The 56,328-nt window shown below is 70.6% G+C and carries 55 protein-coding genes and 4 pseudogenes (1 of these 59 running past the window's edge); 25 read left to right on the top strand and 34 right to left on the bottom strand.

What is annotated here, in order from left to right:
- The 6 genes from AB0O07_RS00740 to AB0O07_RS00715 all read left to right on the top strand — a co-directional run.
- Positions 1-199: the 3' portion of a hydrogenase maturation protease gene (locus AB0O07_RS00740; protein WP_365624676.1), read on the top strand. Its footprint begins 365 nt before the window's first position; only the last 199 of its 564 coding nucleotides appear in the window; its start codon lies beyond the left edge, outside the window; its stop codon occupies positions 197-199.
- Positions 200-201: 2 nt separating this feature from the next.
- Positions 202-2,847 carry a carbamoyltransferase HypF gene (gene hypF / locus AB0O07_RS00735; protein WP_365624673.1) on the top strand — a complete coding sequence of 882 codons (2,646 nt, stop codon included), beginning with the start codon at positions 202-204 and terminating at the stop codon, positions 2,845-2,847.
- A 48-nt stretch (positions 2,848-2,895) separates the two neighbouring features.
- Positions 2,896-3,192, top strand: coding sequence for a HypC/HybG/HupF family hydrogenase formation chaperone (locus AB0O07_RS00730; protein ID WP_365624670.1), 297 nt, complete (start codon positions 2,896-2,898; stop codon positions 3,190-3,192).
- Positions 3,189-4,292, top strand: a complete 1,104-nt coding sequence (gene hypD, locus AB0O07_RS00725) for a hydrogenase formation protein HypD (protein ID WP_365624667.1) — start codon at positions 3,189-3,191, stop codon at positions 4,290-4,292. Before AB0O07_RS00730 ends, hypD begins: the two co-directional genes overlap by 4 nt.
- Positions 4,293-4,393: 101 nt before the next feature.
- Positions 4,394-5,386 carry a hydrogenase expression/formation protein HypE gene (hypE, locus tag AB0O07_RS00720; protein WP_365627844.1) on the top strand — a complete coding sequence of 331 codons (993 nt, stop codon included), beginning with the start codon at positions 4,394-4,396 and terminating at the stop codon, positions 5,384-5,386.
- Positions 5,387-6,106, top strand: a complete 720-nt coding sequence (locus tag AB0O07_RS00715) for a DUF6390 family protein (RefSeq protein ID WP_365624664.1) — start codon at positions 5,387-5,389, stop codon at positions 6,104-6,106. It begins immediately after the preceding gene.
- An 83-nt stretch (positions 6,107-6,189) separates the two neighbouring features.
- Here the strand turns inward: AB0O07_RS00715 and AB0O07_RS00710 are convergent, their stop codons facing one another.
- A complete protein-coding gene (locus tag AB0O07_RS00710) occupies positions 6,190-6,606 on the bottom strand; it encodes a MarR family transcriptional regulator (RefSeq protein WP_365624661.1) in 417 nt (138 codons plus the stop codon).
- A 22-nt stretch (positions 6,607-6,628) separates the two neighbouring features.
- On the opposite strand from AB0O07_RS00710, the gene AB0O07_RS00705 reads away from it, so the two are divergent.
- Entirely contained in the window at positions 6,629-6,835 is a 207-nt protein-coding gene (locus AB0O07_RS00705; RefSeq protein ID WP_365624658.1) for a hypothetical protein, read from the top strand.
- A 31-nt stretch (positions 6,836-6,866) separates the two neighbouring features.
- Here AB0O07_RS00705 and AB0O07_RS00700 read toward each other — a convergent pair whose 3' ends face one another.
- On the bottom strand, positions 6,867-7,175 hold the full coding sequence (locus AB0O07_RS00700) for a GNAT family N-acetyltransferase (protein WP_365624655.1): 309 nt from the start codon (positions 7,173-7,175) through the stop codon (positions 6,867-6,869).
- A 163-nt stretch (positions 7,176-7,338) separates the two neighbouring features.
- On the opposite strand from AB0O07_RS00700, the gene AB0O07_RS00695 reads away from it, so the two are divergent.
- On the top strand, positions 7,339-7,806 hold the full coding sequence (locus AB0O07_RS00695) for a MarR family winged helix-turn-helix transcriptional regulator (RefSeq protein ID WP_365624652.1): 468 nt from the start codon (positions 7,339-7,341) through the stop codon (positions 7,804-7,806).
- 52 nt (positions 7,807-7,858) lie between these two features.
- Here AB0O07_RS00695 and AB0O07_RS00690 read toward each other — a convergent pair whose 3' ends face one another.
- Positions 7,859-8,698, bottom strand: coding sequence for an alpha/beta hydrolase (locus tag AB0O07_RS00690; protein WP_365624649.1), 840 nt, complete (start codon positions 8,696-8,698; stop codon positions 7,859-7,861).
- A gap of 314 nt (positions 8,699-9,012) precedes the next feature.
- Entirely contained in the window at positions 9,013-9,672 is a 660-nt protein-coding gene (locus tag AB0O07_RS00685) for a hydrolase (protein WP_365624646.1), read from the bottom strand.
- Positions 9,673-9,924: 252 nt separating this feature from the next.
- On the opposite strand from AB0O07_RS00685, the gene AB0O07_RS00680 reads away from it, so the two are divergent.
- Positions 9,925-10,914: a pirin family protein gene (locus AB0O07_RS00680; protein ID WP_365624643.1), complete on the top strand. Its 990-nt coding sequence runs from the start codon at positions 9,925-9,927 to the stop codon at positions 10,912-10,914.
- Between the two features lie 139 nt (positions 10,915-11,053).
- On the opposite strand, the gene AB0O07_RS00675 is transcribed toward AB0O07_RS00680, so the two are convergent.
- The 8 genes from AB0O07_RS00675 to AB0O07_RS00640 all read right to left on the bottom strand — a co-directional run bounded on the left by AB0O07_RS00675 (position 11,054) and on the right by AB0O07_RS00640 (position 19,504).
- A complete protein-coding gene (locus tag AB0O07_RS00675) occupies positions 11,054-11,350 on the bottom strand; it encodes a YciI family protein (protein WP_365627841.1) in 297 nt (98 codons plus the stop codon).
- 28 nt (positions 11,351-11,378) lie between these two features.
- Complete coding sequence (locus AB0O07_RS00670) at positions 11,379-12,695, bottom strand: UDP-glucose/GDP-mannose dehydrogenase family protein (RefSeq protein WP_365627837.1); 1,317 nt, start codon at positions 12,693-12,695, stop codon at positions 11,379-11,381.
- A gap of 121 nt (positions 12,696-12,816) precedes the next feature.
- Complete coding sequence (gene rarD, locus AB0O07_RS00665) at positions 12,817-13,749, bottom strand: EamA family transporter RarD (protein WP_365624640.1); 933 nt, start codon at positions 13,747-13,749, stop codon at positions 12,817-12,819.
- The gene (locus AB0O07_RS00660) at positions 13,746-14,972 is read right to left on the bottom strand and encodes a pyridoxal phosphate-dependent aminotransferase (protein WP_365624637.1); all 1,227 of its coding nucleotides are present in this window, start codon (positions 14,970-14,972) and stop codon (positions 13,746-13,748) included. Before AB0O07_RS00660 ends, rarD begins: the two co-directional genes overlap by 4 nt.
- The gene (locus tag AB0O07_RS00655; RefSeq protein WP_365624634.1) at positions 14,969-15,940 is read right to left on the bottom strand and encodes a UDP-glucuronic acid decarboxylase family protein; all 972 of its coding nucleotides are present in this window, start codon (positions 15,938-15,940) and stop codon (positions 14,969-14,971) included. Before AB0O07_RS00655 ends, AB0O07_RS00660 begins: the two co-directional genes overlap by 4 nt.
- 72 nt (positions 15,941-16,012) lie before the next feature.
- On the bottom strand, positions 16,013-16,747 hold the full coding sequence (locus AB0O07_RS00650; RefSeq protein WP_365624631.1) for an SDR family oxidoreductase: 735 nt from the start codon (positions 16,745-16,747) through the stop codon (positions 16,013-16,015).
- Between the two features lie 94 nt (positions 16,748-16,841).
- Positions 16,842-18,248: an FAD-dependent oxidoreductase gene (locus AB0O07_RS00645; RefSeq protein WP_365624628.1), complete on the bottom strand. Its 1,407-nt coding sequence runs from the start codon at positions 18,246-18,248 to the stop codon at positions 16,842-16,844.
- Entirely contained in the window at positions 18,248-19,504 is a 1,257-nt protein-coding gene (locus tag AB0O07_RS00640) for an aminotransferase class I/II-fold pyridoxal phosphate-dependent enzyme (RefSeq protein ID WP_365624625.1), read from the bottom strand. Before AB0O07_RS00640 ends, AB0O07_RS00645 begins: the two co-directional genes overlap by 1 nt.
- A 577-nt stretch (positions 19,505-20,081) precedes the next feature.
- On the opposite strand from AB0O07_RS00640, the pseudogene AB0O07_RS00635 reads away from it, so the two are divergent.
- From AB0O07_RS00635 to AB0O07_RS00595, 9 genes and pseudogenes are all read left to right on the top strand, one after another.
- Positions 20,082-20,778: pseudogene (locus AB0O07_RS00635) on the top strand (IS5 family transposase).
- Between the two features lie 282 nt (positions 20,779-21,060).
- On the top strand, positions 21,061-21,411 hold the full coding sequence (locus AB0O07_RS00630) for a hypothetical protein (protein ID WP_365624622.1): 351 nt from the start codon (positions 21,061-21,063) through the stop codon (positions 21,409-21,411).
- Positions 21,412-21,447: 36 nt separating this feature from the next.
- The gene (locus tag AB0O07_RS00625; protein WP_365624619.1) at positions 21,448-22,722 is read left to right on the top strand and encodes a hypothetical protein; all 1,275 of its coding nucleotides are present in this window, start codon (positions 21,448-21,450) and stop codon (positions 22,720-22,722) included.
- A 591-nt stretch (positions 22,723-23,313) separates the two neighbouring features.
- Complete coding sequence (locus tag AB0O07_RS00620) at positions 23,314-23,799, top strand: hypothetical protein (protein WP_365624617.1); 486 nt, start codon at positions 23,314-23,316, stop codon at positions 23,797-23,799.
- 63 nt (positions 23,800-23,862) lie between these two features.
- Entirely contained in the window at positions 23,863-24,075 is a 213-nt protein-coding gene (locus AB0O07_RS00615) for a hypothetical protein (protein ID WP_365624614.1), read from the top strand.
- Positions 24,075-24,317, top strand: coding sequence for a hypothetical protein (locus AB0O07_RS00610; RefSeq protein WP_365627834.1), 243 nt, complete (start codon positions 24,075-24,077; stop codon positions 24,315-24,317). The genes AB0O07_RS00615 and AB0O07_RS00610 overlap by 1 nt, the downstream gene beginning before the upstream one ends.
- Positions 24,318-24,389: 72 nt before the next feature.
- Entirely contained in the window at positions 24,390-25,010 is a 621-nt protein-coding gene (locus tag AB0O07_RS00605) for a hypothetical protein (RefSeq protein ID WP_365624611.1), read from the top strand.
- The gene (locus AB0O07_RS00600; protein ID WP_365627831.1) at positions 24,923-25,225 is read left to right on the top strand and encodes a transposase family protein; all 303 of its coding nucleotides are present in this window, start codon (positions 24,923-24,925) and stop codon (positions 25,223-25,225) included. The genes AB0O07_RS00605 and AB0O07_RS00600 overlap by 88 nt, the downstream gene beginning before the upstream one ends.
- A gap of 394 nt (positions 25,226-25,619) precedes the next feature.
- The gene (locus tag AB0O07_RS00595) at positions 25,620-26,255 is read left to right on the top strand and encodes a hypothetical protein (protein WP_365624608.1); all 636 of its coding nucleotides are present in this window, start codon (positions 25,620-25,622) and stop codon (positions 26,253-26,255) included.
- On the opposite strand, the pseudogene AB0O07_RS00590 reads toward AB0O07_RS00595, so the two are convergent.
- The 3 genes and pseudogenes from AB0O07_RS00590 to AB0O07_RS00580 all read right to left on the bottom strand — a co-directional run.
- Positions 26,252-27,161: pseudogene (locus AB0O07_RS00590) on the bottom strand (IS5 family transposase). The gene AB0O07_RS00595 and the pseudogene AB0O07_RS00590 sit on opposite strands and share 4 nt — an antisense overlap.
- Positions 27,162-27,209: 48 nt before the next feature.
- Positions 27,210-27,656 carry a hypothetical protein gene (locus AB0O07_RS00585; protein WP_365624605.1) on the bottom strand — a complete coding sequence of 149 codons (447 nt, stop codon included), beginning with the start codon at positions 27,654-27,656 and terminating at the stop codon, positions 27,210-27,212.
- A gap of 370 nt (positions 27,657-28,026) precedes the next feature.
- Positions 28,027-29,289, bottom strand: a pseudogene (locus AB0O07_RS00580) (transposase); the annotation flags it as partial.
- Between the two features lie 37 nt (positions 29,290-29,326).
- Here AB0O07_RS00580 and AB0O07_RS00575 point away from each other — a divergent pair.
- Positions 29,327-29,848 carry a GNAT family protein gene (locus AB0O07_RS00575; protein WP_365624602.1) on the top strand — a complete coding sequence of 174 codons (522 nt, stop codon included), beginning with the start codon at positions 29,327-29,329 and terminating at the stop codon, positions 29,846-29,848.
- 375 nt (positions 29,849-30,223) lie between these two features.
- Here the strand turns inward: AB0O07_RS00575 and AB0O07_RS00570 are convergent, their stop codons facing one another.
- From AB0O07_RS00570 to AB0O07_RS00545, 6 genes and pseudogenes are all read right to left on the bottom strand, one after another.
- Positions 30,224-31,099: a hypothetical protein gene (locus AB0O07_RS00570; protein WP_365624599.1), complete on the bottom strand. Its 876-nt coding sequence runs from the start codon at positions 31,097-31,099 to the stop codon at positions 30,224-30,226.
- Between the two features lie 421 nt (positions 31,100-31,520).
- A complete protein-coding gene (locus AB0O07_RS00565; protein WP_365624596.1) occupies positions 31,521-32,168 on the bottom strand; it encodes a hypothetical protein in 648 nt (215 codons plus the stop codon).
- Positions 32,159-33,190, bottom strand: coding sequence for a hypothetical protein (locus tag AB0O07_RS00560; RefSeq protein ID WP_365624593.1), 1,032 nt, complete (start codon positions 33,188-33,190; stop codon positions 32,159-32,161). The genes AB0O07_RS00565 and AB0O07_RS00560 overlap by 10 nt, the downstream gene beginning before the upstream one ends.
- Before the next feature lie 187 nt (positions 33,191-33,377).
- Positions 33,378-33,471 (bottom strand): annotated as a pseudogene (locus AB0O07_RS00555) (IS5/IS1182 family transposase); the annotation flags it as partial.
- Positions 33,472-33,923: 452 nt separating this feature from the next.
- Positions 33,924-35,282, bottom strand: coding sequence for a TRAM domain-containing protein (locus tag AB0O07_RS00550; protein WP_365624590.1), 1,359 nt, complete (start codon positions 35,280-35,282; stop codon positions 33,924-33,926).
- 147 nt (positions 35,283-35,429) lie between these two features.
- Positions 35,430-37,568: an APC family permease gene (locus AB0O07_RS00545; RefSeq protein WP_365624587.1), complete on the bottom strand. Its 2,139-nt coding sequence runs from the start codon at positions 37,566-37,568 to the stop codon at positions 35,430-35,432.
- A 334-nt stretch (positions 37,569-37,902) separates the two neighbouring features.
- Here AB0O07_RS00545 and AB0O07_RS00540 point away from each other — a divergent pair, with 334 nt between their 5' ends.
- Both AB0O07_RS00540 and AB0O07_RS00535 read left to right on the top strand, forming a co-directional pair.
- Positions 37,903-38,571: a TrkA family potassium uptake protein gene (locus AB0O07_RS00540; protein WP_365624584.1), complete on the top strand. Its 669-nt coding sequence runs from the start codon at positions 37,903-37,905 to the stop codon at positions 38,569-38,571.
- Positions 38,571-39,242, top strand: coding sequence for a TrkA family potassium uptake protein (locus AB0O07_RS00535; RefSeq protein ID WP_365624581.1), 672 nt, complete (start codon positions 38,571-38,573; stop codon positions 39,240-39,242). The genes AB0O07_RS00540 and AB0O07_RS00535 overlap by 1 nt, the downstream gene beginning before the upstream one ends.
- Before the next feature lie 189 nt (positions 39,243-39,431).
- Here the strand turns inward: AB0O07_RS00535 and AB0O07_RS00530 are convergent, their stop codons facing one another.
- The 6 genes from AB0O07_RS00530 to dut form a co-directional block, all read right to left on the bottom strand.
- Positions 39,432-40,160 (bottom strand): DUF3159 domain-containing protein, encoded by a 729-nt coding sequence (locus AB0O07_RS00530; protein WP_365627828.1) that lies wholly within the window; start codon positions 40,158-40,160, stop codon positions 39,432-39,434.
- Between the two features lie 84 nt (positions 40,161-40,244).
- The gene (locus AB0O07_RS00525; protein WP_365627825.1) at positions 40,245-40,595 is read right to left on the bottom strand and encodes an OB-fold nucleic acid binding domain-containing protein; all 351 of its coding nucleotides are present in this window, start codon (positions 40,593-40,595) and stop codon (positions 40,245-40,247) included.
- Positions 40,596-40,740: 145 nt separating this feature from the next.
- Positions 40,741-41,430, bottom strand: coding sequence for a response regulator (locus tag AB0O07_RS00520; protein ID WP_365624578.1), 690 nt, complete (start codon positions 41,428-41,430; stop codon positions 40,741-40,743).
- Between the two features lie 25 nt (positions 41,431-41,455).
- The gene (locus AB0O07_RS00515; RefSeq protein WP_365624575.1) at positions 41,456-43,999 is read right to left on the bottom strand and encodes a sensor histidine kinase KdpD; all 2,544 of its coding nucleotides are present in this window, start codon (positions 43,997-43,999) and stop codon (positions 41,456-41,458) included.
- A 274-nt stretch (positions 44,000-44,273) separates the two neighbouring features.
- Positions 44,274-45,053, bottom strand: a complete 780-nt coding sequence (locus AB0O07_RS00510) for a DUF3710 domain-containing protein (protein ID WP_365624572.1) — start codon at positions 45,051-45,053, stop codon at positions 44,274-44,276.
- A gap of 1 nt (position 45,054) precedes the next feature.
- Positions 45,055-45,576, bottom strand: a complete 522-nt coding sequence (gene dut, locus AB0O07_RS00505; RefSeq protein WP_365624569.1) for a dUTP diphosphatase — start codon at positions 45,574-45,576, stop codon at positions 45,055-45,057.
- A 59-nt stretch (positions 45,577-45,635) separates the two neighbouring features.
- On the opposite strand from dut, the gene AB0O07_RS00500 reads away from it, so the two are divergent.
- Entirely contained in the window at positions 45,636-46,094 is a 459-nt protein-coding gene (locus AB0O07_RS00500) for a DUF3093 domain-containing protein (RefSeq protein ID WP_365624566.1), read from the top strand.
- A gap of 78 nt (positions 46,095-46,172) precedes the next feature.
- Here the strand turns inward: AB0O07_RS00500 and AB0O07_RS00495 are convergent, their stop codons facing one another.
- From AB0O07_RS00495 to AB0O07_RS00480, 4 genes are all read right to left on the bottom strand, one after another.
- Entirely contained in the window at positions 46,173-47,096 is a 924-nt protein-coding gene (locus tag AB0O07_RS00495; protein ID WP_365624563.1) for a hypothetical protein, read from the bottom strand.
- A gap of 13 nt (positions 47,097-47,109) precedes the next feature.
- Complete coding sequence (locus AB0O07_RS00490; RefSeq protein ID WP_030350183.1) at positions 47,110-47,406, bottom strand: DUF4193 domain-containing protein; 297 nt, start codon at positions 47,404-47,406, stop codon at positions 47,110-47,112.
- 407 nt (positions 47,407-47,813) lie between these two features.
- On the bottom strand, positions 47,814-49,046 hold the full coding sequence (locus AB0O07_RS00485) for a HAMP domain-containing sensor histidine kinase (protein ID WP_365624560.1): 1,233 nt from the start codon (positions 49,044-49,046) through the stop codon (positions 47,814-47,816).
- A gap of 5 nt (positions 49,047-49,051) precedes the next feature.
- Entirely contained in the window at positions 49,052-49,705 is a 654-nt protein-coding gene (locus AB0O07_RS00480) for a response regulator transcription factor (RefSeq protein ID WP_030745240.1), read from the bottom strand.
- Positions 49,706-50,053: 348 nt separating this feature from the next.
- On the opposite strand from AB0O07_RS00480, the gene AB0O07_RS00475 reads away from it, so the two are divergent.
- Complete coding sequence (locus tag AB0O07_RS00475) at positions 50,054-50,227, top strand: hypothetical protein (protein ID WP_329821500.1); 174 nt, start codon at positions 50,054-50,056, stop codon at positions 50,225-50,227.
- A 156-nt stretch (positions 50,228-50,383) separates the two neighbouring features.
- Here AB0O07_RS00475 and AB0O07_RS00470 read toward each other — a convergent pair whose 3' ends face one another.
- A complete protein-coding gene (locus tag AB0O07_RS00470; protein WP_365624555.1) occupies positions 50,384-51,199 on the bottom strand; it encodes an inositol monophosphatase family protein in 816 nt (271 codons plus the stop codon).
- Between the two features lie 11 nt (positions 51,200-51,210).
- Positions 51,211-52,338, bottom strand: coding sequence for a ferrochelatase (locus tag AB0O07_RS00465; RefSeq protein ID WP_365624552.1), 1,128 nt, complete (start codon positions 52,336-52,338; stop codon positions 51,211-51,213).
- 142 nt (positions 52,339-52,480) lie between these two features.
- Here AB0O07_RS00465 and AB0O07_RS00460 point away from each other — a divergent pair, with 142 nt between their 5' ends.
- On the top strand, positions 52,481-53,746 hold the full coding sequence (locus AB0O07_RS00460; protein WP_365624549.1) for an MFS transporter: 1,266 nt from the start codon (positions 52,481-52,483) through the stop codon (positions 53,744-53,746).
- Positions 53,688-55,025 carry a D-arabinono-1,4-lactone oxidase gene (locus tag AB0O07_RS00455; protein WP_365624546.1) on the top strand — a complete coding sequence of 446 codons (1,338 nt, stop codon included), beginning with the start codon at positions 53,688-53,690 and terminating at the stop codon, positions 55,023-55,025. The genes AB0O07_RS00460 and AB0O07_RS00455 overlap by 59 nt, the downstream gene beginning before the upstream one ends.
- 33 nt (positions 55,026-55,058) lie before the next feature.
- Here the strand turns inward: AB0O07_RS00455 and AB0O07_RS00450 are convergent, their stop codons facing one another.
- Positions 55,059-55,973, bottom strand: a complete 915-nt coding sequence (locus tag AB0O07_RS00450) for a hypothetical protein (protein WP_365624543.1) — start codon at positions 55,971-55,973, stop codon at positions 55,059-55,061.
- Between the last annotated feature and the right edge of the window lie 355 nt (positions 55,974-56,328).

Below are 56,328 nucleotides of genomic sequence, written 5' to 3'. Positions count from 1 at the left end.
GCTGACTCACGTCGTGGGGTGCGTCCCCGCCGGGGTCGACGAGGGCATCGGCCTCAGCGAGCCGGTCGCCGCTGCCGTCCCCCGGGCGGTGGCGGCGGTGCGCGCGCTGGTCGGCCGGCTGGCGGCGGCGGTCCCCGCGCCGCCGCCGGAGCCCCGCACCGCGATCCCGTCCGTGCCGGAACGGCCCCGGAGGTCCTGATCATGTGTCTCGGCATTCCCGGACGCGTCGTGGAGAGCGTCGAGGGATACGCGGGCCAGCTCGCCCTCGTCGATGTGGAGGGGGCCCGGCGCCGGGTCAACATCGGCATGCTCGACACCCCCCCGGCCACCGGTGACTGGGTGCTGCTGCACATGGGGTTCGCCCTGGAGATCATCGACGAGACAAAGGCGGCGCGGGCGCTGTCGGGGCTGGAGCTGATGGGCGGCGGCCCTCGCGCGTCCCGCGGCGAGGAGTCCCGGCAGGCCCGGGTCCGCCGCCGGTTCGAGGTGCGCGGGGTCGTCCAGGGGGTGGGCTTCCGCCCCTTCGTGTACGTCACCGCCGCCGAGCTCTCGCTCGTCGGCTCGGTGGCCAACACCGGCACCGGGGTGGTCACCGAGGTGGAGGGGGACCCCGGGGCGGTGGCGGAGTTCGGCCGGCGGCTCCGGGACCGGCCGCCCCCGCTCGCGCTCGTGGAATCGGTGACGGCGGAGGACCTGCCGCTCGCGGGCGGCGCCGGGTTCACCATCGGGGAGTCGTCCGGCGCGGCCGGCCGGGCCCGCACCCTGGTCTCCCCCGACATCGCGGTCTGCGAGGAGTGCCTGGCCGAACTGCGCGCCCCGGGGAACCGCCGGCACCGCCACCCCTTCATCACCTGCACCCACTGCGGGCCCCGGTTCACCATCGTCACCGGCGTGCCCTACGACCGCGCGGCGACGACCATGGCGGCGTTCGCGATGTGCGGGGAGTGCCGCGCGGAGTACGAGGACCCGCGCGACCGGCGCTTCCACGCACAGCCGATCGCCTGCCACGCCTGCGGCCCGCGGCTCGAACTGGTCACCCGGGAGGGCGGGACCCCGCTCCACGGCGAGCGGGCGCTGGCCGCAGCGCGGCGGCTGCTCGCCGGGGGCCGGATCGTCGCGGTCAAGGGGCTCGGGGGCTACCACCTGGCGTGCGACGCCCGGGACGAGGCGGCGGTCGCCCGGCTGCGCCGCCGCAAGGCCCGGGGAGGCAAACCCTTCGCCGTCATGGTCAGGGACCTCGGTGTGGCCGGGGAACTGGTCACCCTGTCCGAGGGCGGGCAGACCCTTCTCACCGGCGCGCGGAAGCCGATCGTGCTGCTCCCCCGCCGCTCCTCGCCCGGGGGCGGGGGCCTCGCCGAGGCCGTCGCGCCGGGCAGCCCCGATCTGGGGCTGATGCTCCCGTACACCCCCCTGCATGTGCTGCTGTTCGGCCTCGACGGCGACGAACCCGGCCCGGACGCGCTCGTGATGACCTCCGGGAACCGCTCCGGCGACCGGATCGTCACCGACGACGCGAAGGCGCTCGTCGAACTGGCGCCGCTGGCCGACGCCTGGCTCCGGCACGACCGGGCGATCCATGTGCCGTGCGACGACTCGGTCAGCCGGTTCGCGGCCGGCGCCGAACTGCCCCTGCGCAGATCGCGCGGGTACGCGCCGCTCCCCCTGGCCGTGCCGTTCGAGCTCCCGCCGCTGCTCGCGGCGGGAGCCGACCTCAAGAACACCTGTGCGCTGGGCGAAGGCGGCTATGCCTGGGTCAGCCAGCACATCGGCGACCTGGACGACCTCGCCACGGTGGAGGCGCTGACCCGTACGGCGGACCAACTGGCGGTGCTGACCGGGGTCGAGCCGAAACAGCTCGTGGCCGACGGCCACCCCGGCTACCACTCCGGTGCCTGGGCGCGGGCGCGCGCCGGGGGCCGGGCCGTACGGACGGTGCAGCACCACCACGCGCACATCGCGTCCGTGATGGGCGAGCACGGCGTCGGCGCCGACGAGGAGGTCATCGGCTTCGCCTTCGACGGCACCGGCCATGGCTCCGACGGCGCGGTATGGGGCGGTGAGGCGCTGATCGCCGGTTACCCGTCGTACCGGCGGGCCGGGCATCTCGCGTACGTCCCGCTGGCCGGCGGTGACGCGAGCGTGCTGCGGCCGTACCGGATGGCGCTCGCGCATCTGCGGGCCGCCGGGGTCCCCTGGGAGGAGGACCTGCCCCCGGTGAGGGCCTGTCCGGACACCGAACGGCGGGTGCTGGCCCACCAGTTCGCGACCGGCCTGGGCTGTGTGCCGACATCGAGCATGGGTCGGCTCTTCGACGCGGTGGCGTCGCTGGCGGGCGTACGGCACGAGGTGGCGTACGAGGCGGAGGCGGCGATCGAGCTGGAGGGGCTGGCCCGTACGGCGCCCCCGGAGCCGCCCGCGACGCCCGCGACGCCGGGGACGCCGGGGACGCCGGGGACGCCGGAGACTCAGGGGACGCCAGGGAGCGCCTATGCCTTCGCCGTCCGGGCCGCGGCCGGTCCCGGCGGACCGGTGGTCGCCGACCCGGCGCCGGTGATCCGCGCGGTCGTCTCGGACCTGCGGGCCGGGGTGGCGCGGGAGGTGATCGCGGCGCGCTTCCACGCCGCCGTCGCCCGCCTCACCGTCACGCTCGCCGAGCGGTGCCGGGAGCGGACCGGGCTCGGGGTGGTGGCGCTGGGCGGCGGTGTCTTCCAGAACGCCGTCCTCCTGGAGGCCACCCGGCACGCCCTGGAGTCGGCGGACTTCACCGTGCTCCGCCCCCGGCTGCTGCCGCCCAACGACGGCGGACTCGCCTTCGGCCAGCTCCTGGTCGCGGCCTCCGGCGGCTGACGCCGCACCTGCTGAACCATCCGATGCCCCGCAGAGAGGGAAGGCACCATGTGTCTGGCAATTCCGGGACGTGTCCTGCGCACCGAGGAGGTCGACGGCGCCGTCATGGCGGAGGTCGACTTCGGCGGCGTACGCAAGGAGGTGTGCCTCCAGTACGTCCCCGACGCGGCGGCCGGCGAGTACGTCGTCGTCCATGTCGGCTTCGCGATCCAGCGGCTCGACGAGAAGTCGGCCCAGCGGACCCTGGCCGACTTCGAGCGGCTCGGACTCCTGGAGGAGGAGTTCGGGGACGGCTTCGAACGGGCCGGAACGGAACACAACCCGGTGGAAGGAACCGAACGGTGAAGTACCTGGACGAATTCAGCGACCCGGATCTGGCGCGGCGCCTGCTCGACCAGATCCACGCGACCCCCACGGGCCCGCTGGCCATGATGGAGGTCTGCGGCGGCCAGACCCACTCGATCATCCGGCACGGCATCGACCAACTGCTCCCCGACCACATCGAGATGATCCACGGACCCGGCTGCCCCGTCTGTGTGACGCCGCTGGAGGTGATCGACCGGGCGCTGGCGATCGCCGCCCGCCCCGAGGTCGTCTTCTGCTCCTTCGGCGACATGGTGCGGGTGCCGGGCAGCGGCCAGGACCTGTTCTCGGTGAAGAGCGCCGGGGGCGACGTACGCGTCGTGTACTCGCCGCTCGACGCGCTGAAAGTGGCGCGCGAGAACCCCGACCGTGAAGTCGTCTTCTTCGGGATCGGCTTCGAGACGACGGCCCCGGCCAACGCCATGACGGTCCACCAGGCGCGCCGGCTGGGTGTGCGCAACTTCTCCCTGCTCGTCTCGCACGTCCTCGTGCCGCCCGCGATCGCCGCCATCATGGAGTCCCCCGCCTGCCGGGTGCAGGCGTTCCTCGCCGCCGGACATGTGTGCAGTGTGATGGGGACGTCGGAGTACCCGGCGCTCGCGGAGCGGTACCGGGTGCCCATCGTCGTCACCGGATTCGAGCCGCTCGACATCCTGGAGGGCATCCGCAGGACGGTCCGCCAGGTCGCGGAGGGCCGGCACGAGGTGGAGAACGCCTACCCCCGCGCCGTGCGCGCCGAGGGGAACCTGCCCGCCCTGGAGATGCTGCGGGACGTCTTCGAGGTCACCGACCGGACCTGGCGCGGCATCGGGACGATCCCCGCCAGTGGCTGGCGGCTCGCCGAGAAGTACCGGGAGTTCGACGCCGAGGCCCGGTTCGACGTGGCGGCCATCCGTACCTCCGAGTCCCCGCTCTGCCGGTCGGGCGAGGTGCTCCAGGGGCTGATCAAGCCGCACGAGTGTCCGGCGTTCGGCAAGGAGTGCACTCCGCGGAATCCGCTGGGCGCGACGATGGTCTCCTCCGAGGGCGCGTGCGCCGCGTACCACGCCTACCGGCGGCTCGAACTGGTGGATGCCCAGTGACCGGGACGTCGCATGCGGTGCCCGCCCCCGCCGCCGGGGCCGGGCCGGACTTCGAGAACTGGGTCTGCCCGGTCCCTCTGCGGGAGACTCCGGTGGTGGTGATGGGGCACGGCGGCGGCGGGGCGATGTCGGCCGAGCTGGTCGAGCACCTGTTCCTCCCGGCGTACGGCGCCGCGGCCGCGGCCGAGCTGGGCGACTCCGCGGTGCTCACCGTCGGGGAGGGGACGCGGCTCGCCTTCTCCACCGACTCGTTCGTGGTGCGGCCGATGTTCTTCCCCGGCGGGTCCATCGGCGACCTCGCGGTCAACGGGACCGTCAACGACCTGGCGATGTCGGGCGCCGTACCGCTCTTCCTGTCGAGCGCGTTCATCCTCCAGGAGGGGACGGCGCTCACGGATGTCGGCCGGATCGCCCGGGACATGGGCGAGGCGGCGCGGGCGGCGGGCGTCCGGCTGGTCACCGGGGACACCAAGGTCGTCGACAGCGGCAGCGGGGACGGCGTCTACGTCAACACCTCGGGGATCGGGCTGGTCCCTGACGGGGTCGACATCGGCCCGCGCCGCGCCGCACCCGGTGACGCGGTGCTGATCAGCGGCGAGATCGGGGTCCACGGGGTGGCGGTGCTGAGCTGCCGGGAGGGTCTGGAGTTCGGCACCGCGGTCGAGAGCGACACGGCGGCCCTGCACACCCTGGTGGCCTCGGTGATCGCCACCGGCGCCGATGTGCACGTCCTGCGCGATCCCACCCGTGGCGGTGTCGCCGCCTCGCTCAACGAGATCGCCACCGCCGCCGGGGTCGGGGTGGAGCTGGTCGAGCGGGAGCTGCCCGTACCGGAACCGGTGCGGGACGCGTGCAGTCTGCTGGGGCTCGACCCGCTCCAGGTGGCGAACGAGGGCAAGCTGCTCGCCGTCGTACCGGCCGACGCCGCCGACCGGGTCCTCGCCGCCCTGACGGCGCATCCGCTGGGCCGTGGGGCGCGCCGGATCGGCACCTGTGTGGCCGGCCATCCCGGGATGGTGGTGGCCAGGACGGGGCTCGGCGGCTCACGGGTGATCGCCCTCCCGATCGGTGAACAACTGCCGAGGATCTGCTGAATGAGTGAGCGGGGCGCGCTGCTCTTCGCCCGGTACGCCTATCCGCCCAACGAGCTGGGGTACTGCGGCCCCGAGGACGCCGGGGCCCTGCTCAGGGCCGAGGAGACGGCGGGCATCGAGCGCCATGCCCGCCGCTTCGAGGGCGCCTGGTGCTATCTCGAACTGCTCGCCGAGACGGCCGGCCTCGACGACCCGCTCGACGAACGGGTCGTCGAGGCGTACTGGATCGGCAACGAGCTGGTGGAACGGACCCGGCCGGAGACGGTGCTGGCCCGGCTGCTGAGCCGCTTCGACGGCCAGGGGGGCGGCACCTGGCGCGAGGCCGCCGGCCGCGCCCTCGCCCACCACACCTTCCAGGTCTTCGACGTCTACCCGTGGGCCCGCCTGCTGCCGGGCCCGGCCCACCCGACCGCTCTCTCGGTCCTCGACCGGTGCCGCATCCGTACGGGGGTGGTCCGCGCGGTCCGGGGCGAGTCGGCCACGGTCGAGTGCCGCCCGCTGCGCTGGACCGGGACCCATCTGATCCCCGGACCGCCCCACCGGGAGCCCGTGCGCTGGTCGACGGGGGGCCGGTCGCTGCTCCCGGGGCTCGCCCCCGGCGATGTGGTGGCGCTGCACTGGGACTGGGTGTGCGACATCCTCACCCCGGCGCAGGCGGCACGCGTCGAGTCGACGGAGCGCCGCCACCTGACGGCGCTGGGCCTGTCGCCCTGCCGGTGAGCGGTGGAGGCCCGATCACGCGACGGCGGTGAGGAGAAGGGGGAGGAGGGCGGGGGCCGACCGGACCGCTCGTGACGACGGCCTCAGGCGGGCGAGGTGAGCATCTCCTGAAGGATGCGCCGCAACTCGGTGCGGTCCCGCGGAGTGATCCTCGCCAGCCTGCGGTCGTACTCCGCGGCGAGGGCCGTGAGCGCGCGGTCCCGCGCCTCGATGCCCTCGGCGGTCAGGACGAGCCGGTGCCGCCGCAGGTCCGCACCGTCGATCTCGCGCCGGATGAACCCCTTGGCGACGAGGTTACGGACATAGACCGTCGTGCTCGCCTTGGGGAGCAGCAGCGCCGCCGCGATCTCGGCCGGGTAGGGCGAGGCTTCCACCTCGGCCAGGACGAAGAACTCCTTCGTCTCCAGTCCGGCCTCGGCCAGCTCCTGCGTGCAGGCGTCCATCACGACACTCAGCAGTCGCTGGTTGAGCGTCCAGAGCTGCGCTCCGTCGACCGACACGCGAACCCTGGCCGATCAGCTCATGACCCAGCCGCTCCAGGTCGTCCTGGCCGGACGCGTCGGCAACACCGGCTCGTACGAGGCCGGCATGCGGCTGTGGAAGCTGGCGCCCCGTCCGGTCGACCTCATGGTGATCGAGGGCGCCGGCCATTACGAGCTGTACGACGTGCCCGAGTACGTCGACGCCGCCGTCGACCGGCTCACCGGCTTCTACCGCACCTACCTGTAGACGGCCGCGCCCCCGAGCCGCGCTCGGCCTCTCAGTCACTGACCTTGCTGCGGGACTGGTACAGCAGGTCCTGGTACTCGGGGTGCCGGTCGATCCAGCCCGCGAAGAAGGGGCAGGTGGCCAGTACCCGCAGACGCGCGGCGCGGGCCTCGTCGAGGGCGGTGCGGGCCAGCGCGGAACCTACTCCCCCGCCCTCGTGCTCCGCGCCGACCTCGGTGTGCACGAACGCGATGAGTTCCGTCGTACGGATGTACTCCGCGACGCCCGCCACCTGGGACGCGCCATCGACGCGGGCCTCGTAGCGCTTCGCCTCGGGAACGTCGCTCACTTCGACCGTCATGTGTCCTCCTTCTGGGCCTGGCCCCGCACGGCTCGACGGAATCCCGTCGGCCGGATTTCAGCCTAACCACATCATGTTGACACATCAACTTAATGCGCGGCGGGGGCAGCCTCGTCGTTCCCGCGAGTAGATGAGCTGTCAACAACTTCGTTAAACTGCCGCCATGGACGCACCGCCACGCTGGCTCAATCCGGAGGAGAAGGCCGCCTGGGACAGCTTCATCCGCATGCAGGAGACGCTCATCGGGCGGCTGTCCCGGCACATCCAGGCCGATGCCGGCCTGTCCGCCTCCGACTACATCGTGCTCGTGAGCCTCACGGAGAGAGGCGACGAGAGGATGCGCCTCCTGGATCTGGCCCACCTCGTGGAGTGGGAGAAGAGCCGGATGTCCCACCAGGTCACGCGGATGGCGAAGCGCGGGCTCGTGGCCAAGGAGGAGTGTCCCGAGGACGGGCGCGGGGCGTTCGTCGTCGCCACCCCGGCCGGCCGCCGGGCGATCGAGGAGGCCGCGCCCCAGCACGTCGAGCATGTCCGCCGGCTGTTCATCGACGCCCTGACCCCGGATCAGCTCGGCACGCTCGCCGGGATCCTCCAGCGCGTCCTGGAGCACATGGAGAAGCAGCCGGACTGACACCGGGCCCCACAGCGGCACGCCCGCCGTCAGGAAGCCGGCGTGCGGCGTTCTAGCCGAGGAAGGCGCGCAGGGCCGCGTTGACCTCGTCGGCGTGGGTCCAGAGCAGCCCGTGCGGGGCGCCCTCGATCTCCACGTACCGCGCCTTGGGCAGGTCACGGACGAAGCGGCGGGCGGTGGCGTCGACGGGCAGGATCCGGTCGGCCGTCCCGTGCAGGATCAGGGCCGGCTTACCGCTGTCGCGCACCGCCTCCACATCGGCGCGGAAGTCCTCGATCCAGGCGGGAACGACCGCGTAGGCCGCCACGGGGGCGCTCGATGTCGCCACGTTCCAGGCCGCGGTCACCGCCTCCTGGCTGATGCGGCTGCCCAGGTTCTCGTCAAGGTTGTAGAAGTCCGAGAAGAATTGCGTGTACCAGGAGTACCGGTCGCTCCTGGCCGCCGCCTCTATTCCGTCGAACACCGCCCGCGGCACGCCCTCGGGGTTGTCGTCACGGGCGACGAGGAAGGGCTCCAGCGCGGCCAGGAAGGCGAGCTTGGCGACCCTCTCGTGCCCGAACCGCGAGACGTAACGGGCTATTTCGCCGGTTCCCATCGAAAAGCCCACGAGAACCACGTCGCGCAGATCGAGCGTCTCCAGCAGCGTGTGCAGATCGGCGGCGAACGTGTCGTAGTCGTATCCGGACCCCGCCTTGGACGACCTGCCGAAGCCGCGGCGGTCGTAGGTGATGACGCGGTATCCGGCGGCCAGCAGCTCCCGCGTCTGACGCTCCCAGCTGTGACCGTTCAGCGGATACCCATGGATCAGCACAAGCGGCTGCCCCGCACCCTGGTCCTCGTAGTAAAGCTCGGTCGGCGTGCTGTTCTCGCCGCCGACGGTGACGTACCCCATCCGCTCTTCCTTTCCGAGCGGGCAGACGCGTCTGCCGGTGAAACGATGTATCCGCCGGCCGGTGAGCCGGCGGTCGAGCGTGCCGCCTGCCTTCGCGGCGTCCGGTGCGCCCCTGCCCTCGCGCCCCGGGCCTACGGCGCCCCGGGCCGGCCGTACGGGACGGGGCGCCGCACCATGGCGACGCCCCGACCCGGCGGCCGCGATCGCCCCCCGTCACCCGGCCACGCGTGCTTCCGTACGGGAAAAGGCGATCTCCCCGGAGGGGGGATTCCGGCGGCGTCCCCGGACAGGCCGGCTCCGGTTCCCCGGCGGCGTCAGGCGGCGCTTCCGCCACGCCCCGTGGCGAGCAACTGCGTCTCCCAGCCGAAGGCGACGCCGGTCGCGCCCCCGTGCTCCAGCAGAACGTCGGTGACGCCCGCGATGGTCTTCTCGCGGGCCCAGTCGCGCTGCCACTCGCTGGCCACGGCCATCCAGGTGATCGGCACCACGCCCGCCTGGGCCATGCGCCGCACCGCCATGTCGTGGGATTCCGCCGAGCCGCCGCCCGAAGCGTCGGTGACGACGAAGACCTCGAAGCCCTCACCCGCCGCCTGTATCGCCGGCATCGCGACACAGACCTCCGTCCAGAGACCGGCGATGATCAGCTTCTTGCGGCCGGTCGCCTTGACGGCGTCGACGACGCGCTCGTCCTCCCAGGTGTTGATGAGCGTACGGTCGATCGGCTTCTGCTCCGGGAACACGTCCTGCACCCCCTTGACGAGGTAGCCGCCGCGCTCCTCCAGGACGGTCGTCAGGATGGTCGGCACGTCGAACGCCTTGGCGATCTTGGCGAGGGCGATCGTGTTGTTCAGGACCATCGTGGGCTCGTGGCTGTTCAAGTTGGCGAACTGGAACGGCTGGTGGTCGATCAGGGCGACGACGCTCTCCTCGGGCGTCAGCAGTGCCTGAAGTCCGGACTTGGCTTCGCTGCTCATACGGTCCTCTCCAGATGTGCGTATCCACGCTGAAACCGGCTGCCATCACGTCATGAACGGTTCGCGACCGCCCAAGTGGATGACGTGTCATCTACATTAAGGACCGATACTTGACGCGTCAACTAAGGCTCGAAGCAGGCCCGTTCGCACCGGGTCGCACCCCGGACACACCCCCGGCCGGCCGTCGTCGACCCGCCACCGCCGTGACGTTATGGTTGACGTAACAACCAGATCGAGCGGAAGGTGCTCTCGGTGAGCAACGTGGAAACCGATGCCTCGGCGCTGCGCTGCGGCGCACTCGCCGAGGGCGGCCGGCCGGCCGACGCGCCCCGGGTCGATGTCCTGTCCGCACGCGAGGTCCCCCTGGGCGGCCCCCGCGCCATGCGGGTACGACGGACACTGCCCCAGCGGGCGCGCACACTCATCGGCGCCTGGTGTTTCGCCGATCACTACGGCCCGCACCAGGTCGCCGCTTCGGGCGGCATGAACGTGCCCCCGCATCCGCACACCGGGCTACAGACGGCGAGCTGGCTGTTCAGCGGCGAGATCGAGCACCGCGACACCCTCGGCACCCACACCCTGGTCCGGCCCGGCGAGCTGAACCTCATGACGGGCGGATACGGCATCGCCCACTCGGAGGTCTCCACCCCGGACACCACCGTCCTCCACGGTGTCCAGCTCTGGGTCGCGCTGCCCGAGGAACACCGCGACACCGCCCGGGACTTCCAGCACCACGTGCCCGAACGCACCCGGGTGGAGGGGGCCGGGCTCAGGGTCTTCCTGGGCTCGCTCGCCGGCCGGACCTCCCCGGTCCGTACCTTCACACCGCTGCTCGGCGCCGAGATCGTCATCGAACCCCGCGCGACGCTCACGCTCACCGTGGACCCGGCCTTCGAGCACGGCCTCCTCGTGGACAGCGGGGACATCCGTCTGCTCGGCACCGTGCTGCGCCCCGCCGAACTCGGCTATGTCCCTCCCGGGGCGGACACCCTGACGACGGTGAACGAGACCGACGCCCCGGCGCGGGCCCTCCTCCTCGGCGGGCCTCCGTTCGGGGAGGAGATCGTCATGTGGTGGAACTTCATCGGCCGCGGCCACGAGGACATCGTGAGAGCCCGCGCGGAGTGGGAGGCCTCCTCCGACCGCTTCGGCGTCATCGAGGACTTCCCCGGCGGCCGCCTCCCCGCACCGGCCCTGCCGAACGCCGTCATCGCGCCGCGCCGGAACCCCCCGTCGCACTGACAGCGGGCCCCGGCATCGGCTCGTACGGCGGACTCGCGAGGCTCGTCGGCGCGGTGTCCCGCCCGCGCCGTGGAAGGCCGGGGCACCGCGCCGGCCGATACGCGGCACGCGGCACGTGTCACGTGTCACGTGTCACGTGTCACGTGTGGCCGGGGAGGAAGGCTTCGCCGACCCGCACGCGGACGATGTCGACGCGGCGCCATACGCCGGCGACGACATACGGTTCGACGGCCAGCCACGCGTCGAGTTCGGCACGTGACGGGTAGTCGAGGATCAGCACGGAGCCGATCATCCCGCCGTCGTCGTCGACGATCGCCGAGCCGTGGAGCATCCGCCCCTCGGCGGTGAGTTTCGCTCCCAGCTCCAGATGGCGTTCGCGGACCGCGAGCCGCCGGTCCCGCGCACCGGGGTCGGTGCCGTCGTACCCCGTGACCATGAAGTGCACGGTGCCTCCTGTCGGGTGGTCACGGGCGGCCGAGTGCGCGGAAGTTCCAGCCGGCGGCACGCCACCGGGCCGCGTCCAGGGCGTTGCGGCCGTCGACGATCCGCCGGTGCGCCACCGCGCCGCTCAGCTCGCCGGGGTCGATGTCCCGGAACTCCGGCCACTCGGTGAGGTGCAGCACCGCGTCGGCCCGGTGGGCCGCCTTGCCGACCGAGTCGGCGAAGGCCAGCGCCGGGAACGCCTTGCGCGCGTTGTCCGTCGCCTTGGGGTCGTAGACGGTCACCTCGGCGCCCTCGCGCTGGACCCGGTCGGCCACCGCGAGCGCCGGCGAGTCGCGGATGTCGTCGGAGTCGGGTTTGAAGGCCGCGCCGAGCACGGCGATCCGCCGCCCCCGGAAGGCCCCGCCGACGAGTTCCCTGGCCAGGCCGGCCACCGCTGCGCGCTGCCGCAGATTGACCTCGTCCACTTCGCGCAGGAAGCCCACGGCCGGGCCGACGCCCAGTTCCTCGGCGCGCGCCAGGAAAGCGCGGATGTCCTTCGGCAGGCAGCCCCCGCCGAAGCCGACCCCGGGGCGCAGGAACCGGCCGCCGATCCTCGGGTCGTACGAGAGCGCCTCCGCCAGCAGGGCCACATCCGCCCCGGCCACCTCGCACACCTCGGCCATGGCGTTGATGAACGAGATCTTCGTCGCCAGGAACGAGTTGGCGGCGACCTTGACCAGCTCCGCGGTGGCCAGGTCGGTGACGACCAGAGGCACCGGTCCGGAGCCGTCCCGCGGATCGAGCAGCGGCGCGTAGACCTCGCGCAGCAGCCGCTCGGCCCGGTCCGACGCGACACCGAGGACCAGCCGGTCCGGCCGCAGGGTGTCCCGCACCGCGAAGCCCTCGCGCAGGAACTCCGGGTTCCAGGCCACTTCGGCGTCCCAGCCCACCGGTGCCAGCTCCGCGAGCCGGGAGGCCAGCCGTTCGGCCGTGCCGACCGGCACGGTGGACTTGCCCACCAGCAGACACGGGCGTCGCAGATGCGGGCCGATTCCTTCCACGACCGCGTCCACGTGGGCCAGTTCGGCGCCCGGCCCGTCGGCGCGCTGCGGGGTGCCCACGCAGGAGAAGTGCACCTCGGCGAAGCCGGCCACCTCCTCGTACGAGGTGGTGAACCGTAACCGCCCCGAGGCGAGCTGTTCGCGCAGAAGCGTTTCGAGCCCGGGTTCGTAGAACGGGAGCCGTCCCGCCGACAGGGCCCTGACCTTCTCGGTGTCCACGTCCATGCCCAGGGTCCGGAACCCGAGCGCGGCCATGCAGACCGCGTGGGTGGCCCCGAGATATCCGGTGCCGATCACGGAGATACGGCGCTCGGCGGGTTCGGGTGGTATCTCCGGCGCCGGGGCGCCGGAGTCGGTCGCGTTCCTCATGGCAGAACTCCTCGGCATCGTCTCGCTGTTCGGGGTGGGTCCCGGCGCGTCAGCCGGCCTGCCGCTCCGTCGCGACGGGCTCGGCGGCGGCGGCCGTTTTCTCCGCGGAGCGCCTGCGCAGCCCGTCCGCGCTCAGCAGTCCCAAGGCGATCCAGATCAGCACGAATCCGCTCCACCGTGAGGCGGGCATCGCCTCGTGGAACAGCAGGACACCGATCAGCAGTTGCAGCACCGGGGTGAGGTACTGGAGCAGCCCGATCGTGGTGAGGGGGATCCGCCGGGCGGAGGCCGCGAACAGCAGAAGCGGCGCAGCGACGGTCACCCCGCCCACGGCGAGCAGCACCGGGTGCCACGGCGCGTCGTCGGTGAACGTCCCGTGCCCGGTGGCCACGTAGACGGCCAGACCGGCCGCGGCCACCGGGCCGAGGGTGAGCGACTCGGTGGTCAGTCCCGCGAGCGCCCCGACCTCCCCGCCCACCTGCTTCTTGATCAGCCCGTAGAGGGCGAACGAGCCGGCCAGGACCAGCGCGATCCATGGCAGCCGGCCGTAGTCGACCGTGAGGACGGCCACGGACACCACCCCCAGGGAGACCGCCGCCCACTGGAGGGGGCGCAGCCGCTCGCGCAGGACGAGCACCGCGAACGCCACCGTGACCAGGGGGTTGATGAAGTACCCCAGCGACGCCTCGATGACATGGCCGGAGTTGACGGCGTAGACGTAGCAGCCGGAGTTCACCGCGAGCACACAGGCCGCTCCCGCCAGGGTCGCCACGCGCCGCCGGTCGCGGAGCAGGGCGCGCAGTTCGCGCACGGCCCCGGAGACCCTGGTGATCAGCAGGCAGAGCGGCAGGGTCCACAACAGCCGGTGGAGAAGGATCTCCAGTGCGCTGGAGCTCTCCAGCAGCCGGAAGTAGAGCGGGAACAGGCCCCAGAGGGTGTAGGCGGCGACCCCGAACAGGATGCCTTGGCGTGAGGTGTTCATGGAGCTGTCCGACCGTTCCCTCTCACTGTCGCGAGGGCGCCTCGGGGGCGGAAGCGGCTGATCCGCCGGCCTGCCTCTTCAAGGACGTCGTCCTCCTTGGCGAAGCAGAACCGCAGCAGCCCTTCGCCGGTGCCGCCCCGGTAGAAGGCGCTGCCCGGCACCGATGCCACACCGCCCTCCTCCAGGAGCACGGTCGCCGCCTCCTGGGCGGTGGCGAAACCCCACTCGGTGACATCGGCGAGGACGTAGTACGCCCCGTCCGGGACGATGGGTGACATCCCGGCCTCGGTCAGCACGCGGCAGAGCCTGTCCCGTTTGCGCTGGTAGTCCGAGGCCATCCGGGAGAAGTACGTGGGCGGCAGTGCGAAGCCGGCCAGCACGCCGTGTTGCAGGGGGTTGGGGGCGCATACGTAGTACAAGTCGTTGACCAGGGCGATCGCCTGGGAGAGCGGTTCGGGCGCCACCGTGTACCCGAGCCGCCAGCCGGTGATGCTGAAGGTCTTCGACAGCCCCATGATGGTGACCGAGCGGGGCCACAGGCCGGCCACCGCGGCGGGCGAGAGGTGCGGCCGGCCGTCGTAGCGTATGTACTCGTAGATCTCGTCGCTGATGACGAGCAGGTCCCGGTCGTGGGCGACCCTCGCGACCGCCTCCAGTTCGGCCCGGGAGAACATCTTGCCGCTGGGGTTCGACGGGGTGCACACCACGATGGCGCGGGTGTTGGGGCGCAGCGCCGCCCGCAGCGCCTGCTCGGTGAGGGTGAACTCCGGTGGCGCCAGGGTGAGGAAGTGCGGTTCGAGCCCGGCGATCAGCGCGCCGTTGACGTGGTAGCCGTAGTACGGCTCCATGATCAGGATGCCGTCGCCGGGGTTGAGGAGTGCGTTGACGGCTGCGGCGTACCCGCCGGTCGCGCCCACCGTGACCACGATCTCGCCGTCGGGCCTGGCCTGGAGGCCGTTGTCGCGCGCCACCTTCTCCGCGATGGCCCGGCGCAGGGCGAGGTGGCCCTCGGGATAGGTGTAGATGCTGTCGTTGCGGTCGATGGCCGCCTTGGCCGCGCCGGCGACGGCCGGAGGGGTCGGCAGGTCGCAGATCCCCTGGCCGAGGTTGATGGCCCCGGCGCGGTCGCTCGCCCGGCTCATCCGGCGGATGTCGGACTGGGCCAGGCCGCGCACCCGGTCCGCGACGAAGTTCGTCGTCGTGGGGTGGTCTCGTCGTGTCATCGGGCGGTCCCCTGCTGTACGGCGAGGGGTTCGGCGACGGACACGCCGGCGAAGTGGGCGATGGTACGGCGCAGCCCCTCCTCCAGGTCGATCTTCGGCTCCCAGCCGAGCAGGGCGCCGGCCCGGGATATGTCGGGGCGGCGGCGGGTCGGATCGTCCTCGGGGAGCGGGTGGCGGGCCACCCGCGACGACGAGCCGGTGAGCCGCTTGATCTCGCGGGCGATGCGCTCGACGGTCGTCTCCTGCGGGTTGCCCAGGTTGACCGGCTCGGGTCCGGTGTCGGTGGCCATGAGGCGGACGATGGCCTCGACGAGGTCGTCGACGTAGCAGAAGGACCGGGTCTGGCTGCCGTCGCCGTAGAGGGTGAGGGGCTCGCCGCGCAGCGCCTGCACGGTGAAGTTGGACACCACCCGTCCGTCGTTCTCGTGCATGCGCGGCCCGTAGGTGTTGAAGATCCGCCCGAGCCGGACCTCCACGCCGTACTGCCGGGCGAAGCTCACCGCGAGCGCCTCCGCGCAGCGCTTTCCCTCGTCGTAGCAGGCCCGGATGCCGATGGGGTTGACGTGTCCCCAGTACCCCTCCTGCTGGGGGTGCACCTCGGGGTCGCCGTACACCTCGGAGGTGGAGGCGATGAATATCCGGGCGCCGGTCTCGCGCGCCAGCTCCAGGGTGTTCAGGGTGCCTTGCACACAGGTTCTGATGGTGCGCACCGGGTTCCGCTGGTAATGCACGGGCGATGCCGGACAGGCGAGGTGGTGGATCTCGTCGATCTCGATATGGAAGGGTTCGGCGACGTCGTGCCGCGCGAACTCGAAATGGGGGTGCTCCAGCAGGTGGCCGATGTTGCGCCGCCGCCCGGTGAAGAGATTGTCCATGCAGACGACCTCGTGGCCGTCGGCGAGAAGCCGTTCGCAGAGGTGTGACCCGATGAAGCCGGCCCCACCCGTGACAAGAACGCGTTTGCGCATGGGGGTTGACCTTTCACCACGCAAGGAAGTGACGGGGCGGTGGAGTGACATCGATCGCCGCGGGCGGTACGGCTACCGCATGGAGAGGCCGCCGTTGCAGTCGATCGTTTCTCCGGTGACGAAGGCGCTGTCGATCAGGTACTCGACGGTGCGGGCGACATCCTCCACGGTGCCGGTCCGCTTCAGCGGGGTGTTCTCGATGAACTGCTTCATCTTCTCCGCGGAGGTGACGCGCTCGTGGAAGCGGGTGTCGATGATTCCGGGCGCCACCGCGTTGACCCGGATATGCGGGGCCAGTTCATTGGCGGCGCCCCGGGTGAAGGCGTCCAGGGCCGCCTTGGAGGCCCCGTAGGCGGTCGCGGTCGGCGCCCCGTGGCGCATGGCGATCGAGGTCATGTTGATGACACAGGGGTGGCTGCCCTTGCGCAGCAGCGGGGTGCAGAGGCCGGTCAGCCGCATCGCGGAGAACGTGTTCAGCGCGAACGTGGCGGCGAGGTGGTCCCAGGCCAGACCCTCCACCGACTGCCGTTCGATCATTCCGCCCGCGTTGTTGACCAGGACGTCCAGGGTGTCGGTGTGCTGGCCGATCTCCTCGAACAGCGCCGTACAGCCCGCGTCCGAGGTCAGGTCGGCCTCGACGACCTCGACCCCGGCGGCTGCCGGCGCGAGCTCTTCCTGGAGGGCGAGGGCTTCCGACTTCGACGTGTGGTACTGGAGAATGAGCCGGTTTCCGGGGGCCAGCCGCCGTGCGGTCGCCGCCCCGATGCCCATTCCGGCACCCGTGATCACAATGTTCTTCTTCGGCATATATGGTCATCCATTCCACAAGGGTCACGGCCCGTTCTCGTACACGGGGTGGGCGGCGTCCGCTGCCAGGCGTCCACTGCTGGGGCGACAGGGCCTAGAGGTGGGTGACATCCCCGAATCTCAGGGCGAGTTCCTCGGGAACGCCCATGTTGACCGCGTGCTTCGTCGCCTGAGCGGTCAGCGACTCCGGCTTCCGGGCCCAGTCGGGCACCGTCTCCCAGCAGGTGCGCGTCGCGCCGGCCAAGATCTCCCGGCTCTCGTCCGGTGTCACATTGCCCGAGGTCCGCGAGTGCTCCAGGGCCAGCGCCAGTTCCTTCTTGGCGTTGACCGCGCACATCGTCCACTTGGGCAGTACGGTCATGGTGGCGCCGGGGTGGACCCCGAAGACGCCGATGTTCCGCCGCATCCGCGAGTCCGAGACCGTGTTGATGGCGACCTTGAGGTAGATCCCCAGGATCTTCGACCTGCGCAGCTCCGGATAGAACTCCCGCAGCCGGTTCACCGTACGCTCGGCGCGCTCCCGCATCTCCGGGTGTCCCTCGGCCAGATAGCGCGCGTACTCGGGCGGGGAGGCGCAGGAGTCCGGGTCCATCACGATGTTCATCACATGCGCGGCCGGCGGGTGGTAGATCATCGCGACGCGCTCGTTGAGCGGGCTGAGCATGCCGCCGTAGGAGTCCTCCAGCTTCAGGCAGGTGAAGTTCTTGTCCGTGCCGTCGGGGAGGTCGACGTAGAGGATCTCCCGCAGGGCCATGAAGAGCCGCGGGAACGCGATCTCCGGGTTGAGCCGCTTGGCCATCCCGAAGGCGTACGTCGCGCCGCAGAGGCTGACCTGGTCGGCGACGAGCGTGTGGGCGGTCCCGTCGGCCGTCGTGTAGACCACCTCGTACCGGCCGTCGGCGCGGCGGCTCACCGATCCCACGGTGCTGCCCTCGCGGAAGTCGACCCCGCACTGCCGCAGTTCCCAGTCGAGCACGGTGGACACGAGCACCGGATTCATCCCCCGCTGGGGGGTGAGGAAGCCGGCCGCCACATCATTGACCCCCTCGACGGACGGGACCTCGCGGCAGATCACCGACGGCTCGCCGAAGACGGCGTTCACCGGGTCCTCCTCGCACCGCTGGGCGTAGTGCGAGCGGATGACGTCCATATTGGCGCGGCACTGGCCGACGATGTCGTGGCCGTCGTCCATCATGCTCCGGGAGGCGATGATGCGGCTGTAGGTCTTGCCGCCGTAGATCAGCTCGGGAAAGAACCGTTCGTTCTCGATACGGCCGTCCAGGCAGTCCCGTGCGCTCTGCGGGTCGAAGGGGTACTCGGCTCCGCTGTGGTTCTCACTGACGATGTTGCTGGTCCGGGTGCACACGGGGTACGTGCCCTCGGAGCGCGCCCGCTGCTCCTCCAGGACGACGACCTCGTAACCCGCGCGGCTGCGGGTGATCGCGGCGAGGCAGCCGGCGATCCCCGCGCCGACGACCACATGTAATTCCTTGCGCTTCATCACTCACCCTCCGGGAGTGCGACGGTCGCGTACTTCGCCTGTACGTCCTTCAGCGCCGCGGCCACCCCTCGGATGTGTTCCTCCGTGTGGTTGGCCGCGATGCACAGCCTGAGTTGCGCGGACTTCCGCCGGACGATGGGGAAGAAGACGACGGAGGCGAAGTAGCCCGTGTCGAGCAGCTCCTCACCGGCCTTGATGGCGTTCTCCTCGTCCCCGATCGGAACCATCCGGATGGGGCTGAACGGCAGCGTCCGCCCCATGAGTTCGTCGAAGAGCGCCACCCGCTCGCGCAGGGTCCGCTGGAGCGGGGCGATCGCCCCCTCGTGATGCAGATCGACCACGGCCCGGCATGCGTAGACCGCCTGGAAGGTCTGCGCCGCGGAGAACGCGTAGATCTGGCCGTAGGAGCGGATGAGCCGCTCCCGCCACTCGCCCTGGACGAGGAGGCCGCCGCCGTAGGCACCGAACCCCTTCGAGAGCGAGTAGGTCAGGATGACCCGGTCGGGAACTTCGCCCCCGGTCTGGCTGAGGAGCTGCCCCTCCCCCCGCTCGCCGAAGATGCCGATGCCGTGCGCATCATCGACGTAGAGGAAGAAGTCCAGTTCCTCCGCCATGTCCAGGAGTTCGCGGGCGGGGCAGAGCCCGCCCATCGAGTAGATGCCGTCGGCCACGTACACCGGGGTCTCCCCCCGCGCCCGCGCCGCCGTCACCTGCCGCCTGAGGTCGTCCAGCGCATTGTGCGGGACCGACTCGACCGTCGCCTCGGCGGCCAGCACCGGCTTCAGATACTGCATGGACGAGTGGGCGAACTGATCGAAGATCAGGCATGCCTTCCGCGTCACGCCCTCCTCGAAAAGCACCCCGCTGGCAAGTAGCGGCATCAGGGAGATATGCGCGGCGGTCGTCGAGGGAAACGTGATGGCGCGCCCCTTGTACAGCTCCGACAACTCCTCTTCGAGCAGTCGCTGCCCCTCGAAGGAGAAGCGCGAACGGGCGCAGCAGAAATTCATTCCCCACTCCTCCTCCACCGCCTTCGAGGCCGCGATGACCCGGGGGTGGAGGTCGAGTCCCAGATAGGAGCAGTTCACGAACTCGACCACGTCCCGGCCGTCCGGGAGGAATACGCTCTTGCCTTTACGTCCGACAATACTGACCTGCATCAGATTACTGCCGACCGCGCGCTCGTACTGAGCGGACGACTCCTTGATGACAAAGGGGGTGTTCCTGAGCCGGGTCGGTCGGGAAGGTGCTGTCATATCGACCTCGATAACAGTCGGATGCTATTGGGCGAGACGAGAAGCGGCACCGGCACATCGCACGCTCTGGCGGAACGCGGGACATGCGTAGGCCCGGGAGTTGACACTCCGGTAGGCCCCGGATCCGGGGCAGATGAGTATCCGCGGAATTCGGGAAAGCATGATCACACCGAAAACCCGCGGCGTCGGTAGACATAGATGAAAAAATAGGCAGATCGACGGCGTTCAGGAACCGTCGCAAAATCCAAGCCACGCCGAACGGAAGTCGTCAGCAAAAAACGCGCGACTCACCCATCGACGCAGTACTCCCCCCACGCCCCTCCCTGTAGCGCTTAATCAAAAGCTAACAGCGACCCAAGTCATGGGGCAACAAAGCTCCGAGGTATGGCCTGTTCACGCCCACCCTCTTCCCCCGGTTTTTTGGCCGCCCCGGATGTAAACCCCCGCGTACCACCCCGTGGCGCTATCCGGCACTGGCCAGATCTCATTGCTGCCACCGGACCACCGCAGAGGTTACAGCGCAGTAAATTCGGCATTTACCGCACACAATCCCTCAGCCCCCGGCCGGGGCCGGTACCTGTTCCAGCGAGTGGTGCCGGAGGCTCCGATCCGGCCTCAAGGCGGTGGCCGGCGCCGACACGGTGACCGAAGTGTCGGCTGCGATCGTGTCCGTGGCGACGTCGGGCTGCACGTGGCAGCAGTTGCCGTCCGCCACGTTTGGGCCGTCGGGAGCTACGGCCCACCGGCGCTGCTCCGAGTGGTCAACGGCCCGGGTGTGAGCGAAGCTCCACCGCCAGGTACTCGACGAACTCGGCTCCCGTGGTGAACTGGACCGGTCCCGCTGTGCGACCGACTCGGTGAACATGCGCGCCCTGAAAAGGGGGAACTGACGGGTCCGAATCCTGTGGACCGGGGCAAGTACAGCTCGAAGATCCACTTGATCGCCGAGCGGACCGGACCGCCCCTTTCTGTCGGCATCTCCGGCGCGAACCCGCACGACAGCCAGGCCCTCCAACCGCTCGTACGCGGCATCCCGCCCACCCTCTCCCGCCGCGGACCTCGCCGTCGACGGCCCGCCAAGCTCCGCATCGCCCGCAGAGGCATTGAGTCCTCGACCTGACTGGGCCGCCACCGCTGGACCATGGAACGCACCATGTTTCTGGCTCGCCGGATGCCGCCGGCTGCACCGCCGCTACGAGCGCAAAGCCGAGCACTTCCTGGCCTTCACCAGCACCGCCTGCACTCTCATCTGCTACCGCAGGCTCACCAAATGAGACGACGTCGAAGGCTGCCCCTGCCGCAATGACAGCCCACATGCCCCAGTACCGGGCGCGTGCAGCCCACCGGGCGCGTGCAGCCCACCGGGTACGTGCCCGGCGCCACTCCGACTCGTTCATACGAGCCGCCGCAGTGCACGCGACTGGAGGAGGTCTTGTACGAGGCGTGGTGTTCTCATGCCCGGTACATGCCGATATCACGGTGCCCGGTTGCCGTGTCGACTGGTGCGGTGAGTCGTTGGGAGGGGTGGTGTTGCTCATAACGATCAGAGGTGCGCGATGGCTGTATCTGGACGCCAGGTGGTGTTCCTGTCGGGAGGGATCCTTCTCGCCGGTGTGGCGCAAGCGGCGGAGGCACATGCGCTTCCGCTGCCTCTTCCGGTGAGTTCGCCCCTGCCGGTGAAGCATTTGCTCCATGTGCCGGTTCCGGCGGTGGCCACGATTGCCAGTCCAGCCTCGGGCAACACGTGCGTGATCTCGTCGAACGGCTCGTACAGCACGGACAGGACGGTGCACGGTTCGGGTTTGCTGGGCGGCAGCGCGCTGCAACTGCCGACCGACGGAGGACGCAACGAATGCGGAAACGTCGGCATGGTGTGCTGCGGCTGCGGCGGCTGCGGCGGCAGCTGAGGACGCAGGGCACGTCAGAGGTGCGGAGGCGCTCAAGTGAAGGACCGGTGGGGCTTCGACGTCAGTACCGACGCCGGGGGGGTTGAGCTATGGAACGAGGCCGTGGAAGCCAGGCTTCGGGAGGATCCGGACGCGGCGGACATGGCGCAGGCACTCGTAGAACACGCCCCGCAGTTGGGTGTGGCCCGGGCCCTGGCCGCAACTGTCGCACGTGACCACGCGTCGGATCCGCACGGCGGACAGAGCGACGCTGGGCTGCGGCGGGCATTCCACGACGGCCGAGGTGCCAGCGGCAGGGAAAGCAGCCTCATCCGTATTCTGCACCTGCGACACCTACGCCGCACCAGCGAGATGGCGAACCAGTTGGTCCTGCACCTTGCGCTGTATCCCGCGGACCCGCTTACCTCGCGCCTGCTCTACAGCACGCTGCTGACCCGCACCGAACCTGAACAGCGTGTCTGGATCGCTGCCCAGATCGAACGTCAGGCCGCCGTGGCTCACAACGACAGTTGGCCGTGGATGTCCGCGCTGGCCTTCCTGCGCGCGGAACAGCACCGCTGTGACGAAGCCGCCTCTCTAGCCCTGCGCGCCCTCGCGATCGAGCCCCGCTGCGCGTCCGCGGCGCACGTCCTCATGCACGTCCACTACGACACCGGTGCCGCTACAGCCGGTCTGGCCTGGATCGACAACTGGCTCACCACACATCCCCGCACCCCTCGCAAGCGTCACTTCCAGTGGCACGCCGCCCTGCATGCCCTGGCAGCCGGAGACACCGAGGAGGCCAGGCGCCGGACGGCCGACGAACTCCTCGCGCGAGACGTCGCAGCTGTCAGTTCATTGAACTGGCGGCTGCTGCTGGTCGGTGAGGAGACCACCCGCGCCATCGACGCAGAGGCAGGGCGAGCACTTCTGAAGGACGAGAGGCGGGCCATGGCGACGGTATGGAACGCCTTCCACATCGCCCTGGCTCTGGCGGCCGCCGGCGACGCCGATGGGCTGGGCCTGCTCGCCCGCCAGGCGCGCGGGCAGGCCCAGTCCGGATTCACCGAGGTACTTGCCCCGATCGCCGACGCTCTCGCCTTGTTGCTGCGAGGAAGTCCCGCGCGAGCCGCCGAGCTCCTGACCAGCCTGCGCGACCGCATCTGGCTTCTTGGCCTGACAGGTATCGAATCGGAGATTGTGGAGGACACCCTCGCCCGCGCGCTCACCGCCGACGGCAGGTGCGACGAAGCCGCCGCTCTGCTGCACCACCGGATGGACACACGTACCAGCTGTGCCTATGAACGCATGCTCTGCACCACATTGGCCTGAGTGGAAGAGGTCCTGCTCCGGCTGAAGGCGTTGTGAACATCGCGATAGTGCGCGTTTACGCGCAATGCACCGCCGACGGCGCCGCGTGCCCGGTCTGTGGCACCAGTTGAGGGTCCGGCGGTTCACCTGCGGAAACCCGGGCTGCGCACGCCGGACCTTCGTCGAGCAGATACCGGGCTTGACGCGCCGGCACAGCCGGCGGACCGAACGGTTGCGCTCGACCCTTGCATCGGTCGGCCTGCCCCCTCGCTGGCCGGGCCGGGGCCCGCATCGCCGGTGCTCTCGGCGTTTCCGTCAGCCGCAGCGCAGTTCTTCGGCTGGGCGACGCGCTTCCCGAGCCCGAAGTGGTCGCACCGCAGGTGGTCGGTGTCGACGAGTGAGCTTCCGCAAACCTGAAGTAGCAGGTCAAAGGGCTGGTGTGACCGACTCATGCGGTGTTCACGCTGCTCGTGGGCGGGAGCCCATCGAAAAGATCGTCTGCCAGAGGTCGGGATTGTCTCCGAAACGAAGTCCGGGGCAGCGCTCCGGTCCGTGCACCTGGGCTGGGAAGCGCAGTCCGCCGTGCTGGCCAGCGCATGACATCCTGGTCCAGTGCTCCTGAACGATCTCTCCAGCAGTGTCGACCTCTGCCCAGTGCGATATCAGTTCGCCACCGTTCGGGGCGACTCGTATGACGACAACTGGCTGATTATTGACGGCACGGTGATTACTCCTGAGGGGAGCTGGTCCTTCGCCGATCCGTGTCTGCTCACCGATGAGGCCCGCCAGGTGTCCGCGTGGCTGCGCGCGGTGGCCGCGGGGACGGTGGACGTCACCGAACCTGATGCCGAAGGTGAACTGTCGCCGGATACGTTGTTCATCGAGCCGGTCGTGGCTTTCAGTCTCGCCAATCGAATCGAAGGTGGGACCGCGGTGATTCGCATTCATCTGTCCCTGGAGGCAGCACCTCCGTGGCAGCAGGGTGAGGACGGGGCTGACATCTACCAGTACGTCGTGGAGGTCAGGTTGAACGCCGCAGCGCTGCTTCACGCGGCCGACCAGTGGGACCTCTCTCTGGCTTCCCTCCCGGCCCGCTGATTGACATCCTCGTACAACCGACTCCCACCTGCTGGGGCCGGATGACCCTCTACGATCCGGTGCATGCCGGATCCCGAGTTACTGGAACGGATCACCGCGCGGCGCGCGGAGCTGGACGAAATCGAAGAACAGCTGGCCAAACGGCTGGTGGAGGTGCGGGCAGAGCGGGACGAACTCGCAGTGGCCGAACGCGTCCTTGAACGGATGACCGGGCAGCTCGCCGAGGAGCGTTCCTCAGCCCGGCCGACACCGGGGCAGGTGGGCGGCGGACGGTGATGCTGATCCCGTACCGCGAGCCGGGCGTGGAGGAGGACGCCCTGCCGTGGGACTACCAGCGCATCACCGCCGCCGTGCGGCAGGCCGCCGGACCGGTCATGGCCCGCGAGGTCGGCGAGGTGGTGGGGGTAGACATCAGCGTGAAGGCCGAGCTTGAACCGCTACGCAGCAAGCTGATCAAACTCGTCGATCGCGGCTGGCTCCGCAAACTGCCCGACGGCCGGTTCACCACCCGCCTGTGACCAGCAGTACCACTACTCGAAGCGGCTCGAAGCGGGCGTAACCGGGTTTCCCTCGGGGGCCGTTGGAGTTGTGTGACAAATACCGAAGAGCGCGTCGAGGACAGCTGCCCGCTTGCTTACCGGTGCCGTCTGGCGCTGTCCACGCGCACCGTCAACCACCTCGCCGATCTACTGCGACGCCATCTGAAGGTGATCCGGTCCCGATGGCGGATCCTGCCACCGGGGAAGATCGTGGTGATATTTCTGGCCGTACTGCGCCACGACCAGCGCCTGGCCGACATGGCCGGCGGCAACAACGTGTCCGAGTCAACCGTCCGCCGCTGGCGCGACGAGCTGATCGGACTGCTCGCCGCCCAGGCACCGCGCCTGGACCGGGCCCTGGAGAAGGTCGACAAGAAGGGCGGGGAGGTAGTCCTGATCGACGGCACCTTCATCCGCGCCCAGCGCCGCACAGGCAAGGCCGACCGACGGAACTACTCCGGCAAGCACCACAGCCACGGCCTGCACTTCCTCGCCCTGACCGACGAGAAGGGCCGCCTAATCCGGATATATCTGCCGCCCGGCCCGGCCGCACCCACGACAACACCGCCGCCCGCCACGGCCACATCCTGGCCCACCTACGAGCCGCCGGCCTCGGGGCCCTGGCCGATCTCGGCTTCCTCGGTCTGGACAACGACATCCTCGACCCCGTGATCGCTACCGGCTACATCGCTACCCGCACCCATAAGCTCACTCGAGGGCAGAAGGAAGCCAATCGCGTTCTCGCCGTCGGACGGGCACCGGTCGAGCACGGCTTCGCCCATCTCAAGAACTGGCGGATCCCTACCAAACTCCGCACCGATACCGCCCGCGCCACCCGTCTTCTGCGCGCTCTGCTCGTCCTGACGAACCTCGAAATCAAACGCTGACGAACGATCTACGGCTCAGACAGACGCCCGTGACAAGCGTAAGTACCGCAAGAGTCGGTCACACCAGCCCTTTGACCTGCTACTTCAGGTTGGCGGAAGCTCAGTACGCGCCCCGCAAGGGCCGCCACTACGGCACCGTCCTCATCGATATCGAAACCCGCGGCCACATCGACCTGTTGCCCGACCGGGAAGCGTCCAGTCTGGCGGCCCGGCCCACCGAACGACCGGGCGTCGAGGTCATCTGCCGAGACCGGCTCCGTTCTTCGCCGAAGGCGCCACCATCGGCGCTCCTCAGGCGGTCCAGGCCGCGGACCGGTGGCATCTCTGGCACAACGGGAGCGCGGCCGCCGAGCGGGCTGTTGCTCAGCACCGCAACTGCCTCCACGCCCTGGTCATGGCCGCCACCGAACCCGACCCGGAGCCTGAGACTGAGGAAGATCCCTCTGGCTCGCCATGGCCGAGCGGGCATCGTTTCGCCGACCGCACCAGGGCCCGGCACGCCGACGTCCACGTACTGCTGAAGGCCTGGCACAGCCGTCGCTCGGTCCAGCGTCAGCTCGGAATGACCTCGCGGGCCGTCAAGCAGTTCGCCGACGTCGCGAGGCCGGAGGAGCTTTCCACCGGGCAGTGGCAGAACCGGCCGTCGGTCCTCGACGACTACAAGCCCTACTTGGACGAGCGCTGGAACGAGGGCTGCACCAACGCGCTGAAGCTGTGGAAGGAGATCGTGCCGCCCGGCTACAAGGGCAGCTACCAGCGCGTCCGCGCCTACCTGCACAAGAAGCGCACCTCCCCGCAACCGGTAGTCGCCCGTCCGCTCGCGCCCCGAACGGTCGCCGGATGGATTCTCCGACGCCCGGACACCCTTCCCGATACCGAACAAATGCTGCTCACAACCGTGCGCCCCCCACTGCCCCGAGATCGACGCGCTCACCCGGCACGTCCGCGCCTTCGCGGTCATGCTGACCCAGAGCCGAGGCGAGCGTCTCCCGGACTGGCTCGCCGCCGTCCGGCAAGACGACCTGCCTAGACACTGTCAGACAAACGATCTTGGGCGGGTTCGCGGAGCCAGAGGATGAGTGCCGCAAGGTGAAGTCCGGCCTTGTAGCGGGTGGCCAGTTTGTCGAAGCGGGTGGCGATCGCACGGAACTGCTTGAGGCGGTTGAAGCAGCGTTCGACCACGTTGCGGGCCTTGTAAAGCTCTCAGTCGAAGGCCGGCGGCCTGCCGCCGGCCTGACCGCGCCGCACACGGTTGGCCATCTGATCCGCCCGCTCCGGGATCACCGCCCGGATACCCCTGCGCCGCAGAGACCGGCGAATCGCCCGGGACGAGTAAGCCTTGTCCGCGATGACCGCGTCGGGCCTGCGGCGGGGCCGTCCGGCCCCGGTCCGGGGCACCTTCACGCCGTCCATGGCCTCATCAAACACGGTGCAATCGCTGACGTTGCCGGGCGTGACGACGACGGCCAGGGGCAGGCCGCGGCCATCGCAGGCGAGATGGACCTTCGTGGTCAGCCCTCCGCGGGACCGGCCGAGCGCCTGGCCAGCCGTCGCGCATGCCGGATCTTCCAGTTCGTCCCCTGCCGCCGCCCTTTTTGCGGGTTCCGGCGGCGTGCTGGTGGGCTCGGTTGATCGTGGAGTCGACCGAAACCGTCCACTCCACGGTTCCGACAGAGTCGTCCCGGACCTGGACCTGTTCGAGCAGGCGGGCCCAGGTGCCGTCCGCCTCCCAGCGGGCGAACCGCTCATAGACCGTCTGCCACGGCCCATAGCGTTCCGGCAGGTCACGCCACGGCGCACCGGTCCGCAACCGCCACAACACCCCGTTGATCACCTGCCGGTGATCCCGCCACGGACGCCCTCGCCCGTCAACACCTGGCAGCAGCGGCGCTATCCGCTCCCACGCCGAATCCGTCAGCTCACCAAGACCCACCACAAGATCAATTATCAGACAGGTCCTAGAGATCCGGCCGATGGCTTCGGGTCAGGTCCGCTTGCGGCTCGCGATCTCGTCAGAGAGCTGCTGCACATGGGCGGGGTCCGCGTCCCGGGCAAGGGCGACGTAGTGGTCCATGACGGCCGGCCGGTAGCGCACGGGCAACGTCTGTCCTGGGGCGAGTCGGGTGAGCTCGGTGATCGTGAGGTCTTCGTCCGCGATACCGCGGAACGAGATGCCGCCGGCGGTCTCCACGTCGAACATCAGGATTACCCGTGGATTGCCGTTGACCTCCCGCCAGTCGACGAGCACGCCGAGCGCAAGCGCCCCCGTACGCAGTTCCGCATTGCGCTTCCGTGCATCACTGCTCAGGAGCGGGTTCGGGGCGACGCCCGGGAAGTCGGGCCCGACGCCGAGCGATTCCCGACTCAGGTCGGGCCTGAGCTGAGCCATCAGATCGTTCAGATCGGTGAGCTTCTTCTTCCAACCGAACATCCTGAACCCTCCCTCACACCAGTGCCGGAATCTCGACCTGGTGCTTCGCCCCCACCGCGATTATACGGCGCGGCCATTCCCGACCACCGTCGCATCGCCCCGTCCCGATGGGGTCGCCGTCTGCGGTCGCGGACGGGCTCGGTCGAGAGCAACTGAAAACACGACACAGGACCAGGGTTCCGGCCAGAACGCTCAACCTTTACCAGACACGCCCTAGGAACGTGTCTCGGTAACGAGTGAGCGGGCCTGCTGGCCGTGATCGATGGATCGGCCGCGGTCGTCCCATCGGTATCTGTGAGGCTCGGGCGGGTCCTGCCCGTCAGGCGTCCGGCCGCTAGGGCTCGGGCTGTGTCTGGAGAGGACCGGCTGGTCAGCCAGCCAGGGCGGCGAGTCCGGCGGTTCCGACGTGTCTGAAGATCTTGCGAAGGTTGTGACAGGTGGCGAGCAGGCGCCACTTGCTGCGGGCGCCGTCTTCGCCGCGTAGGAGAAGCTGGCGGCCGTTCTGGCAGGTCATGATCTGTCCGAAGACGGGTTCGACGATGTTCGGCGGCGGTAGGCGGCCTTGCCGGGCTTGGTCCGCAGTTTGCGGGCCATGCGTTCCTTCAGCGTGGCGCTCGCCGGGGTGCGTCCGCGTGGTGCGGGTGGGACCTGTTCGTCGTGGGAGAGTCGGCCGGTGGCCATGAACGTGTTGGTGCCGCAGGCCAGTTGGCGTTCCTTTGCCGCCACGAGATTGGTCTCGAAGCAGTAGCCGGCGTCGACCAGCGCCTGTTTGGGGTGGACACCGATGTTCTGGGCGGACAGGTCGAGCATCGTGGCGTAGTTCAGTGCGTCCGAGGGGTTCGTTGTCACGTCGGCGGCGGTGATGACCTGGTGTTGCTCGTCCACGACGGCTTGGGCGTTGCAGGCCTGAATGTAGGCGCCGTCGCTGTTCTTCATGATCCGCGAGTCGGGGTCGGTGAAGCTGGCCTGGGCCTTGGGCTTGGGGCGGGCCTTGGCGACGGCCTTGTGTCCGGCGTCGGTGACGGCCTGCTCGTCGCTGGTGTCGGCACGTTCCTGTCGGCGGTGTTCCTTGTCCTCGGCGTGGCGGCGGGCCTTGTCGCCTGCTTCGGCCCCGATCTGTGCGCGGGCGGTCTGCAGCCTGGCCAGGCGCTTCTCACGCCGGTCTAGCTCGGCGGGCAGGTCGCTGTCCTTGCCATCGATGCCGAATCTGTGGTCCTCGGTGGTGTCGGTGGCCTCGGCGTCGGCCAGCAGGGCTGCGGCCTTGGCCTCCAGGACGGCGATCTCGGCCTCGATCCGCTCCTCCTTGTCGACCAGGCGGCCGTAGCTCATCGCCTTGTGCCTGGAGGCGCTCGCCTCCAGCTTCGTGCCGTCCAGGGCGACGCGGCCCATCTTGACCATGCCGAGCATGGTCGCCAGGTGCAGGTACTGGGTGAACAGGTCGGCGAGGGCGTCCAGGTGGCGGCGGAACCGGGATATGGAAGCGGAAGTCCGGGGCCCGGTCAGCGGCCAGGAACCGGAACGCGATGTCGTCGGCGCACTTGCGCTCGATCGCCCGGGATGAGCGCACCCCGTTGGTGTAGCCGTAGATCAGCAGGCGCAGCGTCAGCCTGGGGTCGTAGGGCGGGTATCCACGTGCGGCCTGGTCGCCCCGCGTGATACTCCTCCCGGCTATGGACGATCTTGTGACAGCGCGGCTCGTGCTTCATCCGATGACCGTCAGCGAGGCTGAGCGAGTGGTGGCGGGCGAGTCGGACAGCGGTGCCCGATGGGCGCCCGGATATCCCACCGATGGGGACGTGTCCGCCGCCAGGCGCTTCCTGGGCACCTGCGCGAACACCGGTGATCCCCAGCCGTTCGGTAACTATGAGATCCGTCGCCGCGAAGACGGTCAGGCGATCGGCGGCGTGGACTTCCACGGACCTGCGGACGACAACGGCAGCGTCACGATCGGCTACGGCCTCGTCCCGTCAGCGCGCGGCAAGGGATACGCCTCCGAAGCCCTCCGCGGACTACTGCTGTTCGCGCGGGCACGCGGCATCACCTGCGTGAAAGGCGACGCCGACCACAACAACATCGCGTCCCAGCACGTCATGATGGCAGCTGGCATGAGGCAGACCGGAGAAGACGAACGTGTCAGGTACTTCGAGATCGCCTGGACCGACACGACGGCGATTACCGACCCACGCTCCTAGCCTCCACACTCTCGCCGCCGGCATCGATCGCGACCGCGATGCCGTCATCGCCGGTCTCACCCTGCCCTGGAGCTCGGGCGCAGTCGAAGGCCATGTCAACCGGATCATTCTGTGGAATCCAAGCTGTCAAGTGCCGCCGAGGATCCTGCCGCTTCGCATATGTGCTGGCCGGTTGGGCCGCAGACCGGAAGCCCCAGATGCTGTGGACATGGGGATCTTTGGTTTCAAACCCTCCTTCCTGGTCGGGATTGAAGCGGTTCGGCAGGCTCACGGATCACGTCTGGCGACGCTCGTGTAGGCGGCTGACGGGGTTTGCCCTGGTGCGCTTCATGCTGGGCCGCTGATCGCCACTACTCGGTCGGCGTCTGGTTGATCTCAATGACAGGCAGCACGGTGGCCTGCGCTGGGATGCCGATCTGCCGGGGAGTCGGCCCGGCTGGCGTGGGGACGTCGGAGAGCCGCCTCAGCAGCTGGTCGAGGGTGGCTTGCCCGTCGTCGACGGCAGCGCGTTCGTCGTCCGTCAGCGGGATGGCCGCGAGCATCTTTTTTGGCGTTGTAGAGCCGGCTGGCGATGGTGGACCGGGCTCGGTGGCTGGTGATGTTCCCGCGGACATCGGCATCCGGGACTCCGGCCTTGCGGCAGAGCATCGGGATGATCGTGTTGTTGATGTAGTGGGTGGAGACGCGGCGGGCCCGGATGGCGAACCGCAGGTCAACGCGCTCGCCGGTGCGGCGGTCGGTGAACTTCGGCTGATCCGGGCGGACGGCCTGCCAGGCGTCGATGGCCTGGCCGAGGATCGGGTCGACCGGCTTGCTCAAGGCGGTGCCGGTTTTGTGGGGCGGAACGTCGAGGAGGCAGATCGTGTCGCGGGCCAGGACCTGCTGTGAGTCGCCGGTGATGGGGGCGCCGTCGTACTGCCGGAGCAGCCGGAACAGCCGGAACAGCCGGAGCAGCCGGAGCAGCCGGAGCAGCCGGACGATGTTGGCCCGGCCGACGGAAGGCACGCTGATCGCGTCCGCCGGCGCGGAGAACGTCATCACACGCCCCTCCCGGCCGTCGATGATCGTGAGCAGCTGGTCCAGCATGCCCAGCAGGTCCCTCACCGGCCGACGACGCGATGACAGGTGGTCGAGGACGCTCCAGACATGCGGGCGCCGGCCCGCGACCACCGAGTACTGCCGGCCGCAAGCCGCCGCCATCTCCCTGGCCGCCGCGAACTTCAGCGCGTCCTCGTCCTTGATCAGTCCCATCGGGCGTACGTCCATCAGCCACGTCCCGCCACCGATCACGGCCAAGTAATCCGGGATGTGCCAAGACGACCGACTCTTGTGTCCGAAGTCCAGCCGGAACGGCTGCCATGTCGCGGACCGGCCAGCAGACTTCACCGGCACGCACCCGCCATGTCGAGCTCCACCGACAAATCCAGCCATCCGTGAGATCGAGTTCGTCCCGAAACGCGGCATCCCCGCTGTACCCCGCGACAAGCTCATCGAGGCGAGCCCGACCGGATCCTTGCCCTGGCTACCTCGCTCACTCACCCAGAGCATCACCACCCGCATGGCGACAAGGCCCGATCTTCGGAACTGATCACAGCTGCGACTTAGCGCTGCGATGTGACCCCTGTGGCAACCCGACCGCTCAGCGGCGGGACCGAGGGCTCGGCTTCGGGAGTCAGTTGCCGGCCAGGCCCCATGCATCGAGCCCGCCGTAGATATGGGCCCTCAGGCGATGGGGGGCGCTGAAGCCTGAGGCCTCGCCGCGGTAGATGGCGATGAGCGAGTCCTTGCCTCGCCACCAGGTGTCAGCGAGTCCCTGGACTTCGGGTACCGGCTCGAATCCGTCGAGGTTCAGGTCCTCGACGGATTCGCCTTTGATCTTCGTGATGGTCTTGGCCCAGTAGCCCGCGTGGCCGGCCAGTGCCAGGGCTTCCACCCATCCCTCTGTACTGGCGTGCAGCGGCGTCCAGTGGTCAGCGTCGATCCCGAACTCACCTCCTGGCCCGATCATGAACCCGTGGGCCATGGAGACACGACAGTCGCCAGCCGGGAACCGCCATCCGTTCGCGGCCGAGCCCTCGGGGACATCGGCTTCCAGAACGCGCGGGCCGCCCTCGTATTCGGGGGCCGGGGGCAGGGCGAGACCGCCCCAGCGCTCTTGGAAGGCGACAGCCCGGTCGATCTCGGCATCCGGAATCCCTTGCTTGAGCCATGCCTCCCGGAAAAGCTTGAGGTCGTGGTGTGGAACACGCAGCCCGTGTCCCTCAACGAAGTAACGAGCTCGCCGGCTCAAGCCTTCAGGGGCCTGAGGAATCACCGGCACTCGGGGGTCTGCCGTCGCGGTTGCCGCCTCTCGCGTGGAGAGGTCGGTGCGGCCGGGTGCAGCGGTGCCGACGGCTGCGGAGCGCAGGCCCAACGGACGGGGGCGTCATCGGGGCCGCCGGTGAGCCAGGAACCGTCGCCCAGGGGCACCAGCTCGTACGGGTTGCTCGCCTCAACGGTGAACTCGCCCCTGAGGGTGCCCGTGAGTACGTCGACCAGGTGGTGACGGAACCACTCCTCCTCGCCCTGGCTCTCACCGCCCAGGGTGACGATGGCCGTGTCCTCGCTCAGGTAGCCGCCGCTCCATTCCACGAAGGACTCCTCCGGGTCGTACCCGAAGGCTTCGACAGGGAAGGTGAAGAGCACGTCCCCGTCGGGGTGGTCATGGAAGGCGACGTCCGCCTGCCCGTGGTCCACGGTCATGAACTGGCGCCCGGACGGAGCCAGGTCGATCAGACAGCGGTCCTGCCACGGATACGTCACGAACTCCGGCTCGCTGTCCGCCCCGACCGTGCCCCGGAGAATGACGGAGCCGTCCTGGCCCTCACCGATGTCGAGGTAGATGCTGCCGTCCACGGGATGCACGTGGTGGAAGGCGCCGTGCCCGACCGTCTCCAGCTCGCGGCGGGCGAGAACCACACCGCTGTCGGCGTCGTACACGACCCACTGGTCCCCGCCCCCGCGGCCCGCCATCGCGTCCGGCCGGTATACCCACACCGTCCGGCCGTCCAGAGACAGCGCACAGCCAGGCCGGTGGCCATGGCGTACGTCGGAGCGCGGTTCGAAGTCCGAGGCCCACATGAGGTCGCCGGCGCGCGTGAGGCAGACCACTCCGTTCAGCGTGGTGTACACGACCCGCTCCACATCCTGCCGGACCACCGACGCTACGACCTCCTCGCCATCCCGCGGCTGGAAAACCGCTGCGGGCTCCAACGTCCCGTAGACGCCGACGCCCACGACGTAGGCGTGGATCCGCCCGTCGCGGAGACGAGTGATGACCTTCGGTGGCGGCTCAGGAATCATCCGCTGAGGCTAACGCCCAGCTCAGGAACCTCAAGAGCCGGGACGGTGTGCGCCCGAGCTGGGTAGGCACCGGCTAGCTGCAACGCTCATGGGCCGACGAGAGCGCTAAATCTCAACACAACGTTACGGAAGCAAGATCCGCCAAGTACTGCGCTCGCCCGCCAAGTAGAAATCTCGCGCGCGCGGCCGGGTCGGTCACGGACCTGCATGTTCACGCCGTGGCGGCGGTGCTTGTGCGAGTAGTCGGCCCGGCCGTCGCCGACCCGGTCGCACTCGGCGAGGGGGGCCTCCCCATGAGGGGGGTGGACACGCTGATAATCGCCGCCGACCTGGGCATCAACCGGGCCACCCTGCGGGCCTGGGTGCTGCGGGACCGTCAACGCCGCGGTGTCGGTCCGGCCGCCCCGCCCGCGGGGCGGAAGGCTCCGGCCCGGGATGGCCAGGCGGCGTCGGCCCGTGATCCGGACGAGCGGATCCGGCAGTTGGAAGCCCGGATCGCCGAGTTCGGGGCCGGCGAACGCAAGCCGGCGACCGAGCGGCAGGGGCATCCCCCGTCTCCTGCCCTCGTCGCCCCAGCCGTGCTCGGCACCCTGACAAGGTTTGACCTGCCCGAAAAAGTGCCTGACGCCCCATCAGAACGAGCGTCACATGAGGGTCACGAGCGTCATTTCGGCGTCGAGATATCGCCCGCAACGCCCACACCACATATGAGGCGCACGCACGAAACCGCAGGTCAGGCGCCCTTCGCGGCCGGTTCCAGGATCGCCACGCACTCCACGTGGTGCGTCATCGGGAACAGGTCGAACGCCCGCAGTGTCCGCGGCCGGTAGCCGCCCTCGTGGAAGTAGGCCAGGTCGCGGGCGAGGGCCGCCGGGTCGCAGGCCACGTAGGCGATGCGGCGGGCGCCCAGGGTGGTGAGGTGGGTGACCGTTTGTCTGCCGGCGCCTGCTCGGGGCGGGTCGAGGACGATCAGGTCGGTCTCGGTGATGCGGGTGCGGGGGAGGACCTGGTCGACCTTGCCCTGTTCGATACGGACCCGGGGAAGGTCCTTGAGGTTGTGGCGGGCGTCCTCGACCGCGCGTTTGCCCGATTCGATGCCGAGGACCGCGCCGGTCTCCCCCACCCGTTCCGCGATCGCCCCGGCGAAGAGGCCGACCCCGCAGTACAGGTCGAGGGCCGTCTCGCCCTTCCTGGGCATCAGGCCCTGCATCACGGCCTCCACCAGGAGTTGCGGGGCCTGCGGGTGGACCTGCCAGAAGCCGCCCATGCCGACGCGGTACGTACGGCCGTCGGCGCGCTCGCGGACGAAGGCGCGGCCGTGCACGCGGTGGACGCCGCCGTCGTGCTCGTCCACCCGGAGGACGGAGACGGGCTTGTCGAGTTCCACGAGCGGGAGCCGGCCGCCCTCGCGCGGGGTGAGGACGACCTGGCGGTCGCCGGATCCCGAGGCGGCGATGGCCTCCACCGTGGCGATCTGCGGCCAGTCGCGCCGCTCGACGCCCAGTTCGCTGACGCCCTCCGTGGCGATCAGGCAGCGGTCGACCGGCTCCACGTCGTGGGAACGGTGCTTGCGCAGGCCCGCGCGGCCCTTCTCGTCGACCGCGTACTGCACCCGTGAGCGCCACGCCGGGACCTCGCCCGCCGGGAGCTTGTCGCCGGGGGCGGGCATGACCGTACCGTCCCAGCCGGCCTGCTCCGGGGTGAGCCCGGCCAGCCGCTGGAGCTGCTCCGCGATGACCTCGCCCTTGAAGCGGCGCTGCGCGCCCGGCTTGGCATGCTGCCAGTCGCAGCCGCCGCACCGGCCGGGTCCCGCGTACGGGCAGGGGGCCGCCACCCGGTCCTTGGACGCGTCCAGGATCTCCACCGCGTCGGCGCGGAGATAGCGCGACCCGGCTCCGCCCTCCGTCACCCGGGCGCGGACCCGCTCGCCGGGCAGGGCATGGCGTACGAACAGGACCCGGCCCTCGCCGGTACGGGCGATGCAGTGGCCGCCGTGGGCGACGGGGCCCACCTCGACCTCGTACTCCTCCCCGATCAGCGAGGCCTGCGGTTCCGAAGCCTGCGGTTCCGAAGCCTGCGGTTCTGTGGTCATGACGGGGTGGCTCCAGGAGGTCAGGGCGGGCGGAGGAGGGTGGGTGCGGAGGGGGCTGAGAGGGCGCGCAAGGAGGCGCACGGAGGCGTGGACGGCCTTCGCGTGCCCTGGCCCCTCCGCGCGGCCCTCCAGGTGCAGCCCTCTAGTTTACGTGCCGCCGGGGGCGCCGCCGTCCGCCCCGTCCGGCCGCCGCCCGCCCCGTCCGTTCGCCGGGCCGCCCCGTCCGTTCGCCGGGCCGCCGCGCTCGTTCGCCGGGCCGCCCCGTTCGTTCACCGGGCCGCGCCGGACCGCGCCCGGAGCGTTGTAGACCCCGCGCCGCTTCGCCCGCTGCTTCGCCAGCTCCGAGGATTCGAGCTGGTACGGCACCGAGGTGACCATCACCCCGGGGGTGAAGAGCAGCCGGCCCTTGAGGCGCAGGGCGCTCTGGTTGTGGAGCAGGTGCTCGTACCAGCGGCCCACGACGTACTCCGGGATGTAGACGCTGATCACATCGCGCGGGTTGGCGCCGCGCAGCCCGCGTACGTACTCCACCACCGGGCGGGTGATCTCGCGGTACGGGGAGTCGAGGATCTTCAGCGGTACGTTGATGCCGCGCCGCTCCCACTCGTCCTTCAGCGCCTTGGTCTCCGCCGGGTCGACGTTGATGGAGAGCGCCTCCAGGGTGTCCGAGCGCATCAGCCGGGCGTAGCCGAGGGCGCGCAGCGTGGGCTTGTGGAGTTTGGAGACGAGCACGATGGATTGGACCCGCGAGGGCCGTACGGTCTCGGTGGCCGTCGCCTCCTCGGGCGCGGAGATCTCCTCGGCGACCCGGTCGTAGTGGCGCCGGATCGCGGTCATCGTGCCGTAGAAGATCACCATGCCGAGCAGGGCGACCCAGGCGCCGTGGGTGAACTTGGTGGCGAGGACGACGATCAGCACCAGCCCGGTGAAGAAGGCCCCGAAGGCGTTGATCGCCCGGGAGCGCATCATGTGGCGGCGCTTGGCGGTGTTCCGCTCGGTGCGCAGATGGCGGTTCCAGTGCCGGACCATCCCCGTCTGGCTGAGCGTGAACGAGACGAAGACCCCGACGATGTAGAGCTGGATCAGCCGCGTCGAGTCCGCCCCGTACACCCCGACGAGCAGCGCGGCGGCCCCGGCCAGCAGCACGATGCCGTTGGAGAAGGCGAGCCGGTCGCCCCGCGTGTGGAGCTGGCGGGGCAGATAGCGGTCCTGCGCGAGGATCGAGCCGAGCAGCGGGAAGCCGTTGTACGCGGTGTTCGCGGCCAGGAAGAGGACGAGCGCGGTGGCGGCGGCGAGGAGGACGAAGAAGAACGTGCCGCTGCCGAAGACTGCGGCGGCGACCTGGGAGATCACCGGGTTCTGCACATAGCCGGAGCCGACCGGGACGCCGTGCCGGAAGAGGTCGGTGGCCGGGTTCTCGGCCATCTTCACGCCGGTGGCCATGGCGAGTCCGATGATGCCGCAGAACATGGTGACGGCGAGCAGCCCCATCAGGGCGAGCGTGGTGGCCGCGTTCCTGCTCTTCGGCCTGCGGAAGGCGGGGACGCCGTTGCTGATCGCCTCGACACCGGTGAGCGCGGCGCAGCCGGAGGAGAAGGCCCGCAGCAGCAGGAAGACCAGGGCGAAGCCGGCCAGCCCCGGGTGCTCGGGTTTGATCTGGTAGCCGGCGGTGGGCGAGTTCATCGTCTCGCCGAGGACCAGCCCCCGGAAGGCGCCCCAGACGATCATCAGGAAGACGCCGCCGACGAAGACGTAGGTGGGGATCGCGAAGAGCTTCCCGGACTCGCGGACGCCGCGCAGGTTCATCAGGGTGAGCAGCACGATGACGCCGATGGCGCAGAGCACCTTGTGCTCGACCACGAAGGGGACGGCGGAGCCGAGGTTCTCGATGCCGGAGGAGATCGACACGGCGACGGTCAGCACATAGTCGACGAGGAGCGCGCTGGCGACGGTGAGGCCGGCCTTGGGGCCGAGGTTGGTGGTGGCGACCTCGTAGTCGCCGCCGCCGCTGGGGTACGCGTGCACGTTCTGCCGGTACGAGGCCACGACGGTGAACATCAGGACGACGACGGCCAGCGCGATCCATGGGCTGAAGTGGTACGCCGACACGCCCGCGATGGAGAGGACGAGCAGGACCTCGCCCGGCGCGTACGCCACCGAGGAGAGCGGGTCGGAGGCGAAGACGGGGAGGGCGATCCGCTTGGGGAGGAGGGTCTCCCCGAGCCTGTCGCTGCGCAGCGCCCGTCCGATCAGGATCCGTTTGGGCACGTCGGTCAGTTTGGACACGGAAGGGATCGTATGCGTTCGAACAGTGACGTGTGCGGGCACCACCCCCCATTGCCGTCAGCCGGTCGTACGGGAGGTACGACGGTCGTACAGGGGACGTAAGGGGGGCGTACGGGGGAGATGTGACCGTGCGGCGTACGGTGGCCCCCGGCCGCCACGGGTGCCACTCGGGTCCCCGGAGGGGACCGCGCCGGGATCCCCCGGCATGATGTTGCCAGGCGGCCCGTGCGGTACCGGCCGCCCCTGTTGCCCGGCGAGCCGAGAGGCCGAGAGAGAGTCATGAGCAGTAGCGGTGCGCGGTCCGGTGGGGCCGCGGGGAGTGTGGTGTAAGGCCGTGCATATCGTCATCATGGGCTGCGGCCGGGTGGGCGCCGCCCTCGCGCAAGACCTGGAGCGGCAGGGGCACACCGTCGCCGTCATCGACCAGGACCCCACCGCGTTCCGCCGGCTCGGCTCCGGCTTCGGGGGCCGCCGGGTCAGCGGGGTCGGCTTCGACCAGGACACCCTGCGCGAGGCGGGCATCGAGGACGCGGGGGCGTTCGCGGCGGTCAGCAGCGGTGACAACTCCAACATCATCGCGGCCCGGGTGGCCCGCGAGATGTTCGGCATCGAGAACGTCGCGGCCCGTATCTACGACCCCCGGCGCGCCGAGGTCTACCAGCGGCTCGGGATCCCGACCGTGGCCACCGTCCGGTGGACCGCCGACCAGATGATGCGCCGTCTGCTGCCGTCCGGCGCCGAGCCGCTCTGGCGCGATCCGAGCGGCGGCGTGCAGCTCGCCGAGGTCCATACGTCGGCGAGCTGGATCGGCCACAAGATCAGCAGGCTCCAGGAGGAGACGGGCGTCCGCGTGGCGTTCCTCACCCGGCTGGGCGAAGCGATGCTGCCGACCTCGCAGACGGTGCTCCAGGAGGGCGATCTCGTCCACGTGATGATGCGGACGGACGACATAGGGAAGGTCGAGGCGGCCTTCGCCGAGGGCCCGGACGGAGGCGGGAACTGATGCGCGTCGCGATCGCGGGGGCCGGTGCGGTGGGCCGCTCCATCGCCTCCGAACTGCTGGAGAACGGGCACGAGGTGCTGCTCGTCGACAAGGCGCCGACCGCCATCTCGGTGGAGCGCGTGCCGCTCGCCGAGTGGCTGCTCGCGGACGCCTGCGAGATCACCTCGCTGGACGAGGCGGCGCTCCAGCGCTGCCATGTGGTGATCGCGGCGACCGGCGACGACAAGGTCAATCTGGTCGTCTCGCTGCTCGCCAAGACGGAGTACGGGGTGCCCCGGGTCGTCGCCCGGGTCAACAACCCCAAGAACGAGTGGCTGTTCAACGAGTCCTGGGGCGTGGACGTCGCCGTCTCGACGCCCCGGCTGATGTCGGCCCTGGTGGAGGAGGCGGTGAGCGTCGGGGATCTGGTACGGCTGCTCCGCTTCAGCCACGGCGACGCCAACCTGGTGGAGCTGACGCTGCCGCCGGAGTCCGCGGTGACCGGGACTCAGGTCTCCTCGGTGAGCTGGCCGGAGGACACCTCGCTGGTGACGATCATCCGGGGGACGCGGGTCCTGACGCCCCATCCGGAGGAGACCCTGGAGGCGGGCGACGAGCTGCTCTTCGTGGCGGCACAGTCCCGCGAGGCGCAGTTGGAGGACCTGCTGTCGGTACGGCGCGAGGACACCTAGGTCCTGTCTTCGAAGTCCCTTCGAAGTCCCGGCACCGGCCGGCCCCCTCATGCGCGGGAGCCGCGCCCGGCGCCGTACCCCCGCGGGGTGGTACGGCGCCGGGCGCGGCTCCTGCGGTCGCTACGTGACGTACGGGCCCCGGGCGCGGCTCCACGGACGTCACGTACGGGGCGTCAGGCGCCCCTGGCGCTATCTCCGGTGCCTGGCCGGGCCCCCGCGCTCCACGGTGCGCCCCTCGGCGGCGGCCTCGGCGGCGCGGGCGGCCTCGCGCTCCTCCTCGGCCCGCTCCCGCTCCTCCATCTCCGCGAAGACGTCGATGGGCGGCGGCGCCTTCGCCAGGAAGACCCAGGTCAGATAGACGGCCAGCAGGAACGGCGGGATCTTCAGCGAGATCAGCACCCAGCCGAGCTGTGTGGTGTCCGCCCACCAGTAGAGCGGGAAGAGGATCGCGCACTTGGCGAGCAGGATCAGCCCCCAGGCCCAACTGGCCTTGGCGTACGCCTTCTTGCGGCCGGGGTTGCGGGTGCGCCAGGAGAGGTTCTCCTTGAAGACCGGGCCCAGGATCAGGCCGATCAGCGGCACCCCCGCCAGCGTGGTGACGATGTACGCCAGCGCCAGCCCCAGCGTGTAGACCATGCCGGGGAGGTAGAAGTCCTTGGCGTTGCCGGTCATCATCGCGAAGACGACACCGAAGGCGACCCCGAAGACCCCGCTGAAGGCGTGCTTGACGGTGTCGCGGCGGACCAGCCGGACCACCACCAGCACCAGCGAGACGGCGAGCGCCGCCAGCGCCGAGGTGTGCAGGTCCTTGTTGATGGTGTAGATCGTGACGAAGAGCAGTCCCGGGAGGACCGTCTCCACCATGCCGCGCACGCCGCCGAACGCCTCGAAGAGCGCCGCCTCCGTGACGGTTTTCACGTCACCGTCCGGTCCGGTGGACTCCGGTCCTGACGGTGTGGGGGAAACGGTCGAGGCGGCGGGGTTGTCGGGTGACGTCACCGGCTACTCCTGTCCGAGCGGTCGGAGTTCGTATGTGGGGTTGAAGAGCACGCGCCGACCGTGGCTCAGGGAGATCCGGCCGGAGGCGATCAGCTTGCGGCCCGGCTCTATGCCCACGATGGAGCGCCGGCCCAGCCACACCACGTCCAGCGGCGCGGTGCCGTCGAACAGCTCCGCCTCCAGCGCGGGCACACCGGCCCGCGGACGCAGGGTGACCGTGCGCAACGTACCAGTCACGCGGACGATCTGACGGTCGTCGCACTCGGAGATCCGGGTGCATCCGGACGCCTGGGCGTCCTCCCGCAGCTCCTCGGACTCCAGGTCCTCCTGGGAGCTGGAGAGCCGGTCGAGCATCCGGCGGAAGCGGCCGGTCGGCTTCTCAGCACTCATGTCTGAAGCGTACCGGGGTACGAGGGCCGCGCGCGGCCGTACGGGCACGAGAGGATCACCCGTACGGAAGCCGCACCCCGGTGCGCACCGCGCCCCGGCCCGCCCCGGATCAGCGTTCGAAGCGGTATCCCATGCCCGGCTCCGTGACGAAGTGCCGGGGGTGCGAGGGGTCCGTCTCCAGCTTCCGCCGGAGCTGGGCCATGTAGACCCGCAGGTAGTTGGTCTCGGTGCCGTAGGAGGGCCCCCAGACCTCCTGGAGGAGCTGTTTCTGGCTGACCAGCCGCCCCGTGTTCCGTACCAGCACCTCCAGCAGGTGCCATTCGGTCGGGGTGAGCCGTACGTCGCGGCCCTCGCGGTGCACCTTCTTCGCCGCCAGGTCGACGGTGAACCCGGCCGTCTCGACCATGGCGACGCTGTCGTCGGCGTCCCCTCCGAGCGGTTCGGCGCGGCGTACGGCGGCGCGCAGCCGGGCCAGCAGCTCGTCCATCCCGAACGGCTTGGTGACGTAGTCGTCGGCGCCCGCGTCGAGCGCCTCGACCTTCTCGTCGGAGGTGTGGCGCGCGGAGAGCACCAGGACCGGGACCCGGGTCCAGCCGCGCAGCCCCTTGATCACCTCGACGCCGTCCATGTCGGGCAGGCCGAGGTCGAGCACGACCACATCGGGATGGCGGGCCGCCGCCAGCTCCAGCGCGGTCGCCCCGTCGGAGGCCGCGTCCACCTCGTACTTGCGCGCCCTGAGATTGATCACGAGGGCCCGTACGATCTGTGGCTCGTCGTCGACCACGAGCACCCGGGTCATGAGGTCCGCCTTTCTGCCGCCCCGGTCATGAGCCGACCCGGGCGGGGGTTTCTGGGAGCGCCGGCAGCGGTCCTGCCGCCGCGGAGAGGGTGAGCACCATCGTCAGTCCGCCGCCCGGGGTGTCCTCGGCGGCGAGGGTGCCGCCCATGGCGTCCACGAAGCCGCGCGCGACGGCGAGCCCGAGTCCGACCCCGGCCCCGCGCGGGGCGTCGCCGTGGCGCTGGAAGGGCTCGAAGATACGTTCCTTGGCGTCCTCGGGGACGCCGGGGCCCCGGTCGACCACACGGAGCTCGACCCGGGCGCCGAGCGCGCTGGCGGCGACGGTGACGCGCTGCCCCTCGGGGCTGTACTTGACGGCGTTCTCGACGATGTTGGCGACCGCGCGCTCCAGCAGCCCGGGGTCGACGGCGACCATGGGCAGCGACTCGGGGATGTCCAGGTCGACGCTGTTCTCGGGGACGCCGCCGAGCGCCATCGGGACCACCTCGTCGAGGTCGATCTCGCGCATCAGCGGGGTGACGGTGCCGGTCTGGAGCCGGGACATGTCGAGGAGGTTGCCGACCAGATGGTCGAGGCGGTCCGCGCCGTGCTCGATGCCTTCCAGCAGCTCCGCCCGGTCCTCCTCGGACCACTCGACGTCGTCGGAGCGGAGCGAGGTGACCGCGGCCTTGATCCCGGCGAGCGGGGTGCGCAGGTCGTGGCTGACGGCGGCGAGCAGGGCGGTACGGATCCGGTTGCCCTCGGCGAGCGCGCGGGCCCGCTCGGCCTCCCCGACGAGGCGCTGGCGGTCCAGGACGACGGCGGCCTGCGCGGCGAACGCGGCGAGCACCCGGCGGTCCTCGGCGGGCAGCACCCGCCCGGAGAGCGCCAGCGCCATGTGGTCGCCGACCGGCATGTCGACATCGGCGGCCTCGGGGCGGTCGACGGGCTGCGGCCCCACGCTCCCCGCGCAGGTCCACGGGTCGACGTCGCCGGCCCGCTCCAGCAGCGCCACCGACTCCATCCCGAAGGTCTCCCTGACCCGCTCCAGCAGCGCGTCCAGGGCCGTCTCGCCGCGCAGCACGCTCCCCGCGAGGAAGGAGAGGATCTCGGACTCGGCGCGGAGCCGGGAGGCGGTATGGGTACGGCGGGCCGCCAGGTCCACCACGGAGGCCACCGCCACGGCCACCGCGAAGAAGATCACGATGGCGACGAGGTTCCTGGGGTCCGCGACGGTGAGGTTGTGGGTGGGCGGGGTGAAGTAGAAGTTCAGCAGCATCGACCCGACGGCGGCCGAGGCGAGCGCCGGGCGCAACCCGCCGAGCAGGGCGGCGAGCACGGTCAGGAAGAGGAAGAGCAGGACGTCGTTGGCGAGCCCGAGGGTGTTGTCGAGCGCGGTGAGCACCACAGCGAGCAGGACCGGTGCCACGACCCCGGCGAGCCACCCCCAGATGATCCGGGAGCGCCCCAGCCTGGCGCCGCGCGCGACGGGCAGCCCGCGCCCCTTGGCGGCCTCCTCGTGGGTGACGATGTGCACATCGAGGTCGGGGCCCGACTCCCGGGCCACGGTGGCGCCCACGCCCGGGCCGAAGACGTACTGCCAGGTCTTGCGGCGGCTGGAGCCCAGCACGATCTGTGTGGCGTTGACGCCGCGCGCGAACTCCAGCAGCGCGGAGGGGATGTCGTCGCCGATCACATGGTGGAAGGTGCCGCCCAGGTCCTCCACCAGCTTCCGCTGGACGGCGAGTTCCTTGGGCGAGGCGGCGGTGAGGCCGTCGCTGCGGGCTATGTAGACGGCGAGGATCTCGCTGCCGGACCCCTTGGCGGCCATCCGGGCGGCGCGGCGGATGAGCGTACGGCCCTCGGGGCCCCCGGTGAGGCCGACGACGATGCGTTCCCGCGCCTGCCAGGTGGTCCGGATGTTGTGCTCGCCCCGGTACTGCTGGAGGTATTCGTCCACCCGGTCCGCGACCCAGAGCAGCGCGAGTTCACGGAGCGCGGTGAGGTTGCCGGGGCGGAAGTAGTGCGAGAGCGCGGCGTCGACCTTGTCGGGCTGGTAGACGTTGCCGTGGGCCATCCGGCGGCGGAGCGCCTGGGGCGACATGTCGACCAGTTCGATCTGGTCGGCGCGGCGGACGATCTCGTCGGGGACGGTCTCGCGCTGGCGTACCCCGGTTATCGACTCGACCACGTCGCCGAGGGACTCCAGGTGCTGGATGTTGACGGTGGAGATGACCTCGATGCCCGCCTTGAGCAGCTCCTCGACGTCCTGCCAGCGCTTGGCGTTGCGGGAGCCGGGCACATTGGTGTGGGCCAGTTCGTCCACGAGCGCGACGGCGGGCCGGCGCTCCAGTACGGCGTCCACGTCCATCTCGGTGAAGAGGCTCCCCCGGTACTCCAGGGAGCGCCGCTCGACCGCCTCCAGGCCGTGCAGCATGACCTCGGTGCGCGGCCGGTCGTGGTGCTCCACGAAGGCGACGACGCAGTCGGTGCCCCGCTCCACCCGGCGGTGCGCCTCGGAGAGCATCGCGTACGTCTTGCCGACGCCTGGTGCCGCCCCCAGGTAGATCCGTAGCTTGCCGCGTCCCATGGCCCCATTGTCTTCCAGGAGAGCCGGCCCGCCCGGCCGGCTCTGCTGCGAAACTACCGCCGGTGACCAGGTGTACGGCCCTCGCGCGGGGGCCGGGGCGCCGGTATTGACACGATTCTGACGTGCGGGGTCCGGTACGTACGTACGGAGGCACGCGCGCGTACGGGGGCATACGTGCCCACGGAGGCATTGGTGCCCACGGAGGCGGTGATACGCGAGCGGGCCGCACCCCCTGCGGGGAACGGCCCACCTCGTACCGCGTACGGGGACGCGGTCAGCGCACCTCGGTGATCTCGGGACCGCGCTGGAGCTGGCCCATGCCGCCGGAGAAGCGGGAGCTCTCCTGCTCCTCCTGCTGGACGCCCTCGGCGACCATCTGCGCGTCGTCCGGGAGCTTGAGGACGATCGGGTCGCGCGGGGCCATCGGCCCCTCGCCGCGGACCACCACGGTGTCCCGGAAGATCTGCTCCAGCAGCCCGGCGGTCTCCGGCTGCACCGCGCCCTGCCCGGAGATCACCCCGCGCAGGAACCAGCGCGGGCCGTCGACGCCGATGAAGCGCACGAGCTGGACGCCTCCGGTGCCGTCCGGGAGCTGGACCGGGACCTGCGCCCGCAGCTCCCAGCCGAGCGGGCCCTCGACCTCGTCGATGATGCCGCCCTGCTGGGTGATGCCGGTGGCGATCTCCTCGCGGACCTCGCCCCAGATGCCCTCCTTCTTGGGCGCGGCGAAGGCCTGGAGCTGTACGGCGCTGTCGCGTACGACGACGGTGGCGGCGACGATCGCGTCACCGGCGACCTCCACGCGCAGCTCCATGCCCTCGACGGCGGGGACGTAGACGCCCCCGAGGCCGACCCGGCCCTCCTCGGGCCGGGAGACCTCGGAGCTGTCCCAGGGCCCGTCGGGCCGGGGCGCGGGCGGAAGGTTCACCCGGCGGGGCGCCGGCTCGCCGTCGGTGGCGTCCGTACCGCTCTCACCGGCCGCGTCGTCGAACTGCTCGGTCTCGCCCGCTGCCTCCGCCTCGGCGGAACCACTCTTCTTGCGACGTCCGAACACGTCACTGTCCTTCCCGGTCGGATACGACCGAAGCGTATCGATTCCCACCCTGTACACCGCCCACGGCGGCATGACCGCCGGTGGACCCGAAGCCCCCCTCGGCCCGCGCGGAACCGGGAAGCTCCGCCACCTCGTGGAAGCGCACCTTCTCGACCTGCTGGACGACGAGCTGGGCAATCCGGTCGAACCTCGCGAACCGCACGCTCTCGCGCGGGTCCAGGTTGACCACGATCACCTTGATCTCCCCACGGTACCCGGCATCAACCGTCCCGGGGGCATTCACCAGCGCCACCCCGCAGCGGGCGGCGAGCCCGGAGCGCGGGTGCACGAAGGCCGCGTAGCCGTCGGGCAGCGCGATGGCGACGCCGGTGGGCAGGACGGCGCGCTCGCCGGGGGCGAGAACGGCGGCCTCGGTGGTCACCAGGTCCGCGCCCGCGTCACCGGGGTGCGCGTACGAAGGGAGCGGCACCTCGGGGTCCACTCGGCGGATCAGTACGTCGACGGGTGATGGCGCGTTGTTCACAGGCGCAGACCTTACCCGCGCGGTGGCCCGGTGGACGCACCGTGCCAAGCTTGGTTTCCATGGAGCCTTCCGCCGCGCGCTACGAAGAACGCCTGACCGCACCCCCCACCTGGTGGGGTATCGCCGCCCTGGTCGCCCTCTCGGGCGGCCTGATGACGCTGCCGCTGGGCGCGCTGCCGATGCTCGGCGGGGTGATCGTCGCGGGCGCGCTGGCGGCGGCCGGGGTGAGCGCGTACGGCTCCGCGCGGATCCGGGTGGTGGCGGACTCGCTGGTCGCGGGGGACGCGCGGATCCCGGTGGCGGCGCTGGGCGCGGCGGAGGTGCTGGATCCGGCGCAGGCGCGGGCCTGGCGGCTGGAGAAGGCGGACCCCCGGGCGTTCATGCTGCTGCGCAGCTATGTGCCGACGGCGCTGCGGGTGGAGGTCACGGACCCGGCCGACCCGACGCCGTACGTCTATCTGTCGACCAGGGCCCCCCGGGCGCTGGCCGCGGCGCTGGACGCGGCTCGTACGAAGTGATGACGTCCGCCGGTACGGCCCGCGCGTCCGGTACGGCCCGTACGGACGGTACGGGCCCTGTGGCGGGCTAGCGGCGGGCTAGCGGCCCAGTTCCCTCGGGAACCCGGGGGGCGGCTCGTCCGGGCCCTCCAGGGGCGGCAGGGCGGGCAGCGCGTCCCAGGGGACCTGGCGGCGGCGCAGGTCGTTCCTGACGTGTTCGGCGACCTTCTTGGTGTCGCGCCGGTTCATCAGGGCCCCGACGGCGGCGCCGACCATGAAGGGGACCAGGTTCGGCAGGGTGCGCACCATGCGCTTGGTGATCTGGTGGCGCAGCTCGCGCTTCATGGGGCCGTTGAGCGCGCCGTTGTAGGTCGAGGGCTTGGTGATGTCGACGCCCCGCTCCTGGGTCCAGGAGGTGAGATAGGCGGTGCTGCGGGCACGCAGCGAGCCGGGCGGGCGCTGTCCGTAGACCTCGTGCAGCTCGGCGATGAGCTTCAGCTCGATCGCGGCGACGGCGGTGATCTCGGCGGCCAGTTCGGCCGGCATGGCCGGTGGTACGGGCATCATCGCGGCGGCGCCGACGCCCGCCCCGACGGTGGAGCTGCTGTTCGCGGCGCCCGCGACCAGCTTGTCGGCGAGCTCCTCGGGGCCGAGCCCGGGGAACTGCGCCCGGAGCGTCGCGAGGTCCCGTACCGGGATCCGCGGCGCGATGTCGATGATCCTGTCCGCTACATAGGACAGAGCGGCCTTGGCACCGTCGCTCCCCTTGCGCACACCTCGCCGGAGGCCGCCCAGGCGCCGGCCCCCGGTCACGGGGCGCGCGTGGTCGTTCCCGACGGCTTCGAGCGAGGCCGTCGGGCCTCGCTCGTCGTGCTCGTGCGCGGCGTGCTGGGGCAGCGGGGCGGGGTGCTCGGCGGCGGACGGGTCGCCCTCCGCCGGTCCTGGCCCGCCCCGGTACGTCTCCGGTGCCTCCGGCCTGTTTCGCCGGAAGCGCCGTTTCCGGAACGGTGCGTCGCCTGCCACGGCCGCTCTGACCTCAGTCGCAGTCGCGGCAGATGGGCTGACCGTTCTTCTCCCGGGCGAGCTGGGAGCGGTGGTGCACGAGGAAGCAGCTCATGCACGTGAACTCGTCGGCCTGCCGGGGCAGGACCCGGACGGACAGCTCCTCGTTGGAGAGGTCCGCTCCGGGCAGTTCCAGGCCCTCGGCCTGCTCGAACTCGTCGACGTCGACGGCCGAGGTGGACTTGTCGTTCCGCCGGGCCTTCAGTTCCTCAAGGCTGTCCTGGTCGACGTCGTCATCGGTCTTGCGTGGGGTGTCGTAATCCGTTGCCATGTCGTCGCTCTCCCCCTCTGGGTCTCTGTGGTGTCTCAGCGCACGTAACGCGTGAGAGGCCGGACTTGTGCCCGACCTGAGGCGGAGATTTTGCCTCACATCAAGGTCTGTTACTCAATCGACACCCAACCGGACTCCTGAGGAGTGATCGGCTTCGGGTGGCGAAGGGGACCGTACACGGTCCCTGATTCCTGCCGCACGGGCGCCACCCCGTGTACTTCCCGTGATTCCGGCCCCCGGAAACCCGGACTTTACCGGCTTTCCGATGAAGGCTTGATCACACAGAGTCGATAGGCGGGAATTCGCCCCTGTGATCGATCACACAAGGACCGGCCGAAATCGGGGGCGGGGAATTCCGCGCAAAGCGAACAAAGTTATCCTGCCGTACGAATACCGAGCGCAGCGTCTCAGACCGGGAGAGTGACACGCATCACCAGTCCTCCCCCCTCGCGCGGCTCCGCCGAGATCCGGCCACCGTGCGCCCGCGCCACCGACCGGGCGATCGACAGGCCGAGGCCCACCCCCTTGTCGCTGCCGGTCCGCTCGGTACGCAGCCGCCGGAACGGCTCGAAGAGATTGTCGATCTCGTACGCGGGCACCACCGGGCCCGTGTTCGACACCACCAGGACCGCCTGGCCCTGCTGGAGTTCGGTGCTCACCTCCACCCAGCCGTCCTCCGGGACGTTGTACCGCACCCCGTTCTGCACCAGGTTCAGCGCGATACGTTCCAGCAGCACTCCGTTGCCCTGGACAACCGCCTGGGCGCAGTGGGAGCGGATCTCGACGCCCTTGGACTCCGCCTCGGCGAGCGCCTGGTCCACGGCGCGGCTGGCCACCTCGGCGAGATCGACCGGTTTCCGCTCCACGAGCTGGTTGTCGCTGCGGGCGAGCAGCAGCAGCCCCTCCACCAGTTGCTCGCTGCGCTCGTTGGTGGCGAGCAGGGTCTTGCCCAGTTGCCGCAGCTCCACGGGGGCCGCCGGATCGGAGAGATGGACCTCCAGGAGGGTCCGGTTGATGGCGAGCGGGGTACGGAGCTCGTGCGAGGCGTTGGCGACAAATCGCTGCTGCGCGGTGAAGGCGCGCTCCAGCCGCTCCAGCATCTCGTCGAAAGTGTCGGCCAGCTCCTTCAGCTCGTCGTCCGGGCCGTCCAGCTCGATCCGGCGGGCCAGGTCGGTGCCGACCACCCGGCGCGCGGTACGGGTGATCCGGCCCAGCGGCGAGAGGACCCGGCCGGCCATCGCGTACCCGAAGGCGAACGCGATGACGCTCAGCCCGACCAGCGTGAAGAGCGAGCGGCTGAGCAGGTCGTCCAGGGCCTGCTTGCGCTGGTGGTTGACGCAGGCGTTCATCGCGGTGTTGAACTGGTCCGGCGGCGCCTGGTCGGGGAAGTTGCAGGAGTCGCTGCGCACCTTGCCGCTGACGATCTGGAAGGGCAGCTCGCTGCCGACGTGCAGGGCCTGGGCGGCCAGCAGATAGATGATCGAGAGCAGCAGGATGCCCGCGATCAGGAACATCCCGCCGTACAGCAGCGTCAGCCGTATCCGGATGGTGGGACGGACCCAGGGCAGGTTCTGCTCCGGCTTCCTCGGGTCCCAGGTGGGCTTCGGGGGCGTCGCGGGCGGCGCCGGGGTGGTGGCCACCGCCGTCAGATCCGGTAGCCGGAGCCGGGCACGGTGACGATCACGGGCGGCTCACCGAGCTTGCGGCGCAGCGTCATGACCGTGACGCGGACGACATTGGTGAACGGGTCCGTGTTCTCGTCCCACGCCTTCTCCAGGAGCTGCTCGGCGGAGACCACCGCGCCCTCGCTCCGCATCAGCACCTCCAGCACGGCGAACTCCTTGGGCGCGAGCTGGATCTCCCTGCCCTCCCGGAAGACCTCGCGGCGGTTGGGGTCGAGCTTGATCCCGGAGCGCTCCAGGACGGGCGGCAGCGGCACGGTCGTACGCCGTCCCAGCGCCCTGACCCGGGCGGTCAGCTCGGTGAACGCGAAGGGCTTGGGCAGATAGTCGTCGGCGCCCAGCTCCAGACCCTCCACCCGGTCGCTGACGTCGCCCGAGGCGGTCAGCATGAGGACCCGGGTGGGCATCCCCAGTTCGACGATCTTGCGGCAGACGTCGTCGCCGTGGACGACCGGGAGGTCCCGGTCGAGGACGACCACGTCGTAGTCGTTGACCCCGATCCGTTCCAGGGCCGCCGCACCGTCGTACACGACGTCGACGGCCATGGCCTCCCGGCGCAGTCCGGTGGCCACCGCGTCGGCGAGCAGTTGCTCGTCCTCGACGACGAGTACACGCACGGTCGTTTTCCTTCCTCAGGGTGCCCGTCATCGGTGATCAGGGCAGGGCGTAGCGGTCGTAGCGGTCGTTGTGCGAAGGCCATCCTGCCGGTAACGGCCATAAACCGGCGGTAAGGCGATGCCGGGTGACCAGGCACGTCCCCGGTGGACCCGGATTCCTCGGGTCCGGGAGGTTTCTGGCGGACGGAGCCTGGGGAAGACGACTGCACACCCGAGATCACGCCCTGTTTGTGGCATGCCACACCCTTATCTGCCCGCCGGATAACTGTCCCTCCAGAAGACAGTGGGCGCCTGATCTTCCCGCCGTCGGCACACCCCCGTGCCACTGACCCACGACGAGGGGGCGCAATGGACGCGTTCACCGCCGGGCTTCTCCAGCGTATAAAGGCCACTGAAACCGACCTCACCCGTGCACGTGAGACGGGTGACGACTTCCTCGCGGATGTCGAACAGGAAGAGCTGGACGACCTGCGCCGGCTCGCCGCGGAACACGGTGTGGAGGTCGGCGCCGCAGGCGTCTGACCGGCCCGCATCCAGAGCCGCACCGATCGCAGTCGTACCGACTTGCGAACAGATATACGAATTATCAGAGCCGTAGGGACCACGGAGCCCCGGCGCCGGTGACGGCGCCGGGGCTCTCCGTGTGCGGGGCCGCCGCGAGGCTTCTGACCGGCCCGGCTAGTCGTGCCAGGCGCCGTACTCCTCCAGGAGCTTCTGGAGGGGTCCGAAGACGCCCGGCGTGGCCGCCACCGCGAGCTCGAAGCCGGGGCCCGCGCCGGGGCGGCCACCCGTCCGGGCGCCCGCCTCCCGGGCGATCAGATCGCCGGCCGCGAGGTCCCACGGGTGGAGCCCGCGCTCGTAGTAGCCGTCGAGCCGGCCGGCCGCCACATCGCAGAGGTCGATGGCGGCGGAGCCGGACCTGCGGATGTCCCGCAGCCTCGGGATCAGCCGCTGGGCGATCTCCGCCTGGCGGGTGCGGACGGCGGTGACGTAGTTGAAGCCGGTGGAGACCAGCGCGCGCTCCAGCGGCGCGTCCGGGCGGCAGCTCAGCGGGCGCCCGCCGAGGAAGGCGCCGCCGCCGCGCACGGCGTGGAAGGTCTCCCGGCGCATGGGCGCCTCGACGACGCCGGCCAGGGTCTCCCCCGCGTACTCGGCGGCGATGGAAACCGCCCAAGTCGGCAGCCCGTAGAGGTAGTTGACGGTGCCGTCCAGCGGGTCGACCACCCAGCGGACCCCGCTGGTGCCCACCGTGCTGGCGCCCTCCTCGCCGAGGAAGCCGTCGTCGGGGCGGGCCTCGGCGAGGAAGCCGGTGATCAGCTTCTCGGCGGCGATGTCCATCTCGGTGACGACATCGACGGGGCTGGACTTGGTGGCGGCGACGGCCAGGTCGTCGGGGCGGCCGTCGCGCAGCAGCGCCCCGGCCCGGCGGGCGGCCTCCAGGGCGAGGGCGAGGAGTTCGGCGGCGAGGCCGTCGGTCGGCTCGGGGGCGGTCACTGCGGGCTCCTTCAGGCGTACGGGCTGTCGGCGCCCGCCGCGGCGGGCTTGGGGGCGCGGGCCGGGCAGCAGCCGACCGGGCAGAGGTCGTGGCCGGGGCCGAGCGCGCCGAGGGCGCACCGCTCGACGGTCTCCCCGCGCTCGGTCGCCGCGCGCTCCAGCAGGAGGTCGCGGACGGCGGCGGCGAACCGGGGGTCGGCGCCGACGGTGGGCGAGCGGCGGACCGGGAGCCCCAGCTCCGCGGCCTTGGCGGTGGCCTCGGTGTCCAGGTCGTACAGGACCTCCATATGGTCCGAGACAAAGCCGATGGGGGCCATCACCACGGCCGGGACGCCCTCGCCGTACAGCGTCTCCAGGTGGTCGCAGATGTCGGGTTCCAGCCAGGGGATGTGCGGGGCGCCGCTGCGCGACTGGTAGACGAGGCGCCAGGGGTGGTCGATGCCGGTCTCGGCGCGTACGGCGGCCACGATCAGCCGGGCCACCTCCAGGTGCTGGGCGACATAGGCGCCGCCCGCGCCGTGCCCCTCCGGCGGGCCCGAGGTGTCGGCGGCGGCGTCCGGGATGGAGTGGGTGGTGAAGGCGAGGTGCGCCCCGTCCCGTACCTCGTCGGGGAGGTCGGCCAGCGAGGCGAGCACGCCCTCGATCATGGGTTCCAGGAAGCCCGGGTGGTTGAAGTAGTGGCGGAGTTTGTCGACCCGGGGCGGCTCGACGCCCTCCTCGGCGAGGGTGGCGAGGGCGCCCGCCAGGTCCTCGCGGTACTGGCGGCAGCCGGAGTACGAGGCGTACGCGCTGGTGGCGAGGACAGCGATCCGGCGGTGGCCGTCGGCGGCCATCTCGCGCAGGGTGTCGGTGAGGTACGGCGCCCAGTTGCGGTTGCCCCAGTAGACCGGCAGGTCCACGCCGTGCCCGGCGAAGTCCTTGCGGAGCGCGTCCAGCAGGACCCGGTTCTGGCCGTTGATCGGGCTGACCCCGCCGAAGAGGAAGTAGTGCTGCCCGACCTCCTTGAGCCGCTCCCGGGGGATGCCCCGGCCCCGGGTCACGTTCTCCAGGAACGGAACCACGTCGTCCGGGCCTTCGGGGCCGCCGAAGGAGAGCAGGAGCAGAGCGTCGTAGGGCGAAGTCGCCGACTGTTCTGGCATGGCTCCGATCCTGCCATCCGCCCCGGTACGGGGAGGGCGCGACCCCGTACGGCGGCGGAAAACCGGAGGCGCGTACCGTACGGCGAGCCGTAAGCTGTCACGGCCAGATTCATTGCTTACCGGAGCGTCCCCGTTGCGTGTGTTGCCCCGTTCCTATCAGGCGCTCTTCGACGTTCCCGGCACCAAGGGATTCAGCGCCGCCGGGCTGGTCGGCCGCATGCCGCTGGCCATGCTCAGTATCGGCACCGTCACCATGATCTCCCAGCTCACCGGCAGGTACGGGCTGGCCGGCGCCCTCTCGGCGACCATGGCCCTGTCGGCGGCGGTGCTCGGCCCGCAGGTCTCCCGGCTGGTCGACCGGCACGGCCAGCGGCGGGTGCTCCGCCCGGCGACGCTGGTCTCGGTGGCGTCCGTCGCGGGGCTGCTGGTCTGCGCCCAGCTCTCCGCCCCCGACTGGTCGCTCTTCCTCTTCGCCGCCGGCACCGGGTGCATGCCGAGCATCGGGGCGATGGTGCGGGCGCGCTGGGCGACGGTCCACCGGAGCGACCCCCGGGCGCTGCACACCGCGTACTCCTGGGAGTCGGTGGTCGACGAGGTCTGCTTCATCTTCGGCCCCATCATCGCCATCGGGCTCTCGACCGCCTGGTTCCCCGAGGCCGGCCCGCTGGTCGCCGCGGTCTTCCTGGCGGCCGGGGTGGTGTGGCTGACGGCCCAGCGGGCCACCGAGCCGGTCCCCCGGCCCCGAGCGGAGCACACCGGGGGTACGGCGCTGGGCTCGGCCGGGCTGCGGGTGCTGGTGGCGACCTTCGTGGCGACCGGCGCGATCTTCGGCGCGGTCGACGTGGTGACGGTCGCCTTCGCCGAGGAGCAGGGCCACAAGGCCGCCGCCAGCCTGGTGCTCTCGGTCTACGCGCTGGGCTCCTGCTGCGCCGGCGTGGTCTTCGGGCTGATCCATCCGCCGGGGCCGCCGGCCAAGAGGTGGCTGGTGGGTGTCTGCGCGATGGCCGTGAGTATGATCCCCCTCCAACTGGCCGGGAGCCTCCCGCTCTTGGCCGTGGCGCTCTTTGTCGCGGGCCTCTCCATCGCGCCGACGATGGTGACCACCATGGCCCTCGTCGAAAAGCATGTACCGCGCACCAAACTGACCGAGGGGATGACCTGGACCAGTACCGGGCTCGCGGTCGGCGTGGCGCTCGGCTCCTCGGCCGCCGGCTGGGTGGTCGACGCCGCCGGGGCAGGGGCGGGGTACAGGGTGCCCGTGGTGGCGGGCGCCGTCGCGGCCGTCGTGGCGTTCCTGGGGTACCGCCGGCTGCGCGAGCCGGCACCGAGGCGGGGAGGGCGTGGGGCGGATGAGCGGAAACCGGAGAGTCCTGACGAGCACGGCGGCCGGGAGCAGCGCGTGGCGTAACTGGGCGGGCACCGTGACGGTCCGGCCGGCCCGTACGGTCACCCCCGCCTCCGTCGAGGAGGTGGCCGCGGCGGTCCGGGCGGCGACGGCCCAGGGTCTGCGGGTCAAGGCGGCCGGTTCCGGGCACTCGTTCACCTCCGCGGCCGCCACGGACGGCGTGTTCGTACGGCCCGACCTGCTCACCGGCGTCCGGGAGATCGACCGGGCCGCGGGCACCGTCACGGTGGCGGCGGGCACCCCGCTCAAGCGGCTGAACGCGGCGCTCGCCCACGAGGGCCTGTCGCTCACCAACATGGGCGACATCATGGAGCAGACCGTCGCGGGCGCGACCTCCACCGGCACCCACGGCACCGGCCGCGACTCCGGCTCCATCGCCGCCCAGATCCGCGCCCTCGAACTGGTCACGGCCGACGGCACCGTACTGCGCTGCTCGGCGGAGGAGAACCCGGAGATCTTCGCCGTCGCGCGGATCGGGCTCGGCGCGCTGGGGGTGATCACGGCGGTCACCTTCGCGGTGGAGCCGGTCTTCCTGCTGACGGCCCGTGAGGAGCCGATGAGCTTCGACCGGGTGACGGCCGAGTTCGATCAGCACGTGGCCGAGAACGAGCACTTCGAGTTCTACTGGTTCCCGCACACCGGCAACTGCAACACCAAGCGGAACAACCGCAGCGCCGGTCCCGCGGCGCCGCCCGGCCGGATACCCGGCTGGATCGAGGACGAGTTCCTCTCCAACACCGCCCTCCAGGCGGTGTGCGCGCTCGGCCGCGCCGTCCCCGCCACGATCCCGGCGATCGCCCGGGTCTCCAGCCGCGCCCTCTCCGCCCGTACGTACACGGACATTCCCTACAAGGTCTTCACGTCGCCGCGCCGGGTGCGCTTCGTGGAGATGGAGTACGCGCTGCCCAGGGAGGCCGCGATGGGGGCGCTGCGCGAGGTCAGGGCGATGGTGGAGCGCTCCCCGCTGAAGGTGAGCTTCCCGGTGGAGATCAGGACGGCGCCCGCCGACGACATCGCGCTCTCGACCGCCTCGGGGCGGGACACCGCGTACATCGCCGTCCACCTCTACCGGGGCACGCCGCACCGCTCGTACTTCACGGCGGTCGAGCGCATCATGACGGCGCACGGCGGCCGCCCGCACTGGGGCAAGATCCACACCCGCGACGCGGCGTATCTGGCCGAGGCGTACCCGCGCTTCGGGGAGTTCACGGCGGTACGGGACCGGCTCGACCCGGACCGGGTGTTCGGCAACGCCTATCTGCGCCGGGTCCTCGGGGACTGACGGATGCCGCCGCGCCCCGTACGCCCGCTCCCGCTACCGCCGGTGCCCTTCGGCCGTTCCGGTCCCGCCGGTGCCGGAGGGGGTGGGGGCCGCTCCGGTGGGGTCGGTGGAACCGCTGGAGCCGGAGCGGTCGGTGGAGTGCGCGGAGCCGGTGGCCGCCGGGCCGGGGGGCTCGGGCGCGGTGGAGGCGGAGGGCGACGCGGACGGGGTGGGGGTCGGCTCCGTACCACTACCGGAGTCGGAACCGGAGCCGGAATCCGTGCCGGAGCCGGTGGCGCCGCTCCGCTCCGTACCGCCGGAGTGGTCGCCGTCGCCGGCCGGGGCCGTGGCGCCACCGCCGTCGCCGGACTCCGGCGTGGCGGGTACGGCGGAGCGGTGGCCGCCGCCGCTCACCACGGAGCCGACGGTCGTGCCCGTGCCGCCGCTCAGATCCTGGCCGGAGATCAGCTCGTACCCGGTGATGGCGCCCATCGCGACGGCGAAGGCCGCGCCCGCCGCGAGGAACGGGCGCTTCCAGCCGCGCAGCCGGGTGCCGTGGGTGGTGGCCGGGGTGTACCCGCCGTCGCCGAGCCCGGCGGCCGGAGCGGGCCGTTCCGGAGCTTCGGGGTGCGGGGGTACGGGGTGCGGGGGTACGGGAACCTGCCGGCCGGCCGGGCGGGCCTCGGCGGCCGCGTCCCGGATCCGCTCCCCCGTACGGCGGAAGAGGTAGTGGAAGACGGAGCCTCCGCAGGTGGCCACCACGCTGAAGAGACCCGCGCCGATGACCGTGCCGTAGACGCCGAGCCGGGAGGCGAGCACCGCGGCGCCGATCGCCGCGAGCCCGCCGCCGGCGACCTGGGGCAGGCTCAGGTCGAGCCGCCCGGCCGGTCGTTCCTTCAGCCGCTCCGTCAGCCGCTCCCCCGACCCCCGTACCGGCCCCTTCGTCCCGCTCGTCCACCTCTGCTCCATCTACCGCCCCTGCTTGCCCATCTGTCCCTGCTTGCACCAAGGAGTGACTTCTGGGCGAAGTGAATAGTTCCGCTCGGGTGGATTCTGTGAAGCAGGACACCTGGTTTCCGGCGTGGTTGAGCGGCGCCGGAGGATCAACTCCCCGGCTCGTGGAGAAGTTGAGCGGCGTGCCGCTCACCCCAGATGGCCCAAATGGAGTACTGTGGCGAGCCCTGGGGCCGGACTCCCGCACGGGCGTCCGGGGACCTACGGAGAAGGGGGCCGAACGTGGCACTCGATCCGGCGGAGCCGCGGCACCGCACGGGCGCCTGCTGCACGGAGTGACCGGGTTCGTCACTCTGCGTCGCAAAAGGTA

Origin of the sequence: Streptomyces sp. NPDC093085 (assembly GCF_040683935.1) — a bacterium.
Classification (GTDB): domain Bacteria; phylum Actinomycetota; class Actinomycetes; order Streptomycetales; family Streptomycetaceae; genus Streptomyces.
The sequence above is the reverse complement of the archived record's forward strand: the minus strand, read 5'-3'. Positions and strand labels throughout refer to the sequence as shown.

Coding starts and splice junctions, on each gene's coding strand:
- AB0O07_RS00690 (WP_365624649.1), bottom strand. CDS start 8,698: ATGGGGTACGTCACCGTCGGCGGCGAGAACAGCACGCCGACCGAGCTT.
- AB0O07_RS00455 (WP_365624546.1), top strand. CDS start 53,688: ATGAGCGGAAACCGGAGAGTCCTGACGAGCACGGCGGCCGGGAGCAGC.
- AB0O07_RS00595 (WP_365624608.1), top strand. CDS start 25,620: ATGGCCGCCACCGAACCCGACCCGGAGCCTGAGACTGAGGAAGATCCC.
- AB0O07_RS00730 (WP_365624670.1), top strand. CDS start 2,896: ATGTGTCTGGCAATTCCGGGACGTGTCCTGCGCACCGAGGAGGTCGAC.
- hypF (WP_365624673.1), top strand. CDS start 202: ATGTGTCTCGGCATTCCCGGACGCGTCGTGGAGAGCGTCGAGGGATAC.
- AB0O07_RS00685 (WP_365624646.1), bottom strand. CDS start 9,672: ATGAGCAGCGAAGCCAAGTCCGGACTTCAGGCACTGCTGACGCCCGAG.
- AB0O07_RS00655 (WP_365624634.1), bottom strand. CDS start 15,940: ATGCGCAAACGCGTTCTTGTCACGGGTGGGGCCGGCTTCATCGGGTCA.
- AB0O07_RS00675 (WP_365627841.1), bottom strand. CDS start 11,350: ATGGTCACGGGGTACGACGGCACCGACCCCGGTGCGCGGGACCGGCGG.
- AB0O07_RS00550 (WP_365624590.1), bottom strand. CDS start 35,282: ATGACCACAGAACCGCAGGCTTCGGAACCGCAGGCTTCGGAACCGCAG.
- AB0O07_RS00585 (WP_365624605.1), bottom strand. CDS start 27,656: ATGTTCGGTTGGAAGAAGAAGCTCACCGATCTGAACGATCTGATGGCT.
- AB0O07_RS00475 (WP_329821500.1), top strand. CDS start 50,054: ATGGACGCGTTCACCGCCGGGCTTCTCCAGCGTATAAAGGCCACTGAA.
- AB0O07_RS00570 (WP_365624599.1), bottom strand. CDS start 31,099: ATGGGACTGATCAAGGACGAGGACGCGCTGAAGTTCGCGGCGGCCAGG.
- AB0O07_RS00650 (WP_365624631.1), bottom strand. CDS start 16,747: ATGCCGAAGAAGAACATTGTGATCACGGGTGCCGGAATGGGCATCGGG.
- AB0O07_RS00490 (WP_030350183.1), bottom strand. CDS start 47,406: ATGGCAACGGATTACGACACCCCACGCAAGACCGATGACGACGTCGAC.
- AB0O07_RS00515 (WP_365624575.1), bottom strand. CDS start 43,999: ATGGGACGCGGCAAGCTACGGATCTACCTGGGGGCGGCACCAGGCGTC.
- rarD (WP_365624640.1), bottom strand. CDS start 13,749: ATGAACACCTCACGCCAAGGCATCCTGTTCGGGGTCGCCGCCTACACC.
- AB0O07_RS00695 (WP_365624652.1), top strand. CDS start 7,339: ATGGACGCACCGCCACGCTGGCTCAATCCGGAGGAGAAGGCCGCCTGG.
- AB0O07_RS00615 (WP_365624614.1), top strand. CDS start 23,863: ATGCCGGATCCCGAGTTACTGGAACGGATCACCGCGCGGCGCGCGGAG.
- hypE (WP_365627844.1), top strand. CDS start 4,394: ATGGGGCACGGCGGCGGCGGGGCGATGTCGGCCGAGCTGGTCGAGCAC.
- AB0O07_RS00660 (WP_365624637.1), bottom strand. CDS start 14,972: ATGACACGACGAGACCACCCCACGACGACGAACTTCGTCGCGGACCGG.
- AB0O07_RS00560 (WP_365624593.1), bottom strand. CDS start 33,190: ATGATTCCTGAGCCGCCACCGAAGGTCATCACTCGTCTCCGCGACGGG.
- AB0O07_RS00450 (WP_365624543.1), bottom strand. CDS start 55,973: ATGGAGCAGAGGTGGACGAGCGGGACGAAGGGGCCGGTACGGGGGTCG.
- AB0O07_RS00525 (WP_365627825.1), bottom strand. CDS start 40,595: ATGCTCGACCGGCTCTCCAGCTCCCAGGAGGACCTGGAGTCCGAGGAG.
- AB0O07_RS00465 (WP_365624552.1), bottom strand. CDS start 52,338: ATGCCAGAACAGTCGGCGACTTCGCCCTACGACGCTCTGCTCCTGCTC.
- AB0O07_RS00575 (WP_365624602.1), top strand. CDS start 29,327: ATGGACGATCTTGTGACAGCGCGGCTCGTGCTTCATCCGATGACCGTC.
- AB0O07_RS00630 (WP_365624622.1), top strand. CDS start 21,061: ATGGCTGTATCTGGACGCCAGGTGGTGTTCCTGTCGGGAGGGATCCTT.
- AB0O07_RS00520 (WP_365624578.1), bottom strand. CDS start 41,430: ATGACCCGGGTGCTCGTGGTCGACGACGAGCCACAGATCGTACGGGCC.
- AB0O07_RS00535 (WP_365624581.1), top strand. CDS start 38,571: ATGCGCGTCGCGATCGCGGGGGCCGGTGCGGTGGGCCGCTCCATCGCC.
- AB0O07_RS00715 (WP_365624664.1), top strand. CDS start 5,387: ATGAGTGAGCGGGGCGCGCTGCTCTTCGCCCGGTACGCCTATCCGCCC.
- AB0O07_RS00705 (WP_365624658.1), top strand. CDS start 6,629: ATGACCCAGCCGCTCCAGGTCGTCCTGGCCGGACGCGTCGGCAACACC.
- AB0O07_RS00645 (WP_365624628.1), bottom strand. CDS start 18,248: ATGAAGCGCAAGGAATTACATGTGGTCGTCGGCGCGGGGATCGCCGGC.
- AB0O07_RS00640 (WP_365624625.1), bottom strand. CDS start 19,504: ATGACAGCACCTTCCCGACCGACCCGGCTCAGGAACACCCCCTTTGTC.
- AB0O07_RS00610 (WP_365627834.1), top strand. CDS start 24,075: ATGCTGATCCCGTACCGCGAGCCGGGCGTGGAGGAGGACGCCCTGCCG.
- AB0O07_RS00500 (WP_365624566.1), top strand. CDS start 45,636: ATGGAGCCTTCCGCCGCGCGCTACGAAGAACGCCTGACCGCACCCCCC.
- AB0O07_RS00700 (WP_365624655.1), bottom strand. CDS start 7,175: ATGACGGTCGAAGTGAGCGACGTTCCCGAGGCGAAGCGCTACGAGGCC.